Origin of the sequence: Streptomyces sp. NPDC051576 (assembly GCF_040681835.1) — a bacterium.
Classification (GTDB): domain Bacteria; phylum Actinomycetota; class Actinomycetes; order Streptomycetales; family Streptomycetaceae; genus Streptomyces.
Genome location: NZ_JBFAZO010000014.1, coordinates 1 through 56,953 on the forward strand (window position 1 = coordinate 1; position 56,953 = coordinate 56,953).

The following is a 56,953-nucleotide window of genomic DNA, read 5'->3' on the forward strand; positions in this document are numbered from 1 at the left end:
GACTTCTTCGTTGATCGGGTGATGTGCCTTAGCGGCGAAGCGGGATGCTGGGGGCGGCCCATGGTCGCCAGCATACCCACCCCGGGTATCAGGCGGACACCGGCTCCGGTGCGGGAGCGGACCTCTTCGCACTGCGGTAGGTGGAAATCCCCAGTGCCAGCAGCCAATAGCTGAGAATCGCACCCATCAGCGCGGTGGTGCCCCAGCCGTTCGCCGCGTAGAAATGCGCGGGAGTGTTCCCGAAGAACAGCGACGGCACGAAAGCCAGGTTGATACCGGCCAGGGCATAGGCCGACCTGCTGGTCCAGCGCGGCAGCAGTTCCGTGCGAGAGATGACGAACCCGAGCGCCGTGAGGAAGAACGCCAGCATGAGCCGGGAGATCGACCCGTAGAGGATGTACGTGCCGCTGACCTCGATCGTCGGGTCGATGGGATGGTCGGCGGCGATGACCGCGCCGGCCTCCAGACCGCTGGAGACCAGCGTGATCGTCGTGTAGACCAGGCCCGCCGTGAAGGCCAGCGAACCGGCCCATTCGTACTCGGGACGCACGCGCTTCACCAGCTCGCGGAACGCGGTCACGAACACGAGCAGAAACGCCAGCGCGAAAATCCCGATCAGCAGCCGGGCCAGCACGTTGGCGTCCGGCGGCGGGCCCGAATAGATGAAGTACAGCGGAACTTCGACGATGAAAGCGACCGCGGCGGCGATTCCCGCACCGCCCGTCAGACGCCTGGCCGACATTTCGTTCATGGGGTCCCCCGGAATTCCGTGTGGTGGATTCGGTACGCCATGAATCCTGCCGCCGACGACCCTCGCCGTCCCTGGCCCTGAGGACCGGATCGGGGGTGTTCCTACCGACACCCCCAGCCCCACGTAGGGCTCACGGCCACTGCCGACGGACCCTGACGGTCCCCGCGCCAACAGGCAGTAGTTTCAGAGAAACCCGCCAGAGGATCGGAGAAGGATGCAGTCCGGACAGCATGAAGAGGTGGCCGCCGCTGCGGAGCTTCCGGCACGGCTGCGGCACGTTTTCTGGATCGGTGGCGGGAGCGGTGCGGGCAAGTCGACGACCGCCCGCCGACTGGCCGACCACTACGGTTGGCGTCACTACGCGACCGACGACGTGATGCGGGATCACGCGGGGCGGACCACCCCCGGGGAGGCCCCCTTTCTGCACAAGTTCCTCGCCATGGACATGGACGAGCGCTGGGTGAACCGGTCACCGGAAGTCATGCTGGAGACGTTCCACTGGTTTCGAGGTGAGGGCTTCGGTCTGATCGTCGAAGACCTCCTTCGCCTGCCACCGGAACCGTGCGTCATCGTCGAGGGATTCCGACTGCTGCCGCACCTCGTCAAACCTCTGCTCGCCGCTCCCGAGCACGCCGTCTGGCTTCTTCCCACTCCCGACTTCCGCCAGGCCGCCATCCGGAGCCGGTCCGCAGCAGGGGAAGGGTTCGTCTGGAAGACCAGCGATCCCGCGAAGGCCGGCCGCAACATCGCCGACCGAGACCGCATGTTCACAAGTCACCTCATGCGGGAGACCGAGCGTCTCCGACTGCGCACCATCCGGGTCGACACCACGATGACGGAGGACGCTCTCGCCGAGCAGGTGGCCACGGCGTTCGGACTCTGACGTCCGACGGCACGACGCTCGCCGGTCCCCCGGCTGACCGAGCACCGGGCAGGCAGGGCAGCACCCGCTCGGCGCGTACGTCCGTGCGGTCGACCCACTCGGCGGCCTCCCGCAGCGCTTTCGACGCGGCCGGTACGTGTCTGGCGCCGCCCAGCGAGATCTGACGCGCCACCAAGCTCTGCTTCTCACGCGCCGGATCCGCCCTGCCCACCAGACGCCCGCCCGCGAGCAGCGGCACGGCGAAACAGCCGTGCACCCTCTTGACGAGAGCAGAGTGGTGCGGTGGAAAAGGATGGCGGTCAGCCGGCAGAGCTTGACTTTTTGCGCTTGTTCGCGAGGAAACGTGCCTTTTTCTCGCGATTCCCACACGTATTCATCTCGCACCATCTGCGTGTGCCGCTTCGACTGATGTCGAAGAACGCGGCTCTGCACGTCGGTGATTCACACAAGGCCATCTTTCCGTGACGCTCTCCCGAAATGATGCTGACCGCGTCGGCGGCGATCACGCTGAGCGCGTCTTCCACAGAAGCAGAACCCAGCCGCCACTCCCAGCCGCCCTCGGACGTCAGGATTACCGAGGCCCGACCGTCAGTACTGCAGTCATTGATGACTTGAACAGCCGACGAGGGAAGCGGGCTCCGGTTTGCGACGGCGGTAGCAGCGGCGTGAATTGATTCACGCAGTTCACGGGCGTGGTCGAGCTGGGACATGGTGCAGGAACCGACCACGAGTCCATTGATCGCCAACCAGTCCACGAGGCGGGATGGCACAGGGATGCGCTCCACCGGCTCACCGCAACGCTCCGTCAGAGTCGCCGTGAAGCTGGTCGCCAGCACCTTGCCGAGGCGGAACTCAGGGAAGTGACTCACAGTCATGGAACCATCTTAGCTGGTTGCCTCCCGAAGCGCAGGCGTGGTAGAACCGCCTTAGGTGGTTCCGCGTCGACTCGGAATCACTTCCAGCACTGCGCAAATCAGACAAAACATGCCAAAACCGAAGTGCGCTTCACTCGCCACAGATTGCCAACTGAGACGAGGCCTGCCATGCCGGGAAGTACTCTTTCTCTCGCGCGGTCCACCGTGCCCAAAAAGATTCTTTTCCCTCTGCTCCTGGTCCCGATTTTTCTCGGCGGTGCGGACTCGACGCTGTTCAACTCCGTCGCCTATGACCTGCCGGTGTTGACCGATTCATGGCGTCTATGGTTTATCGACGGGTACACGATTGCACTCGCCTCGTGTGTCGTCCTTGGGTCCCGTCTGGGTGCACGAATGGGCCCTGGCGTGACGTTGTCGATCGGGCTCTGCGTGTTTGCGATCGCGGGTGCCGGCCCTGCCCTGTTGGATTCACCAGCGACATGGACAGTGACTCGGTTCGTACAAGGCTTTGGCTACGCGCTGATTGTTTCCAGCGTTGCCTCGGTCATCGGCGGGCTGCCTCACACCGCAGAGCGCATACTGGGCTACTCCCTATGGATTTGCACGTATAGCATCGGGGCCGGCGCGGGACCACTGCTCGGCCGGGCGTTCGTTGATATCGGCGCCTACACTCTGCTCTTCTGGTTGCCGGCCGCAGTCGCTCTGCTGTGTGGACTGCTTGCGAACCTGCTCTTGCGCGGTATCGATCTGGGACAGGCCTCGTCGACCAAAATCGATGTCGCTTCCTCGGTCCTGGCTTTTCTTGGCTTCGGGCTCTTCGTGGGAGGTCTGCAGAGTCACAGTGAGGCGCTCGGACGAGTTCTGGCGACGGTATTCGGATGTGGCATCCTGGCGGTATTCTGTGTGCGCCAGCTCCGCTCCCGGGACCCGCTCATCGATGTACGGATGCTCAACTTCTCCCGATTCGGCGCCTGTTCGCTTGCCCTCGTCTTCGGTTCTGGGTGCTACACGGGATCAGTGTTCCTTTTCAGCGCAGAGGCTGATTCGCTGCTGTCCATCCTGCCGGTCTCGATTTTGGCGTTGTGGGTGTCGTTCGGAGGGTTCGTTTTCCACAAACTGCAATCTCGATTTCCTCCAGTGCACATGTTGCAGGTCAGCTTGGCCACGTGCGTTCTCGGCCTCGTGGTAGCTGCTTTTGTCGGTTTGTGGCCGGCCAGCTTTTTGATCGGTCTAGGGGTGGGTGTCGCAATGGCGTCCGGAGACGCGTACCTGCTGGGGAGCGTTCCGCCCAAGGATGTGGCACGCGCCGCAGCTCTCCAGGAGACCAGCTGCGCGGTGGGAGCGGCTCTGGGAGTGGCCGGGTTCGGCGGCATTTTCGCCGCGACCGGCTCGGGCGCGGGAACGGCGCTCATTACAGCTGTCGCCGTTGCCATCGCCGTGTGGACTCTTCGTTTCCATCGCGGTGTTCTCACGGCATGATGCTGCGTGGACCCGCGAGGGTGAAGCCCTACTGACAGCCCGGCGGGAGAATGATCAAGGGCCGGTTTCGGATATCTCCGAAACCGGCCCTGACCTGCGACTGTCTCCAGTCGGGACGACAGGATTTGAACCTGCGACCCCTTGACCCCCAGTCAAGTGCGCTACCAAGCTGCGCCACGTCCCGATGCGCTTCCCACGGTGAACCGCGTGATTGCGCGAACAGCACTTTACCCCACGCCCGGGGGTGCGCCGAAGCCGGCACCGGGCGCGGGACAATCGTCGTATGGACGACACATCGTCAGGCGGTACGGCCGACGCACGTGACCGGGACGGGGAGGGGCGGGCGCGCAACGCCCGGCCGCGCGACGGGCTCGGGCGGCCGCTGCCGTACGACGCGGACGGCGTGGCACGGCAGCCCGAGGGGGTCGTGCGGGCGCCGGAGGACAGCGTCGTCGAGGCGCAGGCGCTGCTCGACGCGGGGAAACCGTTCCATGCGCACGAGGTCTTCGAGGACGCCTGGAAGTCCGGGCCGGACGACGAGCGTGCCCTGTGGCGCGGGCTGGCCCAGCTCGCCGTGGGTCTCACCCACGCGGCCCGGGGCAATGTCACCGGCGGCGCGCGGCTGCTGCGGCGCGGGGCCGGCGGGGTTGAGGAGTGGGCAGCTCTGACCGGGCGCGAGCAGCCGTACGGGATGGATCTCGCGGGGGTCGCCGCCTGGGCCCGAGGGCTCGGGGACGATGTCGAGCGGGGCGGTGGGGTGGTCGACGCGCGGGCGCGGGCGCCCCGGCTGCGCGGGACGTCGTAGCCGGTCCGTGCCGGTGCGGTGTACGGACTGTCAGTGGCGTGGGGCAGACTCGGGGGCGTGCGAAAGATTCATGTCATCGGTATCGGCGCGGGCGACCCCGAGCAACTGACCCTGCAAGCGGTCAGGGTGCTGCGGAGCACGGACGTGTTCTTCCTCCTCGACAAGGGCGAGGTGAAGTCCGACCTGACCCGGCTGCGGCGGGACATGCTCGACGCGCACATACCTGAGGGGACGTACCGTCTGGTCGAGGTGCGCGATCCGGAGCGGGACCGGGCGGCCGGGGGTGCCGCGTACTCCCCCGCGGTCGGGGACTGGCGCAGCGCCCGGGCGGACATCTATGAGCGGCTCATCGTCGAGGAGTTGGGCGAGGAGGAGAGCGGCGCGTTCCTGGTGTGGGGAGACCCTTCGCTGTACGACAGCACGCTCGGCATTCTGGAGGAGATCCTGGAGCGGGGCGCGGTGGCGTTCGAGCACGACGTCGTGCCCGGCATCAGCAGTGTCTCGGCGCTCGTCGCCCGCCACCGCACGGGGCTGAACCGGGTAGCGCGGCCGGTGCAGATCACCACGGGCCGGCGGCTGTCCGAAGGGTTCCCGGAGGACGTCGACGACGTGGTCGTGATGCTGGACGCGCACCAGGCCTTCCGGCGGTATGCCGACCAGGACATCGACATCTACTGGGGCGCCTATCTGGGCACCCCGGACGAGATCCTCGCCTCCGGACCGATAGCCGAGGCCGCTCCGCGCATCGAGCGGCTGCGCGCGGAGGCCCGTGAGCGCAAGGGCTGGATCATGGACACATATCTGCTGCGCCGGCACCCCAACGGCGAGTAGGACGCGGGGTACCCGAGTGGACCGCCCCCGTAGCGCGAGTAGCCCATCGGTGTGAGGGTGACCTCGTGACCGTCACCGAGGAAACCGCGCTGCCCGCCCCGCAGCAGCCCCCTGTGCTGGACCACCGCCGACGCAATGTCGTCTTCGTGACGATCATGCTCGGCATGCTGCTGGCGGCCCTCGACCAGACCATCGTGGGTACGGCCCTGCCGACGATCGTGTCGGACCTGGGCGGTGCCGCGCACATGTCGTGGGTGGTCACCGCCTATCTCCTCGCGGAGACCGTGGCGACCGTGCTGGTCGGCAAGTTCGGTGACCTCTTCGGCCGCAAGGTGGTCTTCCAGGTCTCGGCGATCGTGTTCATCACGGGGTCGTTCCTGTGCGGTCTCGCCACCAACATGACGCTGCTGATCGCCTGGCGGGCGGTGCAGGGCATCGGCGCGGGCGGGCTGATGGTGACGGCGATGGCGCTGATCGCCGATGTCATCCCACTGCGGGAGCGCGGCAAGTACCAGGGCGCGATCGGCGCGGTGTTCGGCGTGGCCACGGTCATCGGGCCGCTGCTGGGCGGCCTGTTCACCGACCATCTGACCTGGCGCTGGGCGTTCTACGTCAACGTCCCCATCGCGATCGTCGTCGTCATCGCGGCGGCCCGCACCATCCCGGTGGTCAAGTCGGCGGTGCGGCCGGTGATCGACTACCTGGGCATCGCGCTGGTCGCGGTCGGCGCGAGCTCCTTGATCCTGGCGACGAGTTGGGGCGGCAACGAGTACGCCTGGGGTTCGGCGACCATCATCGGCCTGTTCGTGGGCGGCGCGGTGGCCCTCGGTCTGTTCTGCTGGGTGGAGACCCGGGCGGAACAACCCATGCTGCCCATGCGGCTGTTCGCCAACCCGGTGTTCACGGTCTGCTCGATCCTCAGCTTCATCGTCGGGTTCGCCATGCTCGGCGCGATGACGTACCTGCCGACCTATCTGCAGTACGTCGACGGCGACTCGGCCACGATCTCCGGGGTACGGACGCTGCCGATGGTGATCGGCCTGCTCATCGCGTCCGTCTTCAGCGGCAACGTGGTCAGCAAGACCGGGCAGTACCGCTACTTCCCGATCGTGGGCTCGCTGGTGATGGGCGTCGGGCTCTATCTGATGTCCCTCATGGGGCCGGGCACCGGGGCGTGGCTGGAGTCGGTGTACATGTTCGTCCTCGGCACCGGTATCGGGCTGTGCATGCAGGTCCTGACGATCGCCGTGCAGAACACCGTCGAGTACGTCGACCTCGGCACCGCGACCTCCGGTGTCACCTTCTTCCGTACGCTGGGCAGTTCGTTCGGCACCGCCGTGTTCGGCACGATCTACACCAACAGCCTGGGACCCAACCTCAAGGACGGGATCGCGTCCGCCGCGAGGTCGAGCGCGCTGAACCCGGTCGTCATCACCAAGGCGGCCACCAGCCCCGAGGGCCTGCACAAGCTGCCGGCCGCCGCCGCGGCCCCGATCATCGACGCATACGCGGACACCATCCAGACGGTGTTCCGGTGGACGGTCCCGGTCGCGGTGATCGGCTTCGTCGTCGCCCTGTTCCTCAAGCAGGTGGAGCTGCGCGACAGCGCGCGGATGGGCTCCACCGACATGGGCGAGGGCTTCGCGTCACCGCGCGGCGCGGACTCGCGACAGGTCCTCGAAGCGGCCGTAGGCAAGGTCATCGGCAGTACGGACCTGGACACCGCCCGGCGGATCATCACGGAATCGGACACCCGGCTGGACGTGGCCGGTGCCTGGGCCGTCATGCAGGTCGAACTGTTCACGAGGATGGTCGGGCATGCGAGTCTCGGCCTGATCGCCGCGCGCCGGCACATGCCTCCGGAGGTGCTCCTCCCGGTCTTCGACCGCATGGTCGGGGAGGGCTATCTGACCCGCGACGGCTATCTCCTCTCGCACACCGCGGCGGGCGAACGCGAGGCCGAGGTCATCGGCAGGGCGTGGGGCAACTGGCTGGAGGACCGGGTCCAGCAGGACATCGGCCGCCCGTCGACCGCCGACCTGCGCGCCGCGGTCGACTCCATCGCCAAGCGGCTCCTGGTGGAGGACCTGTCCACGGGACTGCCGCAGCGCCCGGCGCAGTTGGCGGCGAGCTCGGCCTCCTGAAAAACCGGGTGCCGGTCGACCGGGCCGGTGGTCGTAGTCACGTACCCGCGTTGTGAACGGGTCGCCCACTTCGAGCAGCGCGGGTGCACCTGCAAGAGGTATCAACACCCCCTCCTCTGCCAGTCCTGCCGCTTATGCCGGACCGCGCGGCGCACCGGCGAGCGGAACTACCCACCACTGCAGACACGGTGAGCTGTGGGCGTACAACCTCCAACACCTGGACCTGATCAGGCGGTTCGTCGCCGCCGACCTGCGTGAGCGCGCGCCCTGGTACGACACCGGGCAGAAGATGACGCTGGTCACCCGCCTCCCGGTATGAATCAAGACCGCCAAGAACCGCGACGAGATGACGAGATACTGCGCACGGCGGACCGACTCCGAGCCACGCTCATCGCCCCGGACTGAGCCCCAGCCGCTCCAGCACCCCGGCGACATCGGGCACCGCGCTCACGCCGTCCGGCAACGGCGGTCGTCGTACGACCACGACCGGGATGCCCGTGTCCCGGGCGGCCGTGAGTTTGGCGGCGGTCGCTGGTCCCCCGCTGTCCTTCGTCACGATCACGTCGATCCGGTGCTCGCGCAGGAGCGCCCTCTCGTCGGCGAGTGTGAACGGGCCGCGGGCCAGCAGCAGTTCGGCGTCCGGCGGCATCGGTGGCTCCGGCGGTTCCACCGACCGTACGACGAAGTGCAGTCGGTCGAGGTGGGCGAAGGCGGCGAGGCCGAGGCGTCCCGTGGTCAACAGGATCCGGCGCCCGAGTCCGGGCAGCGCGTCGGCGGCCTCGCTCAGGGAGGCGACCGGGTGCCAGTCGTCCCCGGGGCCCGGCCGCCAGCCGGGGCGGCGCAGCACGACCGAGGGCAGCCCCGTCGCCGCGGCGGCCCGTGCCGCGTTGGCGGTGATCGACTCGGCGAAGGGGTGTGTGGCGTCGACGACGGCGTCCACGTGGTGCTCCCGGAGCCACTCGGCCAGCCCCTCGGCCCCGCCGAACCCGCCGATCCGTACGTCCCCGGCCAGCGCGCCCGGCCGCGACACCCGCCCGGCGAGGGACGTGGTCACCCGCACCTCGGGCCGCCGTACCGCCAGTTCGGCGGCCAGTTCGCGTGCCTCGGTGGTGCCGCCGAGGATCAGGATGTGCGGGGGCATGGGGTGAGCGTACGAGGTCAGCGGAGGAGCAGTTGGAGTCCGCCCACGATCGTCGCCGCGATCACGAGTTGCTCGAACAGCCGCTGGTTGATTCGGGGCACAGCCCATTTGCCGATGAACGCACCGGGCACGACGAATGCGGCGAGCGCCGCGTCGAGCAGGAGCGAGTGCCCGTCGATCAGACCGAGGCTCACGCTGAAGGGCACCTTGGTCACATTGACGATCAGGAAGAAGAACGCCGACGTACCGAGGAAGCCTAGCTTCCGGAAACCCGCGGAGAGCAGGTACATCGACATCACCGGGCCGCCGGCGTTGGCGACCATCGTGGTGAAGCCGCCGAGCACACCGTACGAGCGCGCCTTCGCCCGACCGGACCGGGTGGCGACGGCATCGGGCTCGTCGTCGGCCTCCGCCTTGCGGCGGCGCCACACCGTGACCCCGGCCATCAGAAGCAGGATCGCGCCGATCGAGGTCCGTACGACCGCGTCGTCCGCCCACACCAGGAACAGGGTCCCGATCACGACTCCCGCCGCGACCGCCGGGAACAGCCGCCACAGCGTGGGCCAGTGGGCGTGCCGGCGATAGGTGAGGACGGCGAGGACATCGCCGACGATCAGGATCGGGAGCAGCACGCCGGTCGAGGCGCGGGCGGGCAGGACGGCCGCGAAGATCGCCAGGCTGACCGTGTTGGCCCCGCTCACGGCGGTCTTGGAGAAGCCGACGAGCAGGGCCGCGGCGGCGAGCGCGGCGAATTCCCAGCCGGATATGTGCCAGAGAGTCATCGTGTCCATGCGAGCACCGATGCTATGTCCTTACATCCGGTCGCATAAGGAGCGTCTCGCCAGGTGGCCCCTGCACTGTCGCAGCGGGCCGGGATGTCCGATGAGCGATGCTAGTTTTCCGGTGTGGACGACACCCGCGAGCACGTCCTGCCCGGCACCAGGAACCCGATCACCGCACACGAGTGGCCGCACGAGCACCCTCGGTACCTCGCCCTAGTCGCGCACGGATATGGCGAACACCTGGGCCGGTACGCCGAGTTGGCCGCCGTACTGACAGCGCACGGCGCGGCCGTCCTCGGCCCCGACCACCAGGGCCACGGCAGGTCGGCCGGTGAGCGCGTGCTGATCGAGGACTTCGAGGACGTGGTCACGGACCTGCACACCGTCGCCGGCCTGGCCCGCGCCACCCACCCCGGTGTCCCCCTGGTCCTGATCGGCCACTCCATGGGCGGCCTGATCGCGTCCCGCTTCGCTCAGCGGTACGGCGACGAACTCGCTGCCCTGGTGCTGTCCGGGCCGGTGATCGGCGCCTGGGAGCTGCCGGGCCGGCTGCTCGCCCTCGACGAGATCCCCGACCTTCCGATCAGCCCGGCCGCGCTCTCCCGCGACCCCGCCGTCGGTACGGCGTACGCGGCGGACCCACTGGTCTGGCACGGCCCGATGAAGCGGCCGACGCTGGAGGCCTTCGCCCGCACCCTGGAGACGGTCGCCGCGTCCGGCGACATCGGCGACCTCCCCCTCCTCTGGCTCCACGGCACCGACGACCGGCTGGTCCCGCTCGCGGGCAGCCGTGTCGGCGTCGAGCGGTTGAGCGGGGGCGAGCCGACCGAGCACGTCTATCCGGGCGCCCGGCACGAGGTGTTCCACGAGACGAACCGGTCGGAGGTCTTCGCCGACCTGATCCGTTTCCTGGACGACGTGTTGTTCCAAGGGAGTTGAGCCAGGCGGAGCCGGGGCTCCCCATCCTCACGACCCCCGCACCGGAAACACCGCCCACACCTCCCACCCGCCCCCATCCCGCGGACCGGCCCGGAGTTCACCACCCAGTGCCGTCACCCGTTCCGTCAGACCGACGAGGCCGAAGCCTCCGCCGTGTGCGGCCGGCGGGAGTCGGGTGCCGCCATGGCCGTCGTCCGTGACCGTGCCCTCCAGGCGGCGGCCTGCACCGGGTGCGGGAGGTCGTCGAACGGGGTGGGGTCGCGGCGCAGGGTGACCTTCTGGACGGGGCTCGCGAAACCGTCGACCAGGTCCGCGACGGCCGCCAGGTCGCCGATCGTGCGGCGGTCGGCCGCGTCCGGTCCCGCGTCGCGCAGTACGCCGACCGTACGGCGCATGGCGGCAAGGGCCTCGGTGGAGGCGCGTTCGATGGCCGCGAGGACCGGGTCGAGGTCTTCCGGGCGGGTGGTCGCCAGCATGCGGGCGACCTGGGTCTGCACGAGGATTCCGGTGACGTGGTGGGCGACGAAGTCGTGCAGGTCGGCGGCGATGGCCGGCCGCTCCGCCCGGCGGTCTCGGTGACCGCGACGGTACGGCGGTGGTCGAGCGGGCGCAGATAGCCGGCGAGGCCCGCGACGATGCCGAGGAGCACCAGACCCAGCACCACGACCGGCAGCATGTTCTCGTCGGTGACCGAGTAGTAGTAGCGCACTGGCAGGGCGAGCAGCGCGATCCCGGTCAGGACTCCGCACGCCACGGCCCACCGCTGCCGACAGTGCCGTACGGCGATGAAGGTCAAGGACAGCAAAATCAGGGTCCCGCCGGAGCCGGACAGTGCCGACCGGTCGGCGACGAGCGCGCCCGCGCCGTACAGGAGCGAGAGAGCGACGGGCACGCCGGTGCGCAGTTGCGGGGTGAACCACGGTGGGCGCCGGGCGATAGGCCAGAGGACGGCGGTCGGTCCGGCGAGGAGCACCAGGACCGCCGGCCGGACCGTCCGTCCGGCGGAGGCCGCGAGGCCGAGGTCGTGCGCCTGGTCGCGCTCGGCCGGACCAACGCCGAGATCGCCGCCGAGCTGTACGTCTCCCTGTCCACGGTGAAGACGCAACTCTCCAACGTCCAGCTCGGACTGGCCGCGCGGAACCGCGTCGAGATCGCGGCCTGGGCGTGGCAGCACGGTCAGGTGCGGCCGGGTCCCTGAGCGGGTCAGGCGGGGGTTTCGAGGTCCACGGGGGTCTCGGCGTGGGTGACGAAGTCGTCGACGAGGCGGTGGAAGAGCCCGGCGAGGTGCCGCAGGTCCTCGGAGGACCAGTGGGCCAGTGCCATCTCCATGCCGCGCCGGCTCGCGTCCCGTATGCGGCTGACGGCGGCCAGTCCGCTGTCGGTGAGCTGGACGCGCTGGGCGCGGCCGTCGTCGGGGTCCGGGATCCGGATCACATAGCCGAGTTGCTCCAACTGCCGTAGCTGGCGCGTGACATGAGAAGCCTCCACGGACATCCTGACGGCCAGTACGCCGGGGCGCATCGGCTCGCTCTCGGCGATGTACCGGAGGATCGCGACGGCGGCCCGGTCCAGCGGCAGCCCGGCCATGGCCATCAGCCGCTCGTGCTGCCGGGCCCGCCCGGCCAGGTAGGCGATGCGGGTGAGGACCCGCTCGATCTCGGCTACGTCCGCCGGAACGGGCGCTGCTGCGGGTGGCGGTGTGGACATGCGCCCACCGTAACAGCTACTTGCCTGAGTTAAGCAAGGTCGGAGACGATTGCTTGACTCAAGTAACGCCTTTATGGTTGCCTAACTCAAGCAAGTCAAGAGCTGGGGTCGCCTGAGCGGAGGTGCCCCCGTAGCGCCGTAGGCCGTGGGGACGGAGTACGGCGCAGTCACCGGCCCCGGCGGCCGGAGTACTCCCCCCGTCCGCCGCCGGGGCCGGTGACACTCCTCACGCACATGGAAAGCGAGCCCCCACATGGCCACGATGAAGTCCGTGCAGACCGGCGCCGTCGACAAGATCGAAGTGGTGGACGTCGAGCGGCCCGTGCCCGGGCCGAAGGACGCCCTCATGAAGATCCGCGCCGGCGGCATCTGCGGCACCGACACCTTCTTCCTGCACATCGGCGGCGGCCCCTTCGGACCCGGCGGCGCCATGGCGCCGATCCCCCTCGGACACGAGCCGGCCGGTGAGATCATCGAGGTCGGCGCGGAGGTCGAGGGTCTGAAGGCCGGGGACCGGGTGGTCGTCAACCCGCAGGGCTCCCCCTCCGGGATCATCGGCTGCGGCGGCAAGCACGGTGCTCTGAGCGAGTACCTCCTCCTGGAGGACTGCGAAATCGGCAAGAGCGTCACCGTCTTCCCCGACACCGTGCCCTTCGACGTCGCCTCGCTCAACGAGCCGATGGCCGTGGCCCGGCACGCCGTCAACCGCTCCGAGGCGAAGCCCGGCGACAAGGTGGTCGTCTTCGGCGCCGGGCCCATCGGCCTGGGCGCGGCGATCTGGCTGAAGCTGCGCGGGGTCGAGCACGTCGTCGTCGCCGACGTCATCCCCTCCCGCCTGGAGACGGCGCTCGCCGTCGGCGCGGACGCCGTGATCAACTCCGCCGAGGAGGACGTCACCGCCCGGCTGACCGAGCTGCACGGTCAGGCCGCCAACGCGCTCGGCCAGCCCCGCCCCGGCACCGACATCTACATCGACGCCGCCGGCGTCGCCGCGGTCGTCAACACCACGGTCGACTCCGCGAAGTGGGGCGCCAAGCTGGTCATGGTCGCCGTACAGAAGAAGGGCGCCGACATCGACCTCGGCGGGATGCTGCGCAGCGAACTGACGCTGATCGCCTCGCAGGGCTACCCCACCGAGATCTTCGAGGTCACGCGGGAGATCGTCGAGCACCACGAGCGGTTCGCCAAGCTGATCAGTCACCGTGTGCCCTTCGCCCAGGTCGAGGACGCCTTCGAGCTCGCGCTGACGCCGGGCGCGGCGGAGAAGATCGTCGTCACCTTCGACGAGTAGCCGCGGGCGCGTCGGGTGCCGCGGACGGCCGCGGCACCCGACGGACGGCCGGCCTTCTCGGACAGGAACCCCCACTCCATGATCCACGACCTGCAGCGGCTGCTGCGCTGCCATCCCCGTACCGTCGACCTGGTCGTCGCCACCACCTTCTTCGCCTGCTCCTTCCCCGGCAGCGTCCTCACGCTCCCGGGCCGCACCCTGGACGTCCCGTGGTGGCCCGGCGTACTGATCGCGGGCATCGGCTGCGCCGCCCTGCTGTGGCGCCGCACCCACCCGCGCACCACCGTGGTCGTGACCCTCTGCTGCGCCCTGGCCGTGGCCGGGCTCGGCTACGTCCTCACCGCCCTGCTGATCGGTCCGCTGATGGTCGCGCTGCACGCGCTGGCCCTGCGCTCGGACCGGACCACGGCGAACGTCTTCACCTTCGCCGGCATCGCCCTGCTGGTCGCCACCACGCTGTTCGTCGCCCCCACCGGGGAACCGCTGGTGCTGAAGCTGGTCGGCCCGGCCTTCTGGCTGCTGCTGCCCACCTCCCTCGGCACCACGACCCGGCTGCGCGCGGCCTATCTGGAAGCCGTGCAGGCCCGTGCCGAACACGCGGAACGGACCCGGGAGCAGGAGGCGCGGCTCCGTGTCACCGAGGAGCGCATGCGGATCGCCCGCGATCTGCACGACGTCGTGGCCCACCATCTGGTGCTGGCCAACCTCCAGGCCGGCACCGTCGTCCGGATGCTGCGCACGCGGCCCGAGGAGGCCGAGCGGATCGCCGGTGAACTCGCCGGCACCACCAGGTCGGCGGTACGCGAACTCAAGGCCACCGTGGGCCTGTTGCGCCACGCGGAGGACTCGGAGTCCCCTTCGGGACCGGCCCCCGGACTGGCCCAACTGCCCGACCTGGCCGCCTCGTTCGAGCCCGCCGGGCTGTCCGTCACCGTCAGCACCGAGGGCAGGCCGCAGCCGCTGTCCGCCGGCGTCGACCTCACGGCGTACCGCATCGTGCAGGAAGCGCTCACCAATGTGACCAAGCACGCGGGCACCGGCTCGGCGGAGGTGCGGCTCAGCTACTCCCACGACCGACTGGGCATCACCGTCACCGATCACGGCGGTACGGAGGCGCCCTCCTCCCCCGCGCCGAGCGGCGGCTACGGCGTCATCGGGATGCGTGAGCGGGCGCTGTCCGCGGGCGGCCGGCTCCAGGCCGGACACCGGCCCGAGGGCGGCTTCGAGGTGGTCACCGAACTGCCGCTCCTCTCCTACACCCAGAGCGATCCCCAGAACCACTCCCAGAGCCACTCCCAGAATGCACTTGCTTAACTCAATCAATTTCATTATGGTTGTGTGAGTCAAGCAAGTCAGCTTGTCCCCGATCGTCGCAGCCCGTTCTTGATGGAGGCCCTGCCATGTCCGACGCCCTTGCCCGACCCGCCGAAGCGGGTTCCTCCGCTCCGCCGAGGTCGAACGCCGTGGTCGCGGTGCTGGCCTTCGCCGGAATCGTCGTCTCGCTGATGCAGACCCTGGTCATCCCGATCATCCCGGAGCTGCCGAAGTACCTGGACGCCTCCGCGTCCAACACCGCGTGGGCGGTCACCGCCACCCTGCTGGCCGCCGCCGTCGCCACCCCCGTCGTGGGCCGGCTCGGCGACATGTTCGGCAAGCGCCGGATGCTGCTGACCAGCATCGTCCTGCTGGTGTCCGGCTCGATCGTCTGCGCCCTGGCCGACTCGCTGGTCCCGATGGTCATCGGCCGCGCGCTGCAGGGTCTGGCCGCGGCGGTCGTCCCGCTCGGCATCAGCATCATGCGTGACGTGCTGCCCAGCGAGCGGCTGGCCGGCTCCACCGCCCTGATGAGCGCCTCGCTCGGCGTCGGCGGAGCCCTGGGTCTGCCCTCGGCCGCCTTCATCGCCGACCACTACAACTGGCACATCCTCTTCTGGACCTCCGCCGTCCTCGGCGCCGTCTCCTTCCTGCTGGTCCTGCTGATCGTGCCCGAGTCCAAGGTCCGCACCGGCGGCCGCTTCGACCTGGTCGGCGCCCTCGGGCTCTCCGCCGGACTGGTCTCGCTGCTGCTCGCGATCTCCAAGGGCTCCGACTGGGGCTGGACCAGCGCGACCACGCTGATCCTCGGTATCGCCGCCGTGTCGATCCTGCTCTCCTGGGGCTGGTACGAACTGCGCAGCGCGCAGCCGCTGGTCGACCTGCGGACGACCGCCAAGCCGCAGGTGCTGTTCACCAACCTGGCCTCGATCGCCCTCGGCTTCTCGATGTTCGCGATGTCCCTGGTGCTGCCCCAGCTCCTCCAGCTGCCCGAGCAGACCGGCTACGGCCTCGGCAAGTCGATGCTGACGGTCGGCCTGGTGCTCGCCCCGCAGGGCCTGGTCATGATGGCCATGTCCGCCGTGTCCGCGAAGGTCACCCGGGCCAAGGGCCCCAAGGTCACCCTGATGATCGGCGCGCTGATCGTGGCCGGCGGCTACTCCCTCAACATCCTGCTGATGTCCGAGGTCTGGCACCTCATCCTGGTCTCCTGCATCATCGGCGCGGGCGTCGGCTTCACCTACGGCGCGCTGCCCGCCCTGATCATGGGCGCGGTCGACCCGTCCCAAACCGGCGCGGCGAACAGCCTCAACACCCTGATGCGGTCCCTGGGCACCAGCTTCGCCAGCGCCATCGCCGGTGTGATCCTCGCCCAGATGACCACGGACTTCGGCGGTACCGCACTCCCCTCGGAGAACGGCTTCAAGGTGGTCATGGCGATCGGGGCCGGGGCCGCACTGCTGGCCTTCTTCCTCGCCACCCTGATCCCCAAGCGCCGTACGGCCCTCGCAGCCCCGGCCGAGGAGGCACCGGCCGCCACCCCCGAGGTCTCCGAGGCCAAGGCGTAAGGCATTCTGATCACCGAGCGCACGACGGTCGCCGTCCCGCACCACGCGGGGCGGCGACCTTCCGCGGCTCGACCGCGCACCCTGTCGTTCCACCGGCACACAGCGAGGAGTCAACGATGACGACACCCAACTCCCTTGACACCGCGGCCGATTCCACCGAGCCCGTGGTGCGTCTCGGCGCCGGTGCGGTGCGCGGACGGCTGGAGGACGGGCTGGCCGTCTTCCGCGGCATCCCGTTCGCCGAACCCCCCGTCGGGGAGGACCGGTTCCAGGCACCGCGTCCCGTGCGCGGCTGGGAGGGCGTAAGGGACGCCTTCGAATTCGGGCCGCCGCCCCCGCAGGAGTCCGGGATCCAGGGCCGCACCGGTGTGCTGGAGGGGCCGACGGGCGACGACTGGCTGACCGTCAACGTGTGGACACCGGAGCCGGGTTCGGCGGCCCGTCGTCCGGTCATGGTGTACATCTACGGCGGCGCCTACAAGTTGGGGCACTCGGGCAGCCCCGGCTACGACGCACAGCACATCGCGCGGGACGGCGACCTCGTGGTCGTGACCCTCAACTACCGTGTGGGGATAGAGGGGTTCGCACGGATCGAGGGCGCGCCCGCCAACCGCGGGCTCCTCGACCAGGTCGCGGCGCTGGAGTGGGTGCGGGACAACATCACGGCGTTCGGCGGTGACCCCGAACAGGTCACGGTCTTCGGGGAGTCGGCCGGTGCCGGTTCGGTGGCCGCGCTGCTGGTCATGCCGAGCGCGGCCGGACTGTTCCGGCGGGCCATCGCACAGAGCGTGCCGGGCACCTTCTTCTCCGACGAGTTGGCCGCGGACATGGCGGCCGCGATGGCCGCCGAGGCCGGACTGCGCCCCACGGCCACCGACCTCGCGACCGTCGACCCGCGTGAACTGCCCGCGCTGGGCGAGGCGTTGGCGCCCAAGATGACCCAGCACGAGGACCGGTGGGGATCGGTGGTGCACACGCTGACCCCCTTCTCGCCCGTCGTCGACGGCGAGGTGCTGCCCACCACGCCCTGGCAGGGGCTGGCGGCCGGGGCGGCCCGCGACGTGGAGCTGATCGTCGGTCACAACCGCGACGAGTACCGCCTGTTCGTCGTTCTCGCCGGCCGGCTCGGGCAGCTCGGCGAGGAGGACGCGGCGACGGCACTGCGCCGGTTCGGGCCGGGCCCGGACGCCGAACAGGCCTACCGCGCCGCCTTCCCGGACGCCTCGGCGGGCGAACTGTACGAACGCGTCCAGACCGACTGGCTGTTCAACATGCCCTCGCTGCACCTGGCCGAGGCACAGCTCGCCGGCGGCGGACGCGCGCACGTCTACGAACTCACCTGGCCCGCCCCGGGGTTGGGCGGTGTCCTGGGCGCCTGCCACGGCCTCGACATCCCGCTGCTGTTCGGCACGTTCACCGCCGACCTGGGCAATCTGCTGTTCGCCGAGGTCGAGCCCTCCCCCGAGGCCCTCGCCCTGTCGTCCCGTTTCCGCGCGTCCTGGACGGCGTTCGCCCGCACCGGCGACCCGGGCTGGCCCGCGTACGACACCGAGCACCGGCCGGTGCAGGTGCTCGACGCGGAACCGGTCGTCACGGCCTACCCGGAGGAGGCCTCGCGGCGACTGTGGGAGGGGTACACCTTCCCGGCGCTGCCGCTGGCCCCCTAGGAAAGCCTCAGTCTCCGAGGATCGCCGCCCGGGAGCCGCCCACCGGCCCCCGGGCGGCGCTGTCCGCGAGTTCCTTCACCCGGCTCGCGGGCACCGGGACGCCCGGCGTCTCGAAGAACCAGCGGCCCGCCTCCTCCTGGTTCAGGCCCTCGGGCCGCGCCGCCATGTACGGGTGGACGTAGACCGGGGTGCCCGGCTCGCTGCGCCAGCTGTCGGCGAGGGTGCCGATGTCCACCGTGTCATAGCCGAGGACGTCGAGGAGCTGGGCCACCTCCGCCTTGGCGGTCGGGTCGTCGCCGGCGATGGGCAGGGCGCTGCGGTCGGCGGCGCCGGCCGGGCGGGCGCTGGTGAACAGGCGGCGGAAGTCGATGTTGTTGAACGCCTTGACCACGCGCGAGTCGGCCAGGTGCCGCTGCACCAGGACGCTGGAGGTCGCCTCACCGGCGTCCAGTGCGGCGAAGGCGCCGTCGCGCTCCGGGTAGTAGTTCATCGTGTCGATCACGGTCCGGCCCGCGAGCGCGGCTGCCGGAAGCCGGTCGTAGGCCTTCAGCGGGATGGTCGCCACCACCAGGTCGGCGTTCCGCGCGACCTCCTCGGGGGTGGCCGCGCGGGCGTGGGCGCCGAGTTCGGCGACCAGGTCAGCGAGGGTCTCCGGGCCGCGCGAGTTGCTCAGTACGACGTCGAGGCCGCCGGCCACCGCGAGGCGGGCCACTGCGCTGCCGATCATGCCGGTGCCGATGAGCCCGAGCGTCCGAATCCGGGACATGGGTGTCCTGCCTCTCTTGAGCCTGCACATCTCTTGTGAAACTGAGTGTCACGCTAGCCACTGAGAATCACGACTGCAAGTGAGGGTCAGGCCAGAGGTAGGATCGCGGGGTGAGTGGAGCAGCGCGGACGAACACGAGAGACATCGCACGGGCCGCCGTACGGGCCGAACTGGCTCAGGTGGCCTTCGAGTTGTTCCGTCGCGAGGGTTTCGACAAGGTGACCCTCGACGATCTGGCGGCGGCGGCCGGGGTGTCCCGGAGCACGTTCCTGCGCTACTTCGGCACCAAGGAGGACGCGGTTCTCCTCGCCTTCGACGCCCATGGCCGGCAGGTCGCCGACGCGCTGCGCGCCCGCCCCGCCGCCGAGGACGACTGGACCGCGCTGCGCCGCGCGCTGGACACCGTGCTGGAGCGCTACCGCGAGGACCCGGTCAGCTCCCTGGCGATGACCCGTCTCGTCCTGGACACACCGGCCCTGTGCGCACGGCAGTTGGAGAAGCAGCTCGGCTGGCGGCCGGCTCTCGCCCGGGCGCTCGCCGAGCGCGACGGGTCCTCGCACGCCACGGCACTCGTTCACTCGGTGCGGGCGGCGGCCGCCCTGGACTGTCTGAACGTCGCCCTCGACCACTGGACCGCCGCCGAGGGCCGGCTCGACCTCACAGACTTGCTGGACGAGGCCTTCGGCGCCCTCGGCTGAGCCGTCAGGGGTTCTCGTTCCGCCCGGCCAGCAACCGCTCCAGCCGGTCGAAGCGCTCGTGCAGGGCGCGGGCGGCCTCCTCCCCCAACTCCTGTGCCCCGTGTGCGAGATGATGCCGGCGACGCTGCTCCCGGCCGACGAACCAGGTGGCCAGGGCCGCCGTGACCAGGCCGTAGGTGGTGATGCCGACGACCATCACGACCGAGCCGACGACGCGGCCCCAGAGGGTCACCGGGTAGAAGTCGCCGTAGCCGACGGTGGTCGCCGTCTCGATCGACCACCACAGGGCCCTCGGGTACGTCGTCAAGTTGGCGCCGCGTGCACCGTGTTCGGCTGCGACCACCGCCCAGGAACCGACGAGCATCACCACGCCGAGCACCGCTGTCGCCGCGCCCGCCGCCTTCAGGTGCAGCGAGCGGCCCTCCTTGCCGAGCAGCAACTCGACCGCCCTGGTGAGGAATCCGGGCAGCATGGTCACTCCTTCGCGTCACGGTGGCCGGGGCCTGGGTCCAGTGTCGGGGCGGGCCGGGGGGCGGGCATGCCGGGCGGGGCGTTCGAGTTGCCGTACGACGTGCGGTGTTGTCCGCTGAGGGCCCCGCTTCCCCGCCCACTCGACGGAGGACCCGCGATGAACGCGGAACCCCGAGCCGTGCCGGAGACCTTCGCGTTCACCTGCGGAGACTGCGGCCACTCCTGGGAGGCCACCTTCCAGGTCATGTTCTTCACGAATCCGACCGACGCCTTCGGACTGACCACACAGGAGTACGTCGACGAGGAGGGGAGGGCTCTGAGGTCGCCCCTCGCCGACGCGATCTGCCCCGAGTGCGGCGGGCGCAGGGTGCGGGTGCTGGCGGCCGGGCTCGCCGAAGCCGAACGGGCGCGACGGGCGGAGCACGAACACCGTCCGCACCCGCACTCCGACCCGCCGGACGACGGGACGCCCTGACCCACCGTGACTCACCCGAACGGCCCCCTGCGCTGGAGGGCCGGGCGACCCGGTGGTGCGCTGAGGGGACCCGCCGCTCCCCCTGGAGGCCCCCGCCATGCGACCTCGCCCGTCCTCCCGCGCCGTCCGTGTGCTCGCCTCCGCCCTGGCCGTCGGCACGCTGCTGACCTGCGCGGCCTGCTCCGGTGGCGGGGGCAGTGCGGACGTCGCCGCCTCCCCGCTCGCCGCCGAGTCCTCGCTCGCCTCGCCCCACGGGTCGGCCGCGCCCGTCCTCACCGAGGCGGGAGCCAAGGCCGCGTTGATCACCGAGGCCGATCTGGAGGACAACTGGAACCAGGTGAAGAACGCCGCCGACTGGGGCGACGAACTGTCCATCGGCAAGGTCGACGTCGCCGCACTGCTCACCGCGAAGACGAACGCCGCCGACTGCCAGAGACTGCTCGACGCGCTGTACGACGACGATCTGCTCGGCCAGCCGTCCGGCGCGTCCGCGCTGGCCGGATTCGAGCAGCGCGAGTCCCGGCTGCTCTACCAGGTCGCCGCCTACGACCGGGCCCGGCTCGGCGCCTCCCTGAACTGGCTGAAGACCCTGCCGGTGAAGTGCGACCAGTTCACCGCGACCGACTCCAAGGGCGGGCACCGCACGGTCCAGGTGATCGAGAACCCGGTGCCCTCCGTGGGCGACGCCCGCCAGGGTCTCCAGGTGACCGTCACCGGCACCGGCGGCACCGAACCGACCACGCTCACCCTCGAGTTGGCCGTGGTCCGGGTCGGCACCGACGCGATCACCGTCACGTCCGGCGGCCTCGCCGGCACCGAGTCCGACACCACCCAACTCGCCGTCCGGCAGGGCACCGCGCACCTGAAGGACGTACTGGCGGGGAAGACACCGCCCGCCCAACCCGGCAACCAGGACTGACGGTTCGCCCTTCCCGAAGGTGGGCCCGAAGAAGATTCGGCCCGATCCTCGCGAACGCTTGGGCCCGGTGATCACCTGACGGCACAATGGCGGGGACGGCAACGCGGGCGAGAAGGAGCCAGGACGTGAGTGACAGCGACACCCCGGCAGAGGGACCGACCCGGCTCAACACCGGAGTGGCGCACAACGCGCGCGTCTGGAACTACTGGATCGGCGGCAAGGACAACTACGAGATCGACCAGCGGGTCGGCGAGCACGTCGCCGGAATGTTCCCGGTGATCCGTGAAGTGGCCCGCGCCGACCGGGACTTCCTCGGCCGCGCGGTCCGGTACCTCGCCGGAGAGCGCGGGGTACGGCAGTTCCTCGACATCGGCACCGGACTGCCGACCGTCGACAACACGCACGAGATCGCCCAGCGCGTGGCACCCGACGCGCGGATCGTGTACGTCGACAACGACCCGCTGGTGCTGATCCACGCCCGCACCCTGCTGACCAGCACCCGTGAGGGCGTCACCGACTACATCGACGCGGACGTGCACGACCCGGCGTCGATCGTCCAACGGGCCGCGGACACCCTCGACTTCGACCGTCCCATCGCGGTCATGATGCTGGGCATCCTCAACTTCATCCTCGACACCGAGGAGGCCCGGGAGGCGGTACGCAGCGTCATGGCCTCGGTCCCCTCGGGCAGCTTCCTGGTCCTCACGCATCCCACCTTCGACGCCGACCTCGGCGGCGAGGGCAACATCCCGGCCATGGAGTTCTGGAACGAGAACGCCACTCCCCCGATCACCGCCCGCAGCCGCGCGGACGTCGCCGCCTTCTTCGAGGGCCTCGACCTCCTGGACCCCGGCCTGGTGCCGTGCTCCCAGTGGCGCCCGGACTCCGACTCCCCGTCCGCGGTACCGCAGTTCGGAGCGGTCGCCGTGAAACCCTGACGGCGACACCGACCGCCCAGGACGCGACCGTGGAGGACGTATGACCACCCTTGCCGACCCGTTGCCCGGCGGCCGTCCCGGCGAGGTCGAGCGCGCCACCGCGCTGGCCGCGGAGCTGACCGGGCGGGGGGTGCACGGGATCGTCCTGGCCTACGTCGACACCGCGGGCGTGGGCCGGGTGAAGACGGTCCCGACCGCGAGGCTCGCGGCGGCCGGCGCGTGGGGCGTCGGCATGTCCCCGGTCTTCGACACGTTCCTGGCGAACGACTCGATCGTCACCACCGACGTCCTCGGCTCACCGGACGGCGATCTGCGCCTGTACCCCGACCTCGACCACCTGGCCGTGCTCGCCGGACAGCCCGGCTGGGCCTGGGCCCCGGTCGACCGCATCACCCAGGAGGGCGACCGGCACCCCGGATGCAGCCGCACCTTCCTGCGCCACGTCGTCACGGACGCGGAACAGCGGCACGGGCTCACCTTCCGGGCGGCCATCGAGATCGAGTGGGCACTCGGCCTGGACTCGGCGCCCGACGGCGGGTTCGTCCCCGCCACCTCGGGTCCGGCCTACGGCGCCACCCGACAGGTCGAGTTGAGTGACTACGGCGCCGACCTCCTGTCCGCCCTGGCGACACAGGGCGTGGACGTCGACCAGTTCCATCCCGAGTACGCCGCCGGGCAGTTCGAGCTGTCGGTGGGCGCGCTCGACCCGGTGGCGGCGGCCGACCGCAGTGTCCTCGTACGGCAGACCGTCCGCGCGGTCTCCCAACGGCACGGCCTGCGCGCCTCGTTCGCACCGGCCGTCTTCGCGCAAGGGGTCGGCAACGGCGGGCACGTCCACCTCTCGGCCTGGCGCGACGGCACGAACCTGCACACCGGGGGCGAGCGCCGCCACGGCATGACGGCCGACGCCGAGTCCTTCGCCGCCGGTGTCCTCGCCCACCTCCCGGCCCTCACCGCGATCACCGCGCCGAGCCCGGCCAGCTACTTCCGCCTCCAACCCTCCCAGTGGGCAGGGGTGTTCACCGCCTGGGGCCGCGAGACCCGCGAGGCCGCGGTGCGCGTGGTCACCGGTACGGCCGGGCAGCGCGCCCAGGCGGCGAACCTGGAGGTGAAGCCGGTCGACCTGGCCGCCAACCCCTATCTCGCCCTCGGCTGTCTGATCACCGCCGGCCTCGACGGCCTCACCACGTCCGCGACCCTGCCCGAGGAGACCACCGGAGACCCCGCGCACCTCGGCGCACCCGAGGCGAAAGCCCGTGGCGTACGCCGGCTGCCGACCTCCCTGGCCGAGTCCGTCGCGGAGTTCCGGGGGGACGAGCGGCTGCGGGCCGCGCTGGGGACGGTCCTCGCCGACGCCGTCATCGCCGTACGGGAGGGCGAGATCGCGGCCGTGGACGGGCTGGACGACGAGCAGGTGGCGGCGGCGTACCGCTGGAGGTACTGACGGTGGGCGCCGGGCCGGTCCACGAGGCGCTCGCCGCAGTGGAGTTGGTGGACCACCACTGCCACGGAGTCGTCACCGGCGACCTGGACCGGCCCGCCTTCGAGTCGCTGCTCACCGAGGGGGACGTCTGGCCCGGCAGCGGCATCTCACCGTTCGACAGCCCGGTCGGCATCGCCGTACGCCGGTACTGCGCACCCCTGTTGGACCTGGAGCGGCACACGCCCGCCGACCACTACCTCGCCCGGCGCGCCGAGTTGGGGCCGGAGGAGGTCAACCGGCGGTTCCTGGCCGCCGCCCGGACCGGTGTGTTCTGCGTCGACACGGGGTTCGCCCCGCACTCCGTCACCCCGCCCGCCGAACTCGCCGAGGCGGCCGGCGCGGTCGCCCATGAGGTCGTACGACTTGAGGCCGTCGCGGAGTCCGTGGCCGCGCGGGGCGTCGAGGCGGACGGGTACGCCGACGCGTTCCGGGCCGCCGCGCTGGACGCGGTGCGGCGGCCGGGGGTGGTGGGGGTGAAGTCGGTGGCCGCGTACCGGACCGGGTTCGCCCTCGACCCGGCCAGGCCCTCGGCGGAGGAGGTGACACGGGCGGCCCGGGACTGGCTGGCCCGCGGCGGGCGGCTCGAAGACCCGGTGCTGGTACGGGAGTTGCTGTGGACCGCGGTCGACCTGGGTCTCCCCCTCCAACTGCACACGGGCTTCGGCGACAACGACCTCCGTCTGCACCGCACGGACCCCGCCCTGCTCACCGACTGGCTGCACCTGACCTCCGGCACGATCCCGGTGCTGCTGCTGCACTGCTGGCCCTATCAGCGTCAGGCCGGCTACCTGGCCGCCGTCTTCGAGCAGGTGTACCTGGATGTGGGGCTCACCCTGCATCATGTAGGTCCGGTCCGGGCTCGGGCGGTACTGGCGGAGGCACTGGAGATCACACCGTTCCGCAAACTGCTGTACAGCTCCGACGCCTATGGTCTCGCCGAGTTCTACGGGCTCGGCGCGCTGGCGTTCCGCCGGGGTCTGGGGGATCTCCTCCAGGACTGGGTGGACGCCGACGAACTGGGCCTGCCCGACGCGCTGCGACTGGCGCGCTGGGCGGGAGCGGACAATGCCCGCCGGGTCTACCGGCTATCCGACGGACACTGAAAGTATGATCAAGCAATGTCTGACATGACCGACACCACGCCCGGTTGGCTGTCCGCCGACGACCTCGAACAGGCACGCGCGCGCATGCCGATCCTCTACGTCGAGGCGGTTCCCGTCCGCGTCGACGACAGCGGTGAGGTGACCAGCATCGGACTGCTGCTGCGCATCGGCCCGGACGGCACCGTCAGCCGCACCCTCGTCTCCGGGCGCGTGCTCCACCACGAGCGGGTCCGTGACGCCCTGCTGCGTCACCTGGAGAAGGACCTCGGCCCGGTCGCGCTGCCGCGCATCCCGACCTCGCTGCAGCCGTTCACGGTCGCCGAGTACTTCCCGACGCACGGCGTCACCCCGTACCACGACCCCCGGCAGCACGCGGTGTCGCTCGCCTACGTCGTCCCGGTCACCGGTGACTGCCGGCCCCGGCAGGACGCCCTCGACCTCGTCTGGTTCAGCCCGGAGGAGGCGGCCTCGGAGGCGCTGCGCAGCGAGATGCCGGGCGGGCACGGGGTGTTGCTCAAGCAGGCGCTGGCGCACGTGGGCTGCGTGTCCTGACGCGGCGCGCTCAGCCGGTGGCGCCGGGCTCGCCCGTGCCGCGCTGGCTGGTGCCGGGTTCGCCGGTGTCGCGGCGCCACTCGACGACGAGTTCGTCCTTGGTGCCGAAGCGGACCAGATGCCGGCCCACCACGTCCTCCAGCCGGTCGAGGAACTCGGGCTCCGCCTCCACCGCGAGCAGCAGCGCCCCCTCGGTGGCGGTCAGCGATCCTGTGCCGTCCTGGAAGACGAGACGGCCCTCGCCGGTCTCCTCGTCCCAACTGGTCTCGCTGCGGCGGCCCAGGTGCGAGGCGAGCTGCTTGGCGTAGCGCTGCGGTCGGTCGGTGGCGACGCGGGCTTCCGAACGGGACATGGACGGCTCCTGGGTGGCGTGGACGCGGAACGACTCGATGATGCCGGAGAGTCGGCCCCACCGCGCGGATCCGCTACCCGCCGAGTACCGAAACGTATGGATGCCCTACCGGTCGCCTTGATGTGCTGCCCCACGGCTCAGGCCGACCCGCGTTCGATGACCCGCCCCGGCGCCCCGGTGATGCCGCCCGGGTCGAGGCCGAGGGCGACCCGTGCGGCGATGCGGCCGTGGGCCTCGGCGTCGATACGGACGGTGGTGAGCGCGGGGGTGACCAGGGCGCCGTACTCGGTGTCGTCGTAGCCGATGACGGCCACGTCGGAGGGGACGCCCAACCCGAGGTCGAGCAGGGCGGTCACGGTGCGCAGCGCGATGTCGTCGTCGAAGGCGGCGACCGCCGTCACCTCCGGGTGCGCGGCGCGGAACGCCCTGACGGCCTCCGTTCCGGCTTCCCTCAGTCGGGGCACGACGAAGGGCGTCAATGGAGGCAGCCCCAGCCGGTCCGTGGTCGCGCGGGCGAAGCGCAGGCGCAGTTCGGTCAGCGGATAGTCGTGGCCGTGCAGGGCCATCCCCATGTGGGTGTGGCCGCGGTCCGCCAGATACCCGATCTGCAGGGCGGCGTGGGCGGCGAAGCCGGTCCGCCAGTCCTCCTCGTCGGGCTCGTAGCCGCTCAGGTAGGGCTCGGCGAAGCGGAGTACGGCGCGGGGCGCGATGGTGTCCAGGATCTGCTGGGTCGACTGCGGCGCCGAGTGGCCGTGCCTTACGAGCAACACATGGTCGTGCGCGGCGAGTTCGTCGTCCAGGCCGCGGACGTAGCTGCGCGAGTAGTTGCCCTCAAGACCCCACTCGATGTTGAGTACGACGATCCGCGAGGAGCCTTCCCGCAGGGCTCGCGCGATCCCGTGCGGGACGTAGCCGAGATCGCGGGCCGCGCCCTTGACCCGCTCGCGCGTCGCCGCCGAGATCGTCTGGTTCGGATCGTCGTTCAGGACGAAACTCACGGTGGCCCGCGACACCCCGCTCGCCGAGGCGACATCGTTCAGCGTCACCCGCCGCGACCCGCCCATCACCGTTCCCCGCATCCGACTGCCGTACTTCTGCCGAAACCTCGCATGTCCGCACCCTAATCCAGGGGGCGCGCCTTCGTTCCGCGAGATCACCGCGGGATTCACGTGATCACCGGCGGGCACGCCTCACACTGGCACAGGTCCTCGGGACACGTTTTCGGAGACCCGCTCCAGCCGGACCACGACGCTCTTGGAGGTGGGGGTGTTGCTGATGTCGGCGACGCTGTCGAGGGGCACCAGTACGTTGGTCTCCGGGTAGTAGGCGGCCGCGGAGCCCGGTGGGGTGGAGTAGGCGACGACCCGGAAGGCCTCGGCCCGGCGTTCCACGCCGTCCTGCCAGACGCTGACCAGGTCGACCAGGTCGCGGTCGGCGAGGCCCAACTCCCTTAGGTCTGAAGGGTGGACGAGGACGACGCGGCGGCCGCCCTTGATGCCCCGGTAGCGGTCGTCCATCGCGTAGGGGATGGTGTTCCACTGGTCGTGGGAGCGCAGGGTCTGCAGGATCAGGTGACCCTTCGGCGCCCGGAGCATGGTGAAGTCGTTCCGGGTGAACACGGCTTTGCCGCTGGGGGTGTTGAACTTCATCTGGTTCACCGGGTTGGGCAGCCGGAAGCCGCCCGGCTGCCGTACCCGGGTGTTGAAGTCGTCGAAGCCGGGCACCACGCGGGCGATCCGCTCGCGCACGGTGTCGTAGTCGGCCTCGAACTCCGCCCAGGGGATGGAGGGTTGGTCGCCGAGGACCAGCCGGGCGAGGCGGCTGATGATGGAGACCTCGCTGAGCAGCCGGTCCGAGGCGGGGGCGAGCCGGCCCCGGGTGGTGTGCACCTCGCTCATCGAGTCCTCGACCGTCATGAACTGCTCGCCGCCCGCCTGGACATCACGGTCGCTGCGGCCCAACGTCGGCAGGATCAGGGCGGTTTCGCCGCAGACGGCGTGGGAGCGGTTGAGCTTGGTGGAGATGTGCGCGGTCAACCGGCAGGTGCGCATGGCCCGTTCGGTGGCGTCACTGTCGGGGGTGGCGCGGACGAAGTTGCCCGCGACTCCGAGGAAGAGCTTCGCGCGGCCGTCCCGCATGGCCCGGATGGAGTCGACCGAGTCCAGGCCGTGCTTCGTGGGCGGGGTGAAGCCGAACTCCCCTTCCAGTGCGTCCAGGAAGGCCTGCGGCACCCGCTCCCAGATGCCCATGGTGCGGTCGCCCTGCACGTTGCTGTGACCGCGCACCGGACACACCCCGGCGCCCGGACGGCCGATGTTGCCGCGCAGCAGAAGGAAGTTGACCACCTCGCGGATGGTCGGCACGCCGTGCTTGTGCTGGGTCAGTCCCATCGCCCAGCACACGATGATCTTCTTGCTGCCGAGCACCCGCGCGTGGACCTCCTCGATCTCCTCGCGGCTCAGCCCGGTCGCGTCGAGTACGTCGGCCCAGTCGGTCTTGCGGGCGTGTGCGGCGAAGTCGTCGAAGCCGGTGGTGTGCGCGGCGATGAACTCCCGGTCCAGGACCGTACCGGGGTGTTCGTCCTCGGCTTCGAGCAACAGCAGGTTCAGCGCCTGGAACAGGGCGAGGTCGCCGCCGGGCCGGATCTGCAGGAACTGGTCCGCGATGGCCGTGCCCCGCCCGATCACTCCGCGCGCCTTCTGCGGGTGCTTGAACCTCAACAGCCCTGCCTCGGGCAGCGGGTTGACGGCGACGACCTTCCCGCCGCGCAGCTTGGTCTCCTCCAGGGCGGACAGCATGCGCGGGTGGTTGGTGCCCGGGTTCTGCCCTACGACGAACACCAGATCGGCGTCGTAGATGTCGTCCAGGCTGACGCTGCCCTTGCCGATGCCGAGGGTCTCGTTCAGGGCCGAACCGCTCGACTCGTGGCACATGTTGGAGCAGTCGGGCAGGTTGTTGGTGCCGAGGGCGCGGGCGAACAACTGGAGCAGGAAGGCGGGTTCGTTGGCGAGCCGGCCCGAGGTGTAGAAGAGGGCCTCGTCGGGGCTGTCCAGGGCGCGGAGTTCGGCGGCGAGGAGGCCGAGGGCCTCGTCCCAGCCGATCGGCTCGTAGTGGTCGGCGCCGGGGCGCTTGACCATGGGTTCGGTGAGCCGGCCCTGCTGGTTGAGCCAGTAGTCCGAGGCGGCGCCCAGTTCGGCGATGGTGTGCTGGCGGAAGAAGTCGGCGGTGATCCGGCGCGAGGTGGCCTCGTCGGCGATGTGCTTGGCGCCGTTCTCGCAGTACTCGTTCTTGTGCCGCTTGCCCGGCGCGGGCTCCGGCCAGGCGCAACCCGGGCAGTCGAAGCCCTTGGTCTGGTTGATGTTGAGCAGGGTCAGGGCGGTGCGGCGCACGGTGGTCTGGCCGAGGGCGTACTGCAGGGCGTGGGCGACGGCCGGTGCTCCGGTCGCCCAGGTCTTGGGAGCTGTGACGGACAGGTTTTCCTCGCCCGGATCCTCGATGCCGCCGCCCATCACAACCGCCGTGCCTCTCGTCCGCTCATCGACCGCGCGCGGGCTGATGCCCTGCTCTCCGCACTCTCCTTCGCCGGGTGATCACGGTCAAACACACAGATGTGATCACGTGATAGGCGGCACCTATCAGCGGGTCGTGCGGGCGTCGGCGCCCGCACGAGGTAGACCTGTGGCGTGCTGCTTCGCCAACTCGAATACCTGGTCACCCTCGCGCGCGTACGCCACTTCGCCCGCGCGGCGCAGGAGTGCTATGTCTCACAGCCCGCCCTCTCCGAGGCCATCCGCAAGCTGGAGGAGGAACTGGACGTGCCGCTGGTGCGGCGGGGGCGCAGGTTCGAGGGGCTCACACCGGAGGGTGAGCGCATCGTCGTATGGGCGCAGCGCATTCTCGCCGACCGCGACGCGATGACGGAGGAAGTGCGGGCGCTGCGCGGCGGGTTGAGCGGTCGGCTGCGCATCGGATCCGTGCCGACCGCCTCGACGGCGGTGTCCCTGCTGACCGAGCCGTTCTGCACGGAGAACCCCCTCGCGACCGTGCAGGTGCTCGCCGATCTGCGGGCGGAGGACATCGTCGAGAAGCTCAAGGCGTACGAACTCGACGCGGCGATCACCTACTTCAGCGCCTCCGCCGCCCGCCGGTTCCGGTTCATCGCCCTCTACCGGGAGCGGTACGTCCTGCTGACACGGACACCGCCCGACGCCGGGCAGCCGGCCGAGGCGTCCTGGGCGGAGGCGGCCCAGCAGCCCCTGTGTCTGCTGCATCCGATGATGCAGGGCCGTCGCGTACTGGACGCCGTCTTCGAGGAGGTGGGCGCCCCGGCCCGGCCGCGCGTCGAGACCGACTCGATCGCGTCCTTGTTCGCGCATGTGCGGACGGGCCGCTGGGCGAGCGTCGTCCCCCACGCCTGGCTGCATGTCTTCGGCGTACCCGCCGGCATGCGGGCGGTGCCGCTGGTGAATCCAGTCCGCACGGAACGCATCGGCCTCCTGCTGCCCCGCCGCGAGCCGGTCTCCGTGACGGGGCAGGCGCTGGTCGAGATCGCGGCGCGGGTGGATGTGGCCGGTACGTTGGAGCGGGTTCCGGGGCGGATGTGAGAGCGGCCGGCCGCCGTCACCCGGTCCGCGTAGCGGTGACCGCCACCGTGGCGTAGCGCATCGTGAAGCTGCCGCCGGCCTTGTCCACGGCCGCCCCGACATCCTCCAGGAGCGGCTCCAGTTTCTCGCGTGGGAGCCGGGTCAGCAGGCCGACGGTGGGCAGTTGGTCCAGCCACGCGTCCCGGTCGTAGGTCCGCTCCCAGTCGAACCGCCACTCCTCCGACTCGCCGAACCCGCCCGCCGTACGGAACCCGTCGGCGGCCTTGGTGAGCATCCCCGCGTAGGTGGCCTCGGGCGGCCCGGACAGGCTCCCGAGGTTGATCGGTATCTCGGGCACCACTCGTGCGAAGACCTCGGCGAAGGCTTCCGCGATGTCGGGCGGGAGTTGGAGGACGTGCCAGAACGCGGCCAGTCGTCCGCCGGGGCGCAGTACCTGTGCGGCCTTGGCGGCGCCCGCGACCGGGTCGATCCAGTGCCAGGCTTGGGCGGCGACCACCGCGTCGAACGCCCGGCCGGCCGGGTCCCAGGTCTCCAAGGTCGACACCTCGACCTCGACGCCGAGCCGTCGCGCCACCTCGGCCATCCGCGCGTCGGGTTCGACGCCGAGCACCCGGCAGCCGGCCTGCTGGAACTGCCGTGCCGCGATGCCTGTTCCGCAGCCGGCGTCGAGGACGTCGGGCCCGGGGCTTTCGTCGACGATCCGGTCGATCAGGGCGCCGGGGTAGCCGGGCCGGGCACGCTCGTAGCGTTCGGCGTCCGTGCCGAACGACTCCGCGATCTGCCGCGCCCGGTGCGAGTCCTGCACGCTGAGCCGCTGTTCAGGGGTGGGAGTGGGCATGCGCCCACCATAGTGGGCACACGCCCACTCGTCTACGGTGGGGCACGCGTCCACCTGCCGGGGCACGGCAGGGCGCGGAAGGAAGGTCGCACGGTATGCCGACAGGGGTGGCCCTGCGTGATCCGCGTGAGCAGTTGTTCGACGCCGCCGAGCGGATCCTGCTCCGGGACGGGCCGAGCGCGCTGACCAGTCGGGCGGTGACCACGGAGGCGGGCTGCGCCAAGGGCGTCCTGCACCGGCACTTCGCCGACTTCGACGCCTTCCTCGCCGACCTCGTCCTGGACCGCATCGGCCGGCTCGACGCCCAGTCCACCGCCCTGCGCGAGGCAGCCGGGACCGGCACCGTCGCCGACAACCTCACCGGCGCGCTGTCGGATCTGTTCGGTCCGGTCGCGGTGGCGATCGTCGGCCTGGTCATCTCCCGGGACGCCCTGCGCGCCCGGCTGCGCCGCACCACGCCGACCGGCATCCCCCTGCTGACGGAAGGCACCGCGATGTTCGCGTCGTACCTCTCGGCGGAACGCGACCTCGGCCGTATCGCACCGGACGCCGACATCGACACCCTCGCCCGCACCCTGATCGGAGCGGGGCACCTCCTGGCCGCCGGTCAGGACAACAGCCCGCCGGAGACGGAGGCGCTGCGCAGGGTGGCGACGACGGTGACGGGCGGGGTCGTCACAACGACGCGGCCCCCGGCGTAGAGCCGGGGGCCGCGAGGTCAATCAGCGGACTGCCTGGGGCAGTTCAGTTCTTTCCCTTGGTGACGACCCACTGGCGGCCGACCCAGTTGCCGACCGTCTCGTAGCCGGAGCGGAAGGAGCCGAGCCAGTTGAGCTTGAGGCCGGCCTCGGCGGTGGACTTGACGGGGGTGTAGCTGCTCGCGTCGGTGGCCGAGCCGCCGGTGGTGTTCTTGGCGTAGTACGGGAAGGGGTAGACCGGGCGGGTCGCGGTGGTGGTGCCGCTGCTGTCGACCGACTTGGTCGTGAGGCTGTCGGGGGCCGTGCCCTTGGTGACCCAGTCGGTGATCGCGGTCAGCGCGTCGAAGGTGTCCGGGCCCTGGCCGCCGCCGCAGTGCGCGACGCCGGGGAGCAGGAAGAGCCGGGCGAAGGTCTTGGTGGCCGCCTCGCCGCCCATGACCTTCTCAACCGCCTTGTAGTAGGCCATCGTTCCCACGGCAGGGATGTGCTGGTCGCCCAGGCCGTGCCAGAGGATGAGCTTGCCGCCGGCCTTCTTGAACGCGGTGAGGTCGGGGTCGGTGGCGTCGTACATGCCCTCGTTGGGCCGCATGACCTTCTTGTAGTAGGCGGCCGTGAACTTGATGTCCTTGTACGTCAGGGCCGGTTGGGGGCTGTCGAAGATCTGGTAGCGCAGGGTCTCGCGGACGAAGCTGATGTCACCGGAGTTGGCGGTGGCGGTGGCCGGGGTGATGATGCCGGCCCAGTTCAGCTCGGAGCCGCGCAACTGGTAGCCCGGGTAGAGGAGTTGGCCGTGCTCGTCGGTGGGTCCGGCGTAGATGCGGCGCAGGGTGGTGACCTGGTCGGCGGTCAGGCAGTAGGCGTCGGACGTCGAGGTCTGCCCGGTCTCGCACTGGATGGTGCCGGGGTCCCAGGTGCAGCTCAGCGGGTCGGCGATGATGCCGTCGGCGGGGGCGTCGCAGCCCTTGAGCACGGCCTTGTGGAGGTCGGCGAGGTCGGCGTTGGTGATGGTGGCCGGGCCGCCGTTCAGGTACACCGACTGGGCGGTCCAGGCGTGCGAGAAGGTGTTCAGCGCGGTGAAGTTGTTGGCCGGGGCGCCGGCGATGATGCCGTCGAAGTCGGTCGGGTAGCGCTGGGCCTCGGTCAGGGCCTGGTGGCCGCCCTGGGAGCAGCCGTCGAAGTAGGAGTGCGTGGCCGCCTGGCCGTAGTACTTCTCGATGATGGCCTTGGACGCCTGGACCAGCTCGTGGTCGGACTTGTAGCCGAAGTCGGCGCTCAGGGTCGGGTCGGTGGAGAAGAGGCCGCCGCCCTGGTAGTGGCCCTCGTCGCTGGAGGCCACGGCGAAGGCACCGGTGGTCAGCGGGACGCAGCCGGTGGAGGCGGGCGCGTTGGTCACGTTGGTGTTGCCGCACAGGCCGCCGCAGCCGACCTGGAGGTAGTTGGCCTGCCAGCCGGTCTCGGGCAGCTTGATCTCGAAGTGGAGCTGCGGGGCGATGACGCCCTTGACGTCACAGGCGGCCCAGTTGCCAAGGGTGTTGGCGCTCGCCGTGAGCTCGGTGGCCGAGGTGATCTCGAAGGGCACGCCGGGGACGGCGGCGGCCAGGTCGAGTTGGGCGATGCCGGAGCAGGACATGGCAGGTGCGATGCCGGAGGTCGTGGTGGCCGCCGAAACGGCGTCGGCAGAGGCCGAGTTGGCCGTCTGCGCACTGCCGGTCGCACTGTTGGCCAGCGCCACGCTCGCACCCGTCACCAGCGCGAGGGCTGCCGCGAGGGTGGTGATGAAGGTGGCTGAATTCCACCGACACCTTCTGAACAGCTTGGGCATGCCGGGTACTCCGTTCGATCGCCGATTGGGGACGTGCGAGGGGCACGGCGAGGAACGTAACCCTCCGACAATCCGCAGGCAATAGCGTCGACCAGATTGTTGACGATTTTGTCGAAGACGCAGGCCATATCACCGGCGGACCTATTTCTGCGCGAACCATTGATTGTACCGACCGTTAGGTCTAATTTATCGCCAGCCTCAGCCCGGCCCGGAGCCGCCCTCCAGGCCGCCGCTCACCCATGGAAGGCCGCACCATGTCCCAGACCCAGACCAGTCCCCCGTCGGCAGACGAGAGACCAACCTCCACCGCCCGCAACGTCCTCATCGTCGTCGCGCTCGTGTGGACCGTCCAACTGGTCTCGCTCGTCGCCGCGTTGTCCGGCATCGCGCAGGCCGACATCGCGATCCACTTCAGGACGACCGAGATCGCCTGGTTCACCCTGATGACCCTGCTGACCGGGACCTTCTTCCTGCCCTTCGTGGTCAAGGCGGCGGCCATCTTCGGCAAGAAGCGCGTACTTCTGGTCGCCACCGGGCTCGGCTTCGCCGGCGACCTGCTCGCCGCCGTCGCCACCGACTACCGCACCCTGCTGATCGGCCGCGGCATCGCGGGCATCTACGCCGCGACCGCCCCGCTCGCCTACGCCATCACCCGTGACGTCTTCCCGCGCCGCTGGGTCGGACTGGCCAGCGGCGTCCTGGCCGGCGGCGTCGGCCTGGTCGCCTTCGGCGGCCCGTTCCTGTCCGGCTGGCTGCTCGACGACTACGGCTTCCGCGGCGTGCTGTGGTTCATGGCCATCAGTACGGCCGTCAGCTTCCTGCTGGTGGCGGTGTTCGTGCCGGAGAGCCCGATCCGCGCGGCGGCCGGCCGTATGGACTGGATCGGCGGACTCCTCCTGGGCGGCGGCGTCACGGCGATCGTCTACGCGGTCGGCCAGGGCTCCCACTGGGGCTGGGGCAGCGGCAGGTTCGTCGCCTGGGTCGTCGGCGCGGCGGTCGCGCTGGTCGTCTTCGTTCTCGTCGAGCGCCGGGTCGCCGAGCCGCTCTTCCCGCTGTCCATGACCCGCCGCCGTCCGGTGTGGACCGTCCTGCTGGCCACCTCGATCGCGGCGGGCTCGCTCAGCGCCGTGGGCGTGGTGCTGCAACTGCTGATCCTGATGCCGAACATCCCCACCATCTCCGAAGGCCTCGGCTGGTCCGGCACCCACAACGCCCTCGTCACCAGCCCGATCAGCGCCATGATCATCGTGGGCGCGGTCGGCACCGGCCTGCTCGCCCGCCGGGTGGACGCCCGCATCCTGCTGGCCACCGGTTCCGCGCTCACGGCGATCGGCTACGGCATCGGCACACACCTGCACCACAACGCCCCGCAGATCATCGAGATGGGTGTGATCGCGGGACTCGGCACGGGCATCGTGGTCGCCGTCGTCCCCATCATGATCATCGAGGTGGTCAGCCCCGAGGAACAGGCGCTGGCCAACGGCGTCCAGACCCTCGGCCAGGGCGTCGCCCAGATCGTCGTCTCGCAGTTGGCCTTCGTCGTGATGGCCCAGCACGGAGCGGTCCTCAAGGGCACCCAGTTCTACCTCGACAAGGGTTTCACCAACGGGCTCTGGCTGGTGGTCGGTTGCGTCACCGCGGGCGCGCTCCTCGTCGCTCTCATCCCCAGGAGCAAGCGCCTCGACGAGGCGGAGGTCGGGCAGGCCGCCTGAGGCCGTGAACACCGAACACGCAGAAGGCCGTTCTCCCGGTGACGGGCGAACGGCCTTCGGCATGCGGCCCGTTCAGTCGTGCCGCACGTACTCCGTCGCCGCGTCCAGCAGCCAGTCCGTCATATACCTGGCGAAGGACGAGCGGACCAACACCCAGACTCCGGCGCCCAGTTGGTCCCGGGCGACCAGCACGACCTGGGCGCGGGCCAGGGTGGTCCGGGCACAGCGTCCGGGGCCGAAGGCACGCGGGTGCAGGTCCAGGGCGCAGCCGTGGGCGAGCAGGTCGCGGGCCCGGGCGCCCGAGACGACAAGGGTGGTGCGCTGCGCCGAGACATCGGTGACGGCCACGAACTCGTCCCCGCTCGCCTCCCGGATCCGGCGCTCCAACTCCCCCTGGCTGTCCGGCGGCCCCACGAGCAGCCATTCGTCGGGTCCCAGCCACAATGCAGTCAACTCCCCGGACCGCTCAAAGGTGTTGGGCTCAAGCGGCACGGACAGACCAAGCGCCAGTCCTACGGCGTCCGCCGCCGCGCCCTTCGGGTCGAGTCGGATGTTCACCCGGGCCAGGAAGGGGACTTCGGCCAGCCGGACCGCTCCGCCGGAGGAGCGGGTCGCCGCGGCCATCCGCTCCGCGGCACCGGCAAGGGGGCTGCGGCGGGGCACGGAAAGGGCGGTGTCAGCCATCGCGGCGGGCTCCCTCGGGGTCGTAGAGGACGGGACTTGCGACGGTCACCGGGACCAACCGGTCGCCCACGGGGGCGGCGGGCTCGTACAGTCGCGCAGGTGCGGGTGGAGCGGGTCGCTGCGGCTTCGGCGGATCAGGAGGAAGTGGGCGAATCCGTCGGTGGGCTCGTCGTCCTTGACGTCGACTTCGAACAGGTCCCAGTCGCAGAAGCGTTGGCCCTTTGCACCCTCGCCGCACGACCGTTGTTCCCACTGCTCGAGGCTGGTGCGGGTGAGGAGGCCGTCGGCCCGCGCTGTTCCCGCAGGTGGTGACGGACCGTGGTGTACTGCCCGTAGCCGCCGTCCGCCGCGACCCGCCCGAACGGCTCCCGCGCGGCGATCGCCTCACCGATCAGCTCAGCGGCCTGGGCGGGCTCGGTCGCGAAGGCGACCTCGTCGGGAACGCCCGCCTGACGGCAGCGTTCCGTATCCGACGTCCAGCGTTCGGGGAGGTGGAGACGGTGCCCGATGAAGGCGTGCCCGCGCGCGGGTCCAGCCGTCGGACAGCAAGCCCGCGATCAGATCACGGAAGATCACCCGCGGCTCGGGCTGCGCGAACAGGCTGGCGACCGAGTCCGTGAACGACGTCAACTCCGCGTCCAGCGACGCGATTTCACTAGTCGGCGCATCCGGCATCATGACGACTCAACGCACGTGACCGCCAACCGTTACAAGATCCGCAGCTCTAGTACAGATGGCGATAAATCCCTCCCGAAACGGGACTCCTGACCTTGATCAGCAATATTCATCCAGTGTTGACACATGGGAGTCCCGTTGCTCTGTGCACTGTATTTGACATGCAGTTATGCCAGTTTCACGCAACGGCATCGACATCCCGACCGGGCGGTTTTGCCGATGCGGTTGGATTTCGCGCCCTAGTGGTGCGTGATTGGCGAAGGTACGCTCCCGGCGGGTGATCCTCTGGGGGCCATCTTCCCCCGCAGCGGATCGAGGGCCCCTCTGTAGCTGAATCCTGGTCAACACGAATGGAGGCCCCATCTGTGGGCGTTTCGCGGACGACATTACCGGCTATGTTCGAGTTATGCGCCGATGCCTGTCCTGACGCCGTGGCGCTGGTCGCGGGGAACCACACATATACGTATGCCGAGTTGAATTCCGGCGCCAATCGACTGGCCCGATCCCTGGTCTCGCGCGGTATCGGCCCCGAGGACTTCGTGGCTATCGCGCTGCCGAGGACCGTGGAGATGGTCGTCGCCCTCCTCGCGGTGCTCAAGGCGGGGGCCGCGTACTTCGCGATCGATCCCCAACAGCCTGCTGAGCGGGTCGCGTTCATGGCCGAGGAGGTGCGTCCGAAACTGGTGTTGACCACGACCGGGTCGCGCCCACTCGGCCTGGAAGACGCCCATTTCCCGGCCATGACGCTCGACGATCTGTCGCTGTTCGCGGACAGCGACGAGTGGGCCGATGGTGACGTGACGGATGACGAGCGCATCGCGCCGCTCGACTCCTCCCACCCGATTTACGTGATCTACACCTCTGGCTCGACCGGCCGGCCCAAGGGGGTCGTGGTCACCCATGGCAACCTGGTCAATCTGCTGACCGACCTGGGTGAGCGGTTCGGCCTGACGTCCGACGACCGGATGCTGGCCACCTCGGTGCTGGGCTTCGACATGTCCGGCGTGGAGTTCTTCCTGCCGCTGGTGCGGGGGGCCGGCCTGGTGCTCGCGCCCTCGGGCGCCAACCGCGAGCCGGCGACCGTGGCCGAGCTGCTGGGGCAGGGCGTGACCATCGCGCAGGGCACGCCAACCTGGTGGGGCATGCTGGTCGAGCAGATCCCGGACAGCCTGCGTGGCCTGCGGATGCTGGTCGGCGGTGAGGCGCTGCCCTCGACCGTCGCCACCGCGATGCTCAAGCTCGGCCGAGAGGTGGTGAATCTGTACGGCCCGACCGAGACCACCGTGTGGTCGACCATCGCGCCGTTGAGCGAGATCACCGGCCCGCCGCCGATCGGGCGGCCGCTCGCCAACACCGAGGTCTATGTGCTCGGTCCCGGCATGGAGCCGACGCCGCCGGGTGAGGTCGGTGAGCTGTACATCGCCGGAGCCGGGGTCGCGCGTGGCTATCTGAACCGGCCGGCCCTCACGGACGAGCGCTTCGTCGTCAACCCGTTCGACCCGGCCGGGGCGCGGATGTACCGCACGGGTGACCTGGTGCGCTGGTCCGCCGACGGCGACCTCGAATTCGTCGACCGAGCCGACCGGCAGGTCAAGGTCCGTGGCCACCGAGTCGAACTGGGCGAGATCGAAAAGGTCGCGGTCACGCACCCGTTGGTCAGCCAGGTGGCGGTCGAGCTGCGCGAGGACCAGCCCGGTGACCAGCGGCTGGTGGCCTATGTGGTGGCGGCCTCCCAGGCGGAGTCCGAAGAGGCGTCGCGGGAGAAGATCGACGAGTGGCAGCAGGTGTACGACTCGGTCTACACCGAGACCGACACCGAACGGCCGCCGCTGGGCATGGACTTCGGGGTCTGGAAGAGCAGCTACGACGGCCGTCTGCTGCCCATCGAGCACCTCCGGGAGATCCAGGACGACACCGCGACCCGGCTGCGGGCGCTGGGGGCGCGCAGGGTCCTGGACATCGGGGTGGGCGCCGGTCTGACGCTGGCCCGGGTGGCGCCGCACTGTGAGGCGTACTGGGGCACGGATCTCTCCGCCCCGGTCATCGACAACATCAGGGCCCAGTGCGACAGGGACCCCGCGCTGGCCGACAAGGTCGAGCTGCGGTGCCAGCCGGCGGACGACCTCGACGGCCTGCCCGAGGACTTCTTCGACCTGGTCGTCATCAACTCGGTGATCCAGCACTTCCCCACGGTCGACTACCTCGTGCGGGTCCTGACGAACGCGATGGACCTGATCCGCCCCGGCGGCTGTGTCGTCGTCGGGGACGTACGCCATCTCGGTCTGCTACGGAGTCTGAAGACCGCGATCCACCTCCACCGTGCCGACGAGCAGTTGGCTGCCGCCGAGGTGCGGCGCGACGTCGATCACGCGCTGGCGCTGGAAAAAGACCTGATGATGCCCCCGGAGTTCTATCTCGCGCTCGCCGACAAGATGGACTCCGTGGCCGCTGTGGACATGCGTCTCAAACCCGGCCGGTATCACAACGAGTTCACCCGGTACCGCTACGACGTCGTGCTGCACAAGAAGTCGGACGGGGCCGAGCCCGCGGCCGGGACCCTGGGTGAGCTGCCCGTCCTTCGGTGGGGGCAGGACATCGCCGAGCTGGACCAGCTGGCCGGTCACCTGGACGATTCGGCGAAGGCGCCGGTCCGCCTCTCGGCAGTTCCGAACGCCCGTATTGCCAACGAGACCGCCGCCTCCGACCTGCTCGTCGAGGGCGCGGACATCGGCACGGTGCTCTCCGAACTGCGCGGCCCGATCCACGGTGTCGACCCCGAGGAACTCCGCGTCCTGGCCGAGCGGCTGGGCTATCAGGCCATCTTCACCTGGTCGGGGTCCGGGGACGGCAGCTTCGACTGCGTCCTGGTCGCCGCGGACGGGCCGGACTTCCCGGTGCTGTCCGACCTCTACCGGCCCGTGGCAGAGGTGAAGGCGCCACTGGCCTCGTACGCCAACGAGCCGATGCGGGCCGTCGCGGCCGACCTGCCGGCCGCCTCGTTGCGGGCACACCTGGCCAAGACGCTGCCGGAATACATGATTCCCACGGCCTTCGTGCGACTGGAAGCACTGCCGTTCAACTCGAACGGGAAGCTCGACCGCGCGGCGCTGCCGGCACCGCGACGGGCGAGCGCCTCATCGGGTCGCGCGCCGGGCAACTCCATGGAAAAGACGCTGTGTGAGCTCTTCAGCCAGGTGCTCGGGGTGCCGGAAGTCGGGGTCGACGACAGCTTCTTCGAGTTCGGCAACAGCATCCTCGCGGTCCGGCTGGCAAGCCAGATAAAGGAGCGGCTCGGCGTCGGCGTACCGGTGCACGAGATATTCGCCCGGCCGACCGCGGCTGCGCTCGCGGACCTGCTCATCAGCCCGGACTCCGGCGAAGAATTCGACGACGCGGTGGATCTCGTCGAGGAAGCCTTCCTCGACCCGGCCATTTCGACCGCGGGAAGTGAGCCGCTGGACCGGGACCTGGTCCGTACGCCGCGCAAGGTCCTGTTGACCGGTGCGACCGGCTTCGTCGGGTCCTTCGTCCTCAGAGAAATTCTCGACAGCACCGACGCCCAGGTCTACTGCCTGGTGCGGGCCCGAGCGGACACCGAGGCGGCGGGCCGCGTTCTGGACAGCCTGCGCGGCTACGGTCTGGCGGACGGCGTGGACTCCGGCCGGATCACGGCGATCGCCGCCGACCTGGAAAAGCCCCTGTGCGGGCTGTCGGAGCCGCAGTTCGACCTGCTGGCCGAGCAGATCGACCTCATTTTCCACAATGGGGCCCGGGTCAATCTGGTCGATGCCTACGACCGGCTCAAGGCGGCCAACGTCGGGGGCACTCGGGAAATGCTGCGGCTGGCCGCGAGCAAGCGGGTCAAGCCGCTGCACTACGTCTCCGCGACGAGCGCGCTGATCGCGACCAAGGACAATCCGGAGCCGCTGGCCGAGGACCGGCGGGTCGACCCGGAGCTGATGCCCGCCGAGGGCTATGCGCGCACCAAGTGGGTGGCCGAGGAAATGCTCCGCATCGCTCGTGTGCGCGGCATTCCCTCCGCGGTGTACCGGCCCGCGCAGATCGGTGGCCACACGGCCACCGGTGCCGTGGGAGTCAACGACGGCCTGTGGCACTACATCCGGGCATGTGTGGAGATCGGGGCCGTGCCGCACGCCGGTGAGGGCTGGACCGAGGTGAACATGGTGCCGGTCGACCACGTCGCCAAGGCCTACGTGCGCCTCGCGCTGGACCCCGAGTCGATCGGCGGCGAGTTCAACCTGACCAATCCGCAGATGGTCAAGATCCACGCGATCATCGACCGGGTCCGCGCCGTCGGCCACCGCATCGAGGCCGTGCCTCACGAGGACTGGATGCGTCGGCTCCAGCGGCACGCGGACGCCGGCGCCGAGGACCAAAGGAGCTCGGTGCGGGCAACCCTTGTCCTGGTCAGCGCGGGGGTGGATTCGCTGGAGCTCGATGACCACGGTTACGACCGGACCAACACCACGCGCGCTCTCGCCGAATCGGGCATCGACTGCCCCGAATTCGATGGCCCCCTTCTCGACCGGTACATCCAGTACCTCGTCGGTTCCGGTTTCCTGCCCGCGTTGAACGGACGCCTGGGCTGAACTCCCGGTAGGCGACAACGACTTCGAGGAGAATCGATGGAACACCGTCACGTCGGTAAAAGCGGCCTGATGGTCAGCGAGATCGCGTACGGCAACTGGCTCACCCATGGCCAGCAGATCGACGAGGACGCCGCGTCCGCCTGTGTGCAGGCCGCACTCGATGCGGGAATTACCACCTTCGACACCGCCGACATGTACGCGGACACCCGCGCCGAAGAGGTGTTGGGGCGGGCACTGGCCCAGCAGCGGCGGGCGGGGGTGGAAATCTCCACCAAGGTCTACTGGCCAACCGGCTCCGGGCCCAACGACCGCGGTCTGTCCCGCAAGCACATTCTGGACTCGATCGACGGATCTCTGCGCCGCCTGCAGACCGATTACGTGGACATTTACTGGGCCCACCAGTTCGATATCGAGACGCCGCTCGAAGAGACGATGGAGGCGTTCTACGACATCGTCCGGGCGGGCAAGGTCCGCTATATCGGGGTATCCGAGTGGCGCGCCGATGATATCCGCGCCGCGCACCGGCTCGCCCGGGAACTGCGCATTCCGCTGATCGCCAACCAGCCGCAGTACTCCATGCTGTGGCGGGTGATCGAATCCGAGGTGATTCCCACCTGTGCGGAGCTGGGCATGGGACAGATCGTCTGGTCGCCGATTGCCCAGGGCGTGCTGACCGGCAAATATCTGCCCGGTCAGCAGCCGCCCGCCGGATCGCGCGGCGCTGATGCGGAGGGGCGCAAGTGGCTGGATCCGTTCATGCGCGACGAGGTCCTCGGCCGGGTCCAGAAGCTGCGGCCGCTGGCGGAGTCGGCCGGGTTGACTCTGGCTCAGCTCGCGGTGGCGTGGACGTTGCAGAACCCCCATGTCGCCGCCGCGATCGTCGGCGCGTCCAACCCGGAGCAACTGATCGAGAACACCGCGGTAGCAGGCGTCGTCCTGGAGAAGGAACTGCTCACGCAGATCGACGAGATTCTGGATCCGGTCGTCGAACGGGACCCGGCCAGGACCGCTCGGGAGGACCCGCGCCCGTGATGACCGCAGCACACGCCGAGATCACCGAGATATTCGCTCGCCTGACCAACGGAGGGGACGCCTGATGACGACGACCACACCAGCTGATTGGCCACAGGCACCGCTGCCTCTCGACCAACTGCAGCGTGTGACCGGGCCGTTCGGGAAATCCAGCATGCTGCCGGCGGCGGCCTACACCGCGCCCGAGGTGTTCGCCTGGGAACAGCGCCACCTGTTCGCCGGCACGTGGAGCTGCCTCGGTCGGGTGGAGGAGATCTTCCCCGAGGGTGTGACCCAGTACGCCAAGCAGGTGGGAACCGTACCGGTTCTGCTGACCAGGGAGGGCGACCGGATTGCCGCGTTCGGCAACACCTGTCGGCACCGCGGACACGAACTACTGGGCGACGGCTGCTCGTCGAGCAAGCGAGTGGTGCACTGTCCGTATCACTCCTGGACGTTCAAAATGGACGGCTCGCTGCGCACGGCACCCCGGTTCCCGGAGCTGCCGGAGGACCACGGGCTGATCGAGCTCCCGTCCGAGGTGTGGCACGGCTGGGTCTTCGTCAACGCCAGTGCCGACGCCGCGACCTTCCCTGAATACCTGGGAGCGCTCGCCGGGCATGTCGAGCCGTACGCGCCCGAGCGGCTGAAGCTGGCCTCCACGCGCACCTACGAGGTAGCGGCGAACTGGAAGGTCATCGTCGAGAACTACCAGGAGTGCTACCACTGCCCGCACATCCACCCCGAGTTGACCGCCGTGGCGCCGCCCAACAGCGCCTCCTACATCGCGGATGAGCCGGGAGCCTGGGTCGGCGGCACGATGGACCTCGCAGAGGGCGCGCAGACCATGTCGATGGACGGGCGGGCCGGCGGCGCGATCCTGCCCGGCGTCGACCAGCACCGGGTGTTCTACGCCGCGCTGGTCCCCAACCTGTTCATCTCGCTCCACCCCGACTATGTGCTGATCCACCACCTGGTGGCGCACTCCCCGGACCACTCCACCGTCAACTGCTCCTGGTACGCCGTGGACGGAGTCCTCGACGACAGCCCCGTCGCCTTCTGGCACCGGATCAACCTGCAGGACTGGGATGCCTGCGAATCCGTCCAGCGGGGGCTGACCTCGGAGCACTACCGTCCCGGACCGTTCGCGCCGATCGAGGACTCCGTGCACCGATGGGTGTCCCTCGTCGGACGTGCGTACAGCGGCATGCCGCCGTGGGAGCGGCCGTCCGCTGACGCGTGACGATTTCCCGGTCCGTGCCAAGCATGGGCCAGCCGCTCTGAATTGAGGCGGAGAGGCGGGCAGGGTCACCCTGCCCGCCTCTCCGCGTGAATCACTCGCTCAATGCTTCCCGGTCAGGTTGAGCAGGATTACTCCGCCAATAATCAAAGCAATCCCCAGGATTTTGGCTGTGTTCGCCGCTTCATTCATGAACACCATCCCGATGACCGCGATCGCGGCGGTGCCGAGGCCGGACCAGATCGCGTAGGCGATGCCCAGCTCCATTTTTTTGAGCGCCTGTGCCAGCAGCGTGAACGAGGAGATGTAACAAATCGCGACGACCAGACTTGGCAGCAGTTTGGTCAACCCGTCACTCAGCTTCAGGAACGAGGTGGCGATCACCTCAGCGGAAATGGCGCTAAGCAGCAGGAACCAGACCATAGCCGCCCCCAATCTGTCGTTCGGCCAGGGAAATCGTCCGTGTTGATCGACTGTGAGTCTACGTTCTCTTTGATGTGGCTGTTCGAATTCGGAAGGTGAAGGAAGTTGGGGCACTGTGCAGGGCTTCGGCGTAGTTGGATAGCGACGTATCATCGCCGATCCCGCCTGCCCTTGACCCGCTTCGCGAGCATCCCGCGGTCGCCTGTGAGGAGGTTCCTGACCTGCTGGAACGCCTCGCAAAGGAGCCGGCTCAGGTCCCTCAACGGGTGGGTGGTCGCCTCGATCCGCCGCTGCCGAAACGGGCGCTGCTCGCCGAGAGCACGGGCGGACCGCGGGCTCTTGCGGTGGACGGCAAGAGCCTGCCCGGAGCGGCGAAAGAGGACGGCCGCAGGATCCACCCGCTCGCTTCGTTGGAGCACACCACCGGTCTGTCCTGGCCCAGTTGGACGTCGGTGAGAAGACGAACAACCTGCCGGAGACCGCGGTGACCAGCGACGTGATGCACACCCGGCGCGATCACGCCGACGTGGACTCCGCTGCGCAATGGGTGAGGTCTACGCGGTGAGCCGGTGGACGAGGCGTTCGAGGCGGCTGGTGCGGGCCCGGCGCAGGCCGGTGACGTCCAGGGCCTGGTCGACGGTGCCCTCGATGCCGGCGCGCAGGGCGTACTTGGTTCGTCAGGCGCCGCCGCGCATCCGCTCGAAGGCCTTCTCGACGTCCTCCCGTGCGATGGTCTCCGTGACGAACGCGTCCAGATCCAGCCGCCCCCGGAGGCGGAGGTCGATGAGCATCGGGAAGTCGCGGGAGGGCAGGCAGTCGCCGTACCAGGACGACTTGAGGGCTCCGCCGCGTCCGAAGACGTCCAGGAGCGGGAGTTCAAGCTTCATCTCCGGGCGGCCGACCGCCTCGATCACGACATCGGCACCGAAGCCACCGGTCAGCTCACGGACCACCTCGACGGGGTCCGTGGACTTCGAGTTCACGGTGTGCGTGGCACCCAGCAGCCCGGCGGCGGCAGCCGATGCGGCCCGGTCGACCTGATGCACTGCCCCGCCGCGACCAGCATCTTCTCGGCGAACGCGCCGATACTCAGGGTCGGGGAGAGCAGTACTGCGGGCGGCCGCGTCGGAGCAGGCTCGGCAATTGCCGCACACGGCAGGCCAGTTGAGGGTGACGAAGTCGCCGGTGGGCAACCTCGGTGACATCCTCCCCCACGGACTCCACCACGCCCGCGCCCGTCCTCAGCGGGAGCGTTCCGCGAGGGTGATGAGCAGGTGGGACGACTCCGGGTGGAGGTAGTCCGAGTGGGCGCCCACCGGGTTGAGCCTGGTGCCCCGGTAACGCCAGTCCGCGTTCACGTTCACCAGCCTGTTGTCCAGGGCGAGTTGGGGGTATGTGGTGTCGGTCGGGAGCAGTTCCGTCGAGAACAGGCCGACCGGGGCGGTGCTCGCGCCCGAGTGGCCGATGCCGGGGGCCTTCTCCGCGCGCAGATGCCAGTAGCCCGTCGCGCGGTCCCAGCGGGAGTGGGTGAGGGCGATCGGGCCGCGCAGCGGGGCGCCGGGGTGGTCGTCCGTGGGGAAGAGGGTCTCGAAGTGGGTGGTGAACGCGTTCCTGGGGGCCGCCATCTGGAAGATCAGCATGCTGTCGACCGTGAACGGGCGGCGCGGGTCGTGCGGGGTGGACCAGCCCAGCACCGGCGGCGGCTCGGCGGCCCGCTGCACCGCCTCGCAGAGGAAACGGCCCCCGAAGGAGTGGCCCATCAGATGGAGGTACTGGCCGGTGCGGCCCCGAAGGACCGCCGGAGCCGTCGGGTCGCCGCGCTCGCCGTCGAGGTAGCCCAGCAAGTGACCTATGACGTACGGGGCATGGCCCTTGCCCTCCGCGCTCATCGCGTGCGCGCGGTCGCGGATGCGCTCGTAGCCCCCTTTGAGTTTCGAACGGCTCGACGACGGCCAGCGCACCACCACGCACCATGGGCGGTAGCCCGCCTTCAGGCCGGGGTACCGGTCCGGGTTCGCCTCGTACAACTTCCTTGCCCGGGACAGGAGTTCCATCGCGACCTTTGTCGCCTGCGCCGGCGGGGTCTGCCAGCCGTGGACCCAGACGTGGATGTCCGTGGCCCAGGCCGGCAGGGGGATCGTGCGGGCCAGGTGGTCAGCGACGCGGTTCACCGGGACCGGAGTGCTGTCCGGCCCCTTCAGTCGTCCGGCTTCGTCGAGGTCGATCTCCGCGGGGGTCATGAGGCCAGGTCCAGGCGGCTGTTGATGCCGCAGTTCAGGGAGTAGGCGAGGGCGAGCGGGTTGCGGTAGTCGCGGGCGAACCTGCGTACCAGTGACTGCCCTATCTCGCCCGCCGTGTGATCACCCGTCAGATACCGGTCGAGGAACTCGTACGCGTACTCGGTCGCGAAGATCTGCGGCATCCGGATCTGCGGGGCGAGGATGCCGGACGCGCCGAGGTCGATCAGTTGCTGCCCGAGGTGTTCCAGCCGTCCGGGGTCGGCCGCCTCGGCGGTCTGGCAGGCGTTCAACAGGACGAAGGGCCGGAAGCGGGCCTGCGGGCTGCGGACGTAGGAGCGCCGCTTCCGGAAGACCAGCGGGCCGTCGATGTTCTCGGTGTCGGACAACTGGACGGCCACGAAATGGCTCGCCGGACCGCCGTTGACGAAACGGCCGTGGCACCAGAAGTACATGACGTCCTCGTGCAGCACGGCGCGGGAGAACGCTTCCAGGAGTTCTCTGCCCTCGGTGCGCACGACCAGCCGGGAGCGCTCGTGCAGGAGCTGGTGGACCTCCTCGGCCCGGCCCACCTTGTCCAGGGACTTGTCCTTGTTGAGGCTGGTGGTGGCCCGATCGCGGTGGCCCAGCGAGGCATGGGCCCACGGGTACCGGGTGTTGGTCTGTTCGACCTGGTGGCGGTGGCCGAGGAACGCCTCCCACGGACTCGGGCACCCGGCCGGGTCGACGGCCAGCATGGACCAGGGCAACTGCCACTCGGAGACGAAGCTGACCCGCAGCGTCCGCTCCCCGGCGAGGACTCCGAGGAGGAATTCACGGAACCGGCAGAGGTCGTAGCCCGTGCCGTCGAGCATCATGTCGAGGACGTACCAGCCCTCTTCGGCCAGGGTCTGCGCCAGTTTGTCGGTCTCGTGGTGGAGCCCGGTCAGGTCGGCGGAGTCCACGAAGGGATGCCCGCCCGCCCGCTGCCCGGGCCCGGGGTCGTCGTCGCGGTGGTCGACCACCTTGTCGTGCCAGACGGTGCGCAGCCGTTTGCCGTAGTCGAGCAGTGTCTCGGCAGGGATCTCCAGGTCGGCGGAGTGCCAGGGGCTGGTGCCGGGTGTCTCCGGGTCCTGGAAATGGGCCTGGATGCGCAGGCCGTGCGGGCCGTTGCCGCGCAGTTCCACCCGCAGCTCGGGGGGTCCGCCGCGCGGGGACGGGGTCTGGGTGCCCCCGTCGGACGGGTCTCCCAGGATCTCGAAGGCTTGCTGTCGTGCCATGTGATCAGGCCTCCCCCGTGTCGTCCCCGACGCCGAGCGTCGTCCGCAGATCCTGTAGGACCAGCCCCGACGCATGGTCGTAGAGCGTGAAGCGCACTTCGTGGTCGCCCGGTTCCCCGGCGGTGAAGGTGAACCGCGCCGGAGGCCCGCCGGGGACGTACTCCGCCAGCGCCGGGTCCACCGAGGCGCCGGTGCGGCAGGCGGGGGCGATCACGACGCGGGCCGGGGGCGCGGCGTCCGGCTCCCGGGCCAGGTCCACATCGATCGGCAGCGGTCGGCCGGTGACGGGTTCGTCGTCCGTCGGCAGCGTCAGCCGGACCCGCCACGCGGGTCGTGCGGCGCGCAGGCGGCGGCGCAGCTCGGCCGTCTCCGGGTGGTCGGGGCCGAAGGTCCGCTCCCAGCGGGCGATCACGTCGGCGGGCGGCGGGGCGTCGGCCTCCGCGCGGAGCAGGGCGAGGGTGGTGAGGCTCTCCAGGGTGTGCGGGTGGTCGGGGCCGAAGAGGTGCGAGCGGGCGGCCGTGACCGCTTTCAGCAGCCGGACCGCCATGGCGTCCTCGCCCGCGTGGGCGAGGGTGTCGGCCAGTTGGACGGCGTGGCTGGGGTGGGGCGCGTCGTAGTTCCGGGCGAGGAGTTCCACGACCATGGCGGTGCGCAGGTCGTCGTCGCCGGCGTCCGGGTCCACGCCCACCGCGCGCTCGTGCGCCGCCACGACGCCTTCGACGGTGTCCGGGTACGGCAGCCCCGACGCGGGCAACCGGGCGCGCCCGCGCAGCAGTTCGCCCAGGACGTCCAGGGCCTCCCGGGGGCGTCCCGCCTGGGACAGGGCGTGCGCGAGGACCGGCAGGTGGCGCAGCACGAGGCGGTGCCCCGGACCATGGAGACGGGCGCAGTCGTCGACCAGCTCGCGGGCCAGGTCCACCGCGTGGTCGGCGGAACCGGTGTCGGCCGTCGCCCAGGCCAGCGCGCCGCGCGCCCAGAACGTGCTCGGGTGTTCCTCGGGGAGTGCCGCCTCACCGCGCCCGACGAGGTCCTCCCAGATCGTGGCGGCCTGCCGGGGGTCGCCCAGCTCCAGGTGGGCGAGCGCCAGGTCGTCCCGGCAGCTCAGGGACTCGGGGTGGTCCGGCCCGCGCTCCCGGTCGCTGTCGTCGACCAGCGCGAGCAGTTCCCGCACCGCCTGGCGCCGGGAACCGGTGATGCTGCGGTACCGGGCCAGTTGGCGGCGCGCTTCCAGGACCGCGCTGTGCCGGGGGCCCTGGATCCGGACCCGGTCCGTCACGAGCGCTTCCTGGAGCGTGAGGGCCTGCGCGAGGTCGCCCACTTGCTCGTGCGCGGCGACGAGGCGCCGGCGTCCGTCCAGGGTGGCGGTGTCGTCGGGCCCTTGTATCCGGGTCAGGTCGTCGACCAGCCGGGTCGCGGTGTCCAGGGCCCGGCGGGCGGTGCAGGGGCCCATCAGGGTCCAGGCGATCTGGCCCCGCAGGGCGAGGGTGCCGGGGTGGTCGGCGCCCAGCACGCGTTCGTGCTCGGGCAGCAGGGCGGCCTGCTCCCGCAGCGCTCCCGCGCGGTCGTTCGCCCATGCCCGCCAGTAGGCCGCGTCGCGCCGCTCGCGCAGGACGTCGGGGTGGTCGGCGCCCTGGATGCGGGCACGGTCCTCCGCCAGGGCCCGCCCGAGCGCGACGGCCGGCTCGTAGTCGAGCTGGTCGAGCAGGGCGATGGTCAGCAGGGCCCTGACGGCGAGCGTCTCGCTGTGGTCCGGTCCGTGGAACCGTCCGCTCGCCTCCACCAGTTCCTCGTGCTCGATCACGGCCCGCCGGAGCTGACACGACTGCCGCCACGCCTCCGCCAACTGCATCTGGGTGTTGAGGGTGGCGAGGTGGTCCCGGCCCCGCACCCGGGCGGTGTCGGCCAGCAGTTGTTCGGCGAGGATCGCGGCGCGGACGTGGTCGCCCGCCGCGTTGTGGCCGGTCACCAGGTCGTAGCGGAGCGAGAGTACGGCGGGATGGTCGGGTCCGTCGATGTCCTGGCGGTCGGCGAGCACGGCCTCCAGCGCGCTCAGGGACGCCCGGTGCCGCCCGGCCGTCCGCTGGATCATCGCCAGTCCCCGCCGGGACTGCAGGGTGCGTGGATGTGCGGCCCCCTGCTTCGCCGTGCGGCGGGCGACGGCCTCTTCGTACCGGGCGAGGGCCCGGTCGTAGTGTTGTGCCGCCGCGTGGGCGTCCGCGAGGTTCTCCAGCGTCTGCAGCGTGTCCGGCGCGTCCTCGCCGAGCAGTCGGCGGAAGTCCGCGAGCAGTTCGGTGAATCCGCGGACCGCACCGTCGTGGTCGTTGTCGTCCAACCGCGTGAGTGTCAGGGCACTGCGCTCGTGCAGGGTGCTCGGGGAGTCCGGGCCGAAGAGCCGGGTGCGGTCATCGACAAGTCGCTCGTACGCCTCGATCGCTCTCCTGTACTCCCCCGCGGTCCGGTGTAGCCAGGCGCGCCAGCTGCGGACGTTGAGCGTGTCGGAGTGGTCCGCCCCCTTCACGCGCGTGTAGTCGTCGGTCAACGCGTCGAAGATCTCACCGGCGCGGTCGTACCGCCCGGCCGCGCGGTGGACGATGCCCGTGCGCAGCCGCACGGAGAGGGTCGCGGGGTGGTCGGGGCCGCGCAGCCGGGCCCAGTCCTCGGCGAGCGGCTCGTACAGCGCGAGGGCCTGGGCGTGGCGGCCCTCCTCCGTGAACACCCAGGCCAGGTCCAGCCGGACCCCGAGGACCCGTGGGTGGTCGGGTCCGAAGAACCGCTCCACGTCCGCGCGCAGGGCGGTGAGTTCCTCGACCGCGTCGCTGTGGCGGCCGGCCCACTGCAGGGTGTGCGCGAGCCCCGAGCGGGTGGCGAAGACGACCGGGTGCTCGCGGCCGAGGACCTCGGCGCGGTCGGCCAGGACGTTCTCGAAGAATTCGACGGCGGTCCGGTGTGCGGCCGCCGCGCGGTGGGCGTAGGCCAGGTTGGCCCGTGCCGTGAGGGTGGCCGGGTGGAGTGGGCCCTGTACGCGGGTGCGGTGGGCGACCAGGCGCTCGCGTTCCCCGATGGACCTCCGGTGGTCGCCCGCCAGCTGGCAGGTGAAGGCCAGGTCGCCGCGGGCCCGCAGGGTTTCGTGGTGGTTCTCGCCCCTGACCCGGGTGAGATCGGCGATCACGGCCGTGTACGCCTCGATCGCGGCGGCGTGGTCCGACCGCTTGCGGTGGGCCAGCGCGATGTCGTCGCGGTAGTCGATGGTGGCGGGGTGATCCGGTCCCTGGGCCCGGGCGCTGTCCGCCGCGAGCGCCTCGGCGTGCCGCAGCGCCGCGTCCGGACCCAGCGTCTCGGAGATCACCCATCCCAACGCCTGGCGGCTGCGCAGGGTGTCCGGGTGGTCGGCCCCCTGGACCCTGGTCCGGGCGGCCACCACCTCCTCGTACAGCTCGACCGCTTTGCGCGGGTCGCCCGCCGTGCGGTACGCGGCGGCCAGCCACCCCACACTGGTCAGCGCCTCGGGGTGGACCACCCCGTGCTCGCGCCGGCGGTCCTGGACGGCCTGCTCGTACAGTTCCAGCGCCGTGGCGTGCTCCCCGGCCTCCAGCAGGGCGTAGGCCAGCCCTGTCCGACTGGCCAGGGTGTCCCGGTGGGAGGGGCCCAGAGCGCGCTCGCGGTCTGCGAGGACCGCCCGGAACTCCGCCACCGCCGCCTGGTGCCGGCCGGCCCACTGCAGGGCGTAGGCGAGCCGGTCCCGGCTTCTGAGCGTGTCCTTGTGGTCCTCGCCCTGGACGCGTCGACGTTGTGCCACGGCGGCCGTCAACTCCTCGACGGCCTGCACGACTTCGCCCGCCTTGCGGCGTGCGTACGCCAGTTGCTCGCGCGCGGCGAGCGTTTCCACCGCGTCGGCTCCACAGGTGCGGACCCGGTCGGTGTACACGCTCTCGCAGAGTTTCACCGCGTAGGCCGGATCGTCCGCCTTGGCGTGCAGACCGGCCAGCCGGTCGCGGTCGGTGAGGGTGACGGAGGCGGTCGCTCCGCACAGCCGGGTGCTGCCGTCGACGACCATCTCCGTCAACGGGATGGCCAGGAACGGCTGTTCACGGGCGATCAGTTCGTCGGCGCCCCTGCGGTACATCTCGACGGCCGCCGGGTCGGCCTCGGTGGCCGGCCCGGTCGCGGCGAGCGCCTGGACATGCGGCAACAGCCGTCGTACGGCGTCGGCCTCCGGACGATCGGCGAGTACGGCGGCCAGGGCGCGTTCGGCGAGGTCGCGGGCGCCCGGGCCGGCGGCGTCCTGGAGGGTGCGGCGGACCAGGCGGTGCAGGGTGGGGCCCTCGGCGCCGGGGGTGAGGAGGTGATAGGCGGCCAGTGCCGTCAAGGAGCCTTCGATGTCGGGGAGTTGGACGCCGAGGCGGGTGACGACCTCGGGCGGCACGGGCTCGGGGGCGTACCAGGACAGGGCGTGCAGAAGGGGCTCGGCCGAGGGGTGGGCGGCGGCGATCGAGGTCAGGCTGGTGCGCCAGATCCGGGTGATCGTCGGGCCGGTGTCGTCGGCCAGGACCAGGGCGGGGTTGAGGTTCAGCAGGTTCCGGTAGGCGGAGAAGTCGGCGCCGGTCTCCCGCAGATAGGCGCCCGCCTGGGTCAGCGCGAGCGGCAAGTGGCCGAGGTCCGCGGCGAGTTGGGCGGCGTCCGTGGAGGCCGTACGAGCGGTGGTACGGCGCAGAAGGTGGACCGCGTCGTTGTGGTCCAGGACGTCCAGGTCGAGGAGAGAGGTGCCCTCGGGCCAGCCGGACCGGCAGCGGCTGGTGACCAGTTGGTGGCCGTGCGAGGGCAACCGGCCCAGGAACGGGGTCAGTTGCTCCGGGTGCTCGACGTTGTCGTAGACGACGAGCCAGTCCCGGTGGGCCGCCAGCCAGGTCAGCGCCCACTCGGTGCGCTCCCTGGCGGTGGCGGTGCGGGCCCAGGACGGGTGCAGGCGCAGCGCGAGGTCGGCGAAGCCGGACGCGGTCTGCTCCTGGGTGTCGGCGACGATCCACCAGACCAGTTGGTAGCGGCCCCTGCGGTCGTGCGCGTGGCGCAGGGCGAGGGCGGTCTTGCCGATGCCGCCGAGGCCGCTGACGGTGGCGGTCTGGGTGACGACTCCGCTGCCGGAGCGGAGGTGGCCGTCGAGCAGTCGCAGGTCCCGGGCACGGCCGACGAACGGCTGCTCGGGGAGGGCGGGGAGGTTGTCCAGCGGGGCGGGCAGCGCGAGGTGGACGGCGGCGGCCATGGCTCCGGCCGGCAGGACGGTCGCAGGGCGTTCGAGGTGCGGATTGCCGCCGGGGTGGGAGCCCCTGATGTCCTGCCCTGGGGCGGTCGGATCGCCTTGCGGGACGGTGTTCTCCCGCTCCGGGACGGCGGTTTCCATGACCCGTAATTCACCTGCGACCGCCATGCTTCCCCCGAAGCTTCCCCCGAACCGCGCACCTTTTGCGTCAACTGTACTGACGTAAAGGGCCAGTTGTCAGGAGGTGCGGCAACACTGCCGGGCATGGTCCGCGGCCAGCCTCAGGCTCTGCTCGACCGCGTGCGGGATGTCGTCGACCGGGAACAGCGCGTGCCGTACGGTGCGTTCGGCGTCGGCGATTAGGATCAGCCGCTTGTGGCGCAGCCGGCCCGCACCCCGGAAGGTGGGCAGCCGCAGAGCTGCCGCCAACCGGTGGGCGGCGTCCGACAGCAGGGCGTACGGGATGTCCTCCGCGCGGGCGAACTCCGCCTGTTCGTGGACGAGTTGGGTGCTGATTCCGCGGATGTCCACGCCCGCCTCCCGGAAGTCGGGCCAGGCGTCACGGAAGAGCCGGTTCTCCAGCGTGCAGCCCGCGGCGCCGGGGATCGGGCCCCATTCGATTCCGGTTCCGGGGTAGGTGAACAGCACGGTCGCGGCGGCGTCCGGGGAGACCAGCGGCAGGTCGGCGCCCCGCGCGCCGGGCAGTTGGAGGTCGTCGGGCAGGCGGGTGCCGACCAGGACGTGGACGCGGGCGTGTTCGGCGCCGTCCGCCTCGGCGGTCGCGGTGAGGCTGCCGTCGCCCAGTACCCACCGGTCGCCCCAGTCCTGCATGGCGACCAGCAGCGGCAGCAGCCCGGCGCCGGAGTCGGTGAGCAGGTATTCGTAGCGCACGGGACGCCGCTGGTAGAGGCTGCGATGCAGGACGCCGTGGGCGACGAGCCGGCCGAGCCGTTCGGTGAGGACCTTGCGGGACAGTCCGATCTCGGCGGCCAGCGCGTCGAAGCGGACATGTCCGCGGGCGACCTCGCGCAGCACCAGCACGTTCCACCAGTCCCCCAGGACCATGGCGGCCTGGGCGATGCCGCAGGTTTCGTCAGCGTTGTGCATCCTCATGCGGCCATAGTAAGTTCCTTTTCGGGACTCACTTTGTTTCCGCATGGAACTTACCGCCCGCCGATGTCCGACACGCGGGCCCAGCGCGAGGAGTTGCACCGTGACCGCCATCAGCCGGGTCGTCGCACGGGAGATCATCGACAGCCGGGGCAATCCCACCGTCGAGGTGGACGTGGAACTGGGGGACGGCTCGCTCGGCCGCGCGGCGGTGCCGTCGGGCGCCTCCACGGGAGCCCGGGAAGCGGTGGAGCTGCGGGACGGCGATCCGACGCGCTTCCACGGCAAGGGAGTTCGGCGAGCCGTGGACGCCGTGAACGAGAGCATCGCGGACGCCGTGACGGGCCTCGACGCCGAGGACCAGGCGACCGTGGACCGCACGATGATCGACCTGGACGGCACGGACACCAAGTCACGGCTCGGCGCCAACGCCCTGCTCGGCGTCTCCCTGGCCACCGCCAAGGCAGCCGCGGCCGCCCACCGACTCCCGCTGTACCGCTACGTCGGCGGGGTCGACGCCCGCCTGCTGCCGGTGCCGATGATGAACATCGTCAACGGCGGCGCGCACGCGGACAATCCGCTGGACTTCCAGGAGTTCATGATCGCCCCGATCGGCGCGGCCACCTTCGCCGAGGCCGTCCGCATGGGTTCGGAGGTCTTCCACACCCTCCGCGGGAGCCTGGTCGCCGCCGGCCACAGCGTGAACGTCGGCGACGAGGGCGGTTTCGCCCCCGACCTGCGCACCGCCGACGAGGCCCTGGACTTCGTCGTACGCGCCATCGAGCGGACCGGCTACAAGCCCGGCACCGACATCACCCTGGTCATGGACCCGGCCAGCTCGGAGTTCTTCCGCGACGGCGTCTACGACTACACGGGCGAGGGCGTTCGCCGCACCCCCGCCGAACACGCCGACTACCTGGTCGAGTTGGTCGACCGCTACCCCGTCGCCTCCATCGAGGACCCGATGGCCGAGGACGACCACGACGGCTGGCGCGACCTGACCGCGCGCCTCGGGGCGCGCTGCCAGCTCACCGGCGACGACGTCTTCTGCACCAACGAGACCCTGCTGCGCGCCGGGATCCGCGACGGCATCGCCAACTCCATCCTGGTGAAGGTCAACCAGATCGGCACCCTCACCGAGACGCTGGCGACGGTCTCCGCCGCACACCGTGCCGGGTACACGGTCGTCATGTCCCACCGCTCCGGCGAGACCGAGGACACGACGATCGCCGACCTCGCTGTCGCCACGGGCTGCGGCCAGATCAAGACCGGCTCGCTCTCCCGCTCCGACCGCACCGCGAAGTACAACCAACTCCTGCGCATCGAGGACGAGTTGGGCACGCAGGCCCGTTACGCGGGCCGGGAGGCACTGGGACTGCGCCACTGACACCGGCCCGGCACGCCACACGGACACGCAAGAAGGGCCCTCACAGGCTCTCGCCTGCGAAGACCCTTCGCACTGTCGGGACGACAGGATTTGAACCTGCGACCCCTTGACCCCCAGTCAAGTGCGCTACCAAGCTGCGCCACGTCCCGTTGCCCATCTGACCTGGGGTTTCCCCTGGCCGAACGCGCATGCAAACAATACCGCACTCCCGTCGGTGATCGCGCACGCCTTTATGCGGGGCCGACTCCCCGTACGGCGGCACTTGACCTGAAGTTTGGTTGAGGTTGCACGATCGTCCTCATGACGATCACCACCGAACACAGTCGTCCGTACACACACGGCGACCTGCCCCGGCTGATGGGGCTGATGACCGGTGACGAGAAGCACGGTCCGGCGGCCACCTCGACGCTGGACGTGCTGTGGGTGCTCTACGACCGGGTGCTGCGGGTCGGCCCGGAACGGCTGGAGGACCCCGAGCGGGACCGGTTCCTGTTGTCCAAGGGGCACGGGCCGATGGCGTACTACGCTGTGCTGGCCGCCAAGGGATTCGTGCCCGTGGAGTGGCTCGCGGGCTTCGGCTCGTACGACTCCCGGCTCGGGCATCACCCCGACCGGGTGCTGGTGCCGGGCGCCGAGATCGGCAGCGGGTCGCTGGGGCACGGGCTGCCGATCGCCGTCGGGACGGCACTGGGGCTGCGTGCCCAGGGGCTCACCGGGCCGCGGGTCTGGGTGCTGATCGGGGACGCCGAGCTGGACGAGGGCAGCAACCACGAGGCCATCGCCTTCGCCGGGCCCGCCGGATTGGACCGGCTGCACACCGTCGTCGTCGACAACTCCTCCGCCGGCCACGCCCGGCCCGGCGGCATCGCCGCCCGCTTCGAGGCCGCGGGCTGGTCCGCGGTGACGGTCGACGGCCGTGACCACGAGGCGCTGTACGACGCCTTCACCGCTCCGCACCCCGGCCGGCCGCACGTGGTCGTGGCCCGGGTGGAGCCGAAGTCCGCCTGATCATCGGCCCATTCGGCAATCCGTCGAGCAATCCACTCAACAGCGGCTCAAGAAGGGCTCCTCCTCCATGGACACCATGCGTGACCGTTTCACCCCGGTCGTCTCCCGCCTGCTCGACGAGGACCCGCGGGTCGCGGTCGTCCTCGCCGAGATCGGCAGGGACGCCTTCACGGACGCCCGGCTCCGGCACCCCGACCGGGTGATCAACGTCGGCATCCGCGAGCAGCTCCTCGTCGGCGCGGGCGCGGGGCTCGCCCTGACCGGGATGCGTCCGATCGTGCACACCTTCGCGAGTTTCCTGGTCGAGCGCCCCTTCGAGCAGGTCAAGCTGGACCTCGGGCACCAGGACGTCGGCGCGGTGCTGGTGAGCGCGGCGGCCTCCTTCGACTGGCCCGCCGGCGGGTTCACGCACATGGCTCCGGGCGACGTGGCCCTCCTCGACACCCT

General features: G+C 70.3%; 47 protein-coding genes, 2 tRNA genes and 3 pseudogenes (1 of these 52 cut by a window edge). 28 read left to right on the forward strand and 24 right to left on the reverse strand.

The genetic code is table 11. The features are described from left to right. Positions 1-88 precede the first annotated feature (88 nt). Positions 89-751, reverse strand: a complete 663-nt coding sequence (locus tag AB0M63_RS37170) for a hypothetical protein (protein WP_366022466.1) — start codon at positions 749-751, stop codon at positions 89-91. Positions 752-965: 214 nt separating this feature from the next. Here AB0M63_RS37170 and AB0M63_RS37175 point away from each other — a divergent pair, with 214 nt between their 5' ends. Next, the gene (locus tag AB0M63_RS37175) at positions 966-1,634 is read left to right on the forward strand and encodes an AAA family ATPase (RefSeq protein WP_366022467.1); all 669 of its coding nucleotides are present in this window, start codon (positions 966-968) and stop codon (positions 1,632-1,634) included. Positions 1,635-1,695: 61 nt separating this feature from the next. Here the strand turns inward: AB0M63_RS37175 and AB0M63_RS37180 are convergent. Together AB0M63_RS37180 and AB0M63_RS37185 are read right to left on the reverse strand one after the other, a co-directional pair. Then, a pseudogene (locus AB0M63_RS37180) lies at positions 1,696-1,896 on the reverse strand (winged helix-turn-helix domain-containing protein); the annotation flags it as partial. Positions 1,897-1,933: 37 nt separating this feature from the next. Beyond that, entirely contained in the window at positions 1,934-2,509 is a 576-nt protein-coding gene (locus AB0M63_RS37185; protein ID WP_366022468.1) for a CGNR zinc finger domain-containing protein, read from the reverse strand. Positions 2,510-2,677: 168 nt separating this feature from the next. Here AB0M63_RS37185 and AB0M63_RS37190 point away from each other — a divergent pair, with 168 nt between their 5' ends. Continuing rightward, positions 2,678-3,988, forward strand: a complete 1,311-nt coding sequence (locus tag AB0M63_RS37190) for an MFS transporter (RefSeq protein WP_366022469.1) — start codon at positions 2,678-2,680, stop codon at positions 3,986-3,988. A gap of 110 nt (positions 3,989-4,098) precedes the next feature. On the opposite strand, the gene AB0M63_RS37195 is transcribed toward AB0M63_RS37190, so the two are convergent. After that, positions 4,099-4,172 (reverse strand) — tRNA-Pro (locus tag AB0M63_RS37195). 99 nt (positions 4,173-4,271) lie between these two features. Between AB0M63_RS37195 and AB0M63_RS37200 the strand changes: the two genes are divergently transcribed. From AB0M63_RS37200 to AB0M63_RS37215, 4 genes and pseudogenes are all read left to right on the forward strand, one after another. After that, on the forward strand, positions 4,272-4,793 hold the full coding sequence (locus AB0M63_RS37200) for a DUF309 domain-containing protein (RefSeq protein WP_355920203.1): 522 nt from the start codon (positions 4,272-4,274) through the stop codon (positions 4,791-4,793). Between the two features lie 57 nt (positions 4,794-4,850). Continuing rightward, positions 4,851-5,624: a precorrin-6A synthase (deacetylating) gene (gene cobF, locus AB0M63_RS37205; RefSeq protein WP_366022470.1), complete on the forward strand. Its 774-nt coding sequence runs from the start codon at positions 4,851-4,853 to the stop codon at positions 5,622-5,624. A gap of 65 nt (positions 5,625-5,689) precedes the next feature. After that, positions 5,690-7,768: an MDR family MFS transporter gene (locus AB0M63_RS37210; protein WP_366022471.1), complete on the forward strand. Its 2,079-nt coding sequence runs from the start codon at positions 5,690-5,692 to the stop codon at positions 7,766-7,768. A gap of 181 nt (positions 7,769-7,949) precedes the next feature. Beyond that, positions 7,950-8,173, forward strand: a pseudogene (locus tag AB0M63_RS37215) (hypothetical protein); the annotation flags it as partial. Here the strand turns inward: AB0M63_RS37215 and AB0M63_RS37220 are convergent. Both AB0M63_RS37220 and AB0M63_RS37225 read right to left on the reverse strand, forming a co-directional pair. Further along, entirely contained in the window at positions 8,157-8,909 is a 753-nt protein-coding gene (locus AB0M63_RS37220; protein WP_366022472.1) for a cobalt-precorrin-6A reductase, read from the reverse strand. The pseudogene AB0M63_RS37215 and the gene AB0M63_RS37220 overlap by 17 nt on opposite strands. A 17-nt stretch (positions 8,910-8,926) precedes the next feature. Beyond that, positions 8,927-9,700, reverse strand: a complete 774-nt coding sequence (locus tag AB0M63_RS37225) for a sulfite exporter TauE/SafE family protein (protein ID WP_355920191.1) — start codon at positions 9,698-9,700, stop codon at positions 8,927-8,929. A gap of 114 nt (positions 9,701-9,814) precedes the next feature. On the opposite strand from AB0M63_RS37225, the gene AB0M63_RS37230 reads away from it, so the two are divergent. After that, positions 9,815-10,630: a lysophospholipase gene (locus AB0M63_RS37230; protein ID WP_366022473.1), complete on the forward strand. Its 816-nt coding sequence runs from the start codon at positions 9,815-9,817 to the stop codon at positions 10,628-10,630. A gap of 125 nt (positions 10,631-10,755) precedes the next feature. Here AB0M63_RS37230 and AB0M63_RS37235 read toward each other — a convergent pair whose 3' ends face one another. Then, positions 10,756-11,178: a histidine kinase dimerization/phosphoacceptor domain-containing protein gene (locus AB0M63_RS37235; protein WP_366022655.1), complete on the reverse strand. Its 423-nt coding sequence runs from the start codon at positions 11,176-11,178 to the stop codon at positions 10,756-10,758. Between the two features lie 47 nt (positions 11,179-11,225). Between AB0M63_RS37235 and AB0M63_RS37240 the strand changes: the two genes are divergently transcribed. Further along, a complete protein-coding gene (locus AB0M63_RS37240) occupies positions 11,226-11,828 on the forward strand; it encodes a helix-turn-helix transcriptional regulator (RefSeq protein WP_366022474.1) in 603 nt (200 codons plus the stop codon). Between the two features lie 5 nt (positions 11,829-11,833). On the opposite strand, the gene AB0M63_RS37245 is transcribed toward AB0M63_RS37240, so the two are convergent. Then, on the reverse strand, positions 11,834-12,337 hold the full coding sequence (locus AB0M63_RS37245) for a MarR family transcriptional regulator (RefSeq protein ID WP_355920182.1): 504 nt from the start codon (positions 12,335-12,337) through the stop codon (positions 11,834-11,836). 253 nt (positions 12,338-12,590) lie between these two features. Between AB0M63_RS37245 and AB0M63_RS37250 the strand changes: the two genes are divergently transcribed. The 4 genes from AB0M63_RS37250 to AB0M63_RS37265 all read left to right on the forward strand — a co-directional run bounded on the left by AB0M63_RS37250 (position 12,591) and on the right by AB0M63_RS37265 (position 18,177). Continuing rightward, the gene (locus tag AB0M63_RS37250; protein WP_355920179.1) at positions 12,591-13,628 is read left to right on the forward strand and encodes a zinc-binding dehydrogenase; all 1,038 of its coding nucleotides are present in this window, start codon (positions 12,591-12,593) and stop codon (positions 13,626-13,628) included. A 78-nt stretch (positions 13,629-13,706) separates the two neighbouring features. Then, positions 13,707-14,942: a sensor histidine kinase gene (locus AB0M63_RS37255; protein WP_366022475.1), complete on the forward strand. Its 1,236-nt coding sequence runs from the start codon at positions 13,707-13,709 to the stop codon at positions 14,940-14,942. Between the two features lie 86 nt (positions 14,943-15,028). After that, positions 15,029-16,510: an MFS transporter gene (locus AB0M63_RS37260; protein ID WP_355920173.1), complete on the forward strand. Its 1,482-nt coding sequence runs from the start codon at positions 15,029-15,031 to the stop codon at positions 16,508-16,510. A 116-nt stretch (positions 16,511-16,626) separates the two neighbouring features. Then, a complete protein-coding gene (locus tag AB0M63_RS37265; protein ID WP_366022476.1) occupies positions 16,627-18,177 on the forward strand; it encodes a carboxylesterase family protein in 1,551 nt (516 codons plus the stop codon). A 7-nt stretch (positions 18,178-18,184) separates the two neighbouring features. Here AB0M63_RS37265 and AB0M63_RS37270 read toward each other — a convergent pair whose 3' ends face one another. Continuing rightward, positions 18,185-18,943, reverse strand: coding sequence for an NAD(P)-binding domain-containing protein (locus tag AB0M63_RS37270; protein WP_366022477.1), 759 nt, complete (start codon positions 18,941-18,943; stop codon positions 18,185-18,187). 110 nt (positions 18,944-19,053) lie between these two features. On the opposite strand from AB0M63_RS37270, the gene AB0M63_RS37275 reads away from it, so the two are divergent. Next, the gene (locus AB0M63_RS37275; RefSeq protein WP_366022478.1) at positions 19,054-19,641 is read left to right on the forward strand and encodes a TetR family transcriptional regulator; all 588 of its coding nucleotides are present in this window, start codon (positions 19,054-19,056) and stop codon (positions 19,639-19,641) included. Between the two features lie 4 nt (positions 19,642-19,645). Here the strand turns inward: AB0M63_RS37275 and AB0M63_RS37280 are convergent, their stop codons facing one another. Continuing rightward, a complete protein-coding gene (locus AB0M63_RS37280) occupies positions 19,646-20,113 on the reverse strand; it encodes an ion channel (RefSeq protein ID WP_355920161.1) in 468 nt (155 codons plus the stop codon). Between the two features lie 156 nt (positions 20,114-20,269). On the opposite strand from AB0M63_RS37280, the gene AB0M63_RS37285 reads away from it, so the two are divergent. The 6 genes from AB0M63_RS37285 (at position 20,270) to AB0M63_RS37310 (ending at position 25,582) form a co-directional block, all read left to right on the forward strand. Then, on the forward strand, positions 20,270-20,587 hold the full coding sequence (locus tag AB0M63_RS37285) for a hypothetical protein (RefSeq protein ID WP_355920158.1): 318 nt from the start codon (positions 20,270-20,272) through the stop codon (positions 20,585-20,587). A 97-nt stretch (positions 20,588-20,684) separates the two neighbouring features. Then, entirely contained in the window at positions 20,685-21,506 is an 822-nt protein-coding gene (locus AB0M63_RS37290) for a hypothetical protein (RefSeq protein WP_366022479.1), read from the forward strand. A gap of 125 nt (positions 21,507-21,631) precedes the next feature. Then, positions 21,632-22,444 carry an SAM-dependent methyltransferase gene (locus AB0M63_RS37295; protein ID WP_355920152.1) on the forward strand — a complete coding sequence of 271 codons (813 nt, stop codon included), beginning with the start codon at positions 21,632-21,634 and terminating at the stop codon, positions 22,442-22,444. Between the two features lie 40 nt (positions 22,445-22,484). Further along, positions 22,485-23,888 carry a glutamine synthetase family protein gene (locus tag AB0M63_RS37300; protein WP_366022480.1) on the forward strand — a complete coding sequence of 468 codons (1,404 nt, stop codon included), beginning with the start codon at positions 22,485-22,487 and terminating at the stop codon, positions 23,886-23,888. Between the two features lie 2 nt (positions 23,889-23,890). Further along, the gene (locus AB0M63_RS37305) at positions 23,891-25,030 is read left to right on the forward strand and encodes an amidohydrolase family protein (RefSeq protein ID WP_366022481.1); all 1,140 of its coding nucleotides are present in this window, start codon (positions 23,891-23,893) and stop codon (positions 25,028-25,030) included. A 24-nt stretch (positions 25,031-25,054) separates the two neighbouring features. After that, positions 25,055-25,582 carry an NUDIX hydrolase family protein gene (locus AB0M63_RS37310; RefSeq protein WP_355920266.1) on the forward strand — a complete coding sequence of 176 codons (528 nt, stop codon included), beginning with the start codon at positions 25,055-25,057 and terminating at the stop codon, positions 25,580-25,582. Positions 25,583-25,592: 10 nt separating this feature from the next. Here the strand turns inward: AB0M63_RS37310 and AB0M63_RS37315 are convergent, their stop codons facing one another. From AB0M63_RS37315 to AB0M63_RS37325, 3 genes are all read right to left on the reverse strand, one after another. Next, positions 25,593-25,934 (reverse strand): DUF2218 domain-containing protein, encoded by a 342-nt coding sequence (locus tag AB0M63_RS37315; RefSeq protein WP_366022482.1) that lies wholly within the window; start codon positions 25,932-25,934, stop codon positions 25,593-25,595. Between the two features lie 137 nt (positions 25,935-26,071). Next, positions 26,072-26,980 carry a LacI family DNA-binding transcriptional regulator gene (locus AB0M63_RS37320; protein WP_355920140.1) on the reverse strand — a complete coding sequence of 303 codons (909 nt, stop codon included), beginning with the start codon at positions 26,978-26,980 and terminating at the stop codon, positions 26,072-26,074. A 144-nt stretch (positions 26,981-27,124) separates the two neighbouring features. After that, positions 27,125-29,443: an FdhF/YdeP family oxidoreductase gene (locus AB0M63_RS37325; protein ID WP_366022483.1), complete on the reverse strand. Its 2,319-nt coding sequence runs from the start codon at positions 29,441-29,443 to the stop codon at positions 27,125-27,127. A gap of 174 nt (positions 29,444-29,617) precedes the next feature. Between AB0M63_RS37325 and AB0M63_RS37330 the strand changes: the two genes are divergently transcribed. Then, positions 29,618-30,538 carry a LysR family transcriptional regulator gene (locus tag AB0M63_RS37330; protein WP_355920134.1) on the forward strand — a complete coding sequence of 307 codons (921 nt, stop codon included), beginning with the start codon at positions 29,618-29,620 and terminating at the stop codon, positions 30,536-30,538. 16 nt (positions 30,539-30,554) lie between these two features. Here the strand turns inward: AB0M63_RS37330 and AB0M63_RS37335 are convergent, their stop codons facing one another. After that, positions 30,555-31,376, reverse strand: coding sequence for a class I SAM-dependent methyltransferase (locus tag AB0M63_RS37335; protein ID WP_366022484.1), 822 nt, complete (start codon positions 31,374-31,376; stop codon positions 30,555-30,557). Positions 31,377-31,471: 95 nt separating this feature from the next. On the opposite strand from AB0M63_RS37335, the gene AB0M63_RS37340 reads away from it, so the two are divergent. Beyond that, positions 31,472-32,077 carry a TetR family transcriptional regulator gene (locus AB0M63_RS37340; protein WP_366022485.1) on the forward strand — a complete coding sequence of 202 codons (606 nt, stop codon included), beginning with the start codon at positions 31,472-31,474 and terminating at the stop codon, positions 32,075-32,077. Between the two features lie 43 nt (positions 32,078-32,120). On the opposite strand, the gene AB0M63_RS37345 is transcribed toward AB0M63_RS37340, so the two are convergent. After that, positions 32,121-33,896 carry a tannase/feruloyl esterase family alpha/beta hydrolase gene (locus AB0M63_RS37345; protein ID WP_366022486.1) on the reverse strand — a complete coding sequence of 592 codons (1,776 nt, stop codon included), beginning with the start codon at positions 33,894-33,896 and terminating at the stop codon, positions 32,121-32,123. A gap of 254 nt (positions 33,897-34,150) precedes the next feature. Between AB0M63_RS37345 and AB0M63_RS37350 the strand changes: the two genes are divergently transcribed. Next, entirely contained in the window at positions 34,151-35,608 is a 1,458-nt protein-coding gene (locus tag AB0M63_RS37350) for an MFS transporter (RefSeq protein ID WP_366022487.1), read from the forward strand. A gap of 72 nt (positions 35,609-35,680) precedes the next feature. Here AB0M63_RS37350 and AB0M63_RS37355 read toward each other — a convergent pair whose 3' ends face one another. Continuing rightward, positions 35,681-36,292 carry a sarcosine oxidase subunit gamma family protein gene (locus AB0M63_RS37355; RefSeq protein ID WP_366022488.1) on the reverse strand — a complete coding sequence of 204 codons (612 nt, stop codon included), beginning with the start codon at positions 36,290-36,292 and terminating at the stop codon, positions 35,681-35,683. 134 nt (positions 36,293-36,426) lie between these two features. After that, the gene (locus tag AB0M63_RS37360; RefSeq protein WP_366022656.1) at positions 36,427-36,801 is read right to left on the reverse strand and encodes a transposase; all 375 of its coding nucleotides are present in this window, start codon (positions 36,799-36,801) and stop codon (positions 36,427-36,429) included. 531 nt (positions 36,802-37,332) lie between these two features. On the opposite strand from AB0M63_RS37360, the gene AB0M63_RS37365 reads away from it, so the two are divergent. From AB0M63_RS37365 to AB0M63_RS37375, 3 genes are all read left to right on the forward strand, one after another. Then, the gene (locus AB0M63_RS37365; RefSeq protein ID WP_366022489.1) at positions 37,333-41,577 is read left to right on the forward strand and encodes an amino acid adenylation domain-containing protein; all 4,245 of its coding nucleotides are present in this window, start codon (positions 37,333-37,335) and stop codon (positions 41,575-41,577) included. A 36-nt stretch (positions 41,578-41,613) separates the two neighbouring features. Continuing rightward, positions 41,614-42,609 carry an aldo/keto reductase family protein gene (locus AB0M63_RS37370; RefSeq protein WP_355920112.1) on the forward strand — a complete coding sequence of 332 codons (996 nt, stop codon included), beginning with the start codon at positions 41,614-41,616 and terminating at the stop codon, positions 42,607-42,609. A gap of 64 nt (positions 42,610-42,673) precedes the next feature. Next, the gene (locus tag AB0M63_RS37375; RefSeq protein ID WP_355920109.1) at positions 42,674-43,831 is read left to right on the forward strand and encodes an aromatic ring-hydroxylating dioxygenase subunit alpha; all 1,158 of its coding nucleotides are present in this window, start codon (positions 42,674-42,676) and stop codon (positions 43,829-43,831) included. 99 nt (positions 43,832-43,930) lie between these two features. On the opposite strand, the gene AB0M63_RS37380 is transcribed toward AB0M63_RS37375, so the two are convergent. From AB0M63_RS37380 to AB0M63_RS37405, 6 genes and pseudogenes are all read right to left on the reverse strand, one after another. Then, positions 43,931-44,251, reverse strand: a complete 321-nt coding sequence (locus tag AB0M63_RS37380; RefSeq protein ID WP_355920106.1) for a multidrug efflux SMR transporter — start codon at positions 44,249-44,251, stop codon at positions 43,931-43,933. Between the two features lie 677 nt (positions 44,252-44,928). After that, a pseudogene (locus tag AB0M63_RS37385) lies at positions 44,929-45,484 on the reverse strand (alcohol dehydrogenase catalytic domain-containing protein); the annotation flags it as partial. A gap of 8 nt (positions 45,485-45,492) precedes the next feature. Next, entirely contained in the window at positions 45,493-46,491 is a 999-nt protein-coding gene (locus AB0M63_RS37390; RefSeq protein ID WP_366022490.1) for a hypothetical protein, read from the reverse strand. Next, positions 46,488-47,747 (reverse strand): CHAT domain-containing protein, encoded by a 1,260-nt coding sequence (locus tag AB0M63_RS37395; protein WP_366022491.1) that lies wholly within the window; start codon positions 47,745-47,747, stop codon positions 46,488-46,490. The genes AB0M63_RS37390 and AB0M63_RS37395 overlap by 4 nt, the downstream gene beginning before the upstream one ends. A gap of 4 nt (positions 47,748-47,751) precedes the next feature. Continuing rightward, complete coding sequence (fxsT, locus tag AB0M63_RS37400) at positions 47,752-53,142, reverse strand: FxSxx-COOH system tetratricopeptide repeat protein (protein ID WP_366022492.1); 5,391 nt, start codon at positions 53,140-53,142, stop codon at positions 47,752-47,754. A gap of 96 nt (positions 53,143-53,238) precedes the next feature. After that, a complete protein-coding gene (locus AB0M63_RS37405; RefSeq protein WP_366022493.1) occupies positions 53,239-54,114 on the reverse strand; it encodes a winged helix-turn-helix transcriptional regulator in 876 nt (291 codons plus the stop codon). A gap of 100 nt (positions 54,115-54,214) precedes the next feature. On the opposite strand from AB0M63_RS37405, the gene eno reads away from it, so the two are divergent. Further along, positions 54,215-55,498, forward strand: a complete 1,284-nt coding sequence (gene eno / locus AB0M63_RS37410) for a phosphopyruvate hydratase (RefSeq protein ID WP_366022494.1) — start codon at positions 54,215-54,217, stop codon at positions 55,496-55,498. Positions 55,499-55,573: 75 nt separating this feature from the next. Here eno and AB0M63_RS37415 read toward each other — a convergent pair. Next, positions 55,574-55,647: transfer RNA gene (locus tag AB0M63_RS37415), tRNA-Pro, on the reverse strand. 151 nt (positions 55,648-55,798) lie between these two features. Between AB0M63_RS37415 and AB0M63_RS37420 the strand changes: the two genes are divergently transcribed. Together AB0M63_RS37420 and AB0M63_RS37425 are read left to right on the forward strand one after the other, a co-directional pair. Then, complete coding sequence (locus AB0M63_RS37420; protein WP_355920089.1) at positions 55,799-56,506, forward strand: transketolase; 708 nt, start codon at positions 55,799-55,801, stop codon at positions 56,504-56,506. A 67-nt stretch (positions 56,507-56,573) separates the two neighbouring features. Then, positions 56,574-56,953: the 5' end (the start) of a transketolase gene (locus AB0M63_RS37425; RefSeq protein ID WP_366022495.1), read on the forward strand. It continues 544 nt past the right edge of the window; the window shows 380 of its 924 coding nt (coding positions 1-380); it begins with the start codon at positions 56,574-56,576; its stop codon lies beyond the right edge, outside the window.

Bases quoted from the DNA above. Each gene is read 5' to 3' on its own strand.
- AB0M63_RS37170 (WP_366022466.1), bottom strand. From the start codon at position 751: ATGAACGAAATGTCGGCCAGGCGTCTGACGGGCGGTGCGGGAATCGCC.
- AB0M63_RS37175 (WP_366022467.1), top strand. From the start codon at position 966: ATGCAGTCCGGACAGCATGAAGAGGTGGCCGCCGCTGCGGAGCTTCCG.
- AB0M63_RS37185 (WP_366022468.1), bottom strand. From the start codon at position 2,509: ATGACTGTGAGTCACTTCCCTGAGTTCCGCCTCGGCAAGGTGCTGGCG.
- AB0M63_RS37190 (WP_366022469.1), top strand. From the start codon at position 2,678: ATGCCGGGAAGTACTCTTTCTCTCGCGCGGTCCACCGTGCCCAAAAAG.
- AB0M63_RS37200 (WP_355920203.1), top strand. From the start codon at position 4,272: ATGGACGACACATCGTCAGGCGGTACGGCCGACGCACGTGACCGGGAC.
- AB0M63_RS37220 (WP_366022472.1), bottom strand. From the start codon at position 8,909: ATGCCCCCGCACATCCTGATCCTCGGCGGCACCACCGAGGCACGCGAA.
- AB0M63_RS37225 (WP_355920191.1), bottom strand. From the start codon at position 9,700: ATGGACACGATGACTCTCTGGCACATATCCGGCTGGGAATTCGCCGCG.
- AB0M63_RS37245 (WP_355920182.1), bottom strand. From the start codon at position 12,337: ATGTCCACACCGCCACCCGCAGCAGCGCCCGTTCCGGCGGACGTAGCC.
- AB0M63_RS37250 (WP_355920179.1), top strand. From the start codon at position 12,591: ATGGCCACGATGAAGTCCGTGCAGACCGGCGCCGTCGACAAGATCGAA.
- AB0M63_RS37255 (WP_366022475.1), top strand. From the start codon at position 13,707: ATGATCCACGACCTGCAGCGGCTGCTGCGCTGCCATCCCCGTACCGTC.
- AB0M63_RS37260 (WP_355920173.1), top strand. From the start codon at position 15,029: ATGTCCGACGCCCTTGCCCGACCCGCCGAAGCGGGTTCCTCCGCTCCG.
- AB0M63_RS37265 (WP_366022476.1), top strand. From the start codon at position 16,627: ATGACGACACCCAACTCCCTTGACACCGCGGCCGATTCCACCGAGCCC.
- AB0M63_RS37270 (WP_366022477.1), bottom strand. From the start codon at position 18,943: ATGTCCCGGATTCGGACGCTCGGGCTCATCGGCACCGGCATGATCGGC.
- AB0M63_RS37280 (WP_355920161.1), bottom strand. From the start codon at position 20,113: ATGCTGCCCGGATTCCTCACCAGGGCGGTCGAGTTGCTGCTCGGCAAG.
- AB0M63_RS37285 (WP_355920158.1), top strand. From the start codon at position 20,270: ATGAACGCGGAACCCCGAGCCGTGCCGGAGACCTTCGCGTTCACCTGC.
- AB0M63_RS37290 (WP_366022479.1), top strand. From the start codon at position 20,685: ATGCGACCTCGCCCGTCCTCCCGCGCCGTCCGTGTGCTCGCCTCCGCC.
- AB0M63_RS37300 (WP_366022480.1), top strand. From the start codon at position 22,485: ATGACCACCCTTGCCGACCCGTTGCCCGGCGGCCGTCCCGGCGAGGTC.
- AB0M63_RS37310 (WP_355920266.1), top strand. From the start codon at position 25,055: ATGACCGACACCACGCCCGGTTGGCTGTCCGCCGACGACCTCGAACAG.
- AB0M63_RS37315 (WP_366022482.1), bottom strand. From the start codon at position 25,934: ATGTCCCGTTCGGAAGCCCGCGTCGCCACCGACCGACCGCAGCGCTAC.
- AB0M63_RS37325 (WP_366022483.1), bottom strand. From the start codon at position 29,443: ATGGGCGGCGGCATCGAGGATCCGGGCGAGGAAAACCTGTCCGTCACA.
- AB0M63_RS37335 (WP_366022484.1), bottom strand. From the start codon at position 31,376: ATGCCCACTCCCACCCCTGAACAGCGGCTCAGCGTGCAGGACTCGCAC.
- AB0M63_RS37340 (WP_366022485.1), top strand. From the start codon at position 31,472: ATGCCGACAGGGGTGGCCCTGCGTGATCCGCGTGAGCAGTTGTTCGAC.
- AB0M63_RS37345 (WP_366022486.1), bottom strand. From the start codon at position 33,896: ATGCCCAAGCTGTTCAGAAGGTGTCGGTGGAATTCAGCCACCTTCATC.
- AB0M63_RS37350 (WP_366022487.1), top strand. From the start codon at position 34,151: ATGTCCCAGACCCAGACCAGTCCCCCGTCGGCAGACGAGAGACCAACC.
- AB0M63_RS37355 (WP_366022488.1), bottom strand. From the start codon at position 36,292: ATGGCTGACACCGCCCTTTCCGTGCCCCGCCGCAGCCCCCTTGCCGGT.
- AB0M63_RS37370 (WP_355920112.1), top strand. From the start codon at position 41,614: ATGGAACACCGTCACGTCGGTAAAAGCGGCCTGATGGTCAGCGAGATC.
- AB0M63_RS37375 (WP_355920109.1), top strand. From the start codon at position 42,674: ATGACGACGACCACACCAGCTGATTGGCCACAGGCACCGCTGCCTCTC.
- AB0M63_RS37380 (WP_355920106.1), bottom strand. From the start codon at position 44,251: ATGGTCTGGTTCCTGCTGCTTAGCGCCATTTCCGCTGAGGTGATCGCC.
- AB0M63_RS37390 (WP_366022490.1), bottom strand. From the start codon at position 46,491: ATGACCCCCGCGGAGATCGACCTCGACGAAGCCGGACGACTGAAGGGG.
- AB0M63_RS37395 (WP_366022491.1), bottom strand. From the start codon at position 47,747: ATGGCACGACAGCAAGCCTTCGAGATCCTGGGAGACCCGTCCGACGGG.
- fxsT (WP_366022492.1), bottom strand. From the start codon at position 53,142: ATGGAAACCGCCGTCCCGGAGCGGGAGAACACCGTCCCGCAAGGCGAT.
- AB0M63_RS37405 (WP_366022493.1), bottom strand. From the start codon at position 54,114: ATGAGGATGCACAACGCTGACGAAACCTGCGGCATCGCCCAGGCCGCC.
- AB0M63_RS37420 (WP_355920089.1), top strand. From the start codon at position 55,799: ATGACGATCACCACCGAACACAGTCGTCCGTACACACACGGCGACCTG.